The sequence below is a fragment of the Azospirillum oleiclasticum genome, assembly GCF_013423485.1.
GTDB classification, from domain to species: Bacteria; Pseudomonadota; Alphaproteobacteria; order Azospirillales; family Azospirillaceae; genus Azospirillum; species Azospirillum oleiclasticum.
In genome coordinates this window covers 339762-394528 of the sequence record NZ_JABFFR010000001.1, presented here as the reverse complement: position 1 = coordinate 394528, position 54767 = coordinate 339762, and the positions used below count along the sequence as shown (strand labels likewise).

57 protein-coding genes (2 of these 57 cut by a window edge) are annotated in these 54767 nt (G+C 69.7%); 23 read left to right on the top strand and 34 right to left on the bottom strand.

The window, feature by feature from the left end; all coding sequences use genetic code 11:
* On the bottom strand, positions 1-1138 hold the start of the coding sequence (locus HL658_RS01835; protein WP_180280178.1) for a PAS domain-containing protein. 2192 nt of this gene lie to the left of the window's left edge; the window shows 1138 of its 3330 coding nt (coding positions 1-1138); it begins with the start codon at positions 1136-1138; its stop codon lies off the left edge, out of view.
* A 53-nt stretch (positions 1139-1191) separates the two neighbouring features.
* Between HL658_RS01835 and HL658_RS37600 the strand changes: the two genes are divergently transcribed.
* Positions 1192-1314, top strand: coding sequence for a hypothetical protein (locus HL658_RS37600; RefSeq protein WP_281378651.1), 123 nt, complete (start codon positions 1192-1194; stop codon positions 1312-1314).
* Positions 1315-1450: 136 nt separating this feature from the next.
* Here the strand turns inward: HL658_RS37600 and uraD are convergent, their stop codons facing one another.
* Genes uraD through crtI form a run of 5 tightly spaced genes read right to left on the bottom strand, consistent with a single transcriptional unit; the run spans position 1451 to position 7546 of the window.
* The gene (gene uraD / locus HL658_RS38130; protein WP_180280177.1) at positions 1451-2320 is read right to left on the bottom strand and encodes a 2-oxo-4-hydroxy-4-carboxy-5-ureidoimidazoline decarboxylase; all 870 of its coding nucleotides are present in this window, start codon (positions 2318-2320) and stop codon (positions 1451-1453) included.
* Positions 2321-2368: 48 nt separating this feature from the next.
* The gene (locus tag HL658_RS01825; RefSeq protein WP_180280176.1) at positions 2369-3511 is read right to left on the bottom strand and encodes a glycosyltransferase family 2 protein; all 1143 of its coding nucleotides are present in this window, start codon (positions 3509-3511) and stop codon (positions 2369-2371) included.
* Positions 3508-4320, bottom strand: coding sequence for a lysophospholipid acyltransferase family protein (locus HL658_RS01820; RefSeq protein ID WP_180280175.1), 813 nt, complete (start codon positions 4318-4320; stop codon positions 3508-3510). The genes HL658_RS01825 and HL658_RS01820 overlap by 4 nt, the downstream gene beginning before the upstream one ends.
* Positions 4317-5852: a phytoene desaturase family protein gene (locus HL658_RS01815; protein WP_180280174.1), complete on the bottom strand. Its 1536-nt coding sequence runs from the start codon at positions 5850-5852 to the stop codon at positions 4317-4319. Before HL658_RS01815 ends, HL658_RS01820 begins: the two co-directional genes overlap by 4 nt.
* Positions 5852-7546: a phytoene desaturase family protein gene (gene crtI / locus HL658_RS01810; protein WP_343054980.1), complete on the bottom strand. Its 1695-nt coding sequence runs from the start codon at positions 7544-7546 to the stop codon at positions 5852-5854. The genes HL658_RS01815 and crtI overlap by 1 nt, the downstream gene beginning before the upstream one ends.
* 2 nt (positions 7547-7548) lie before the next feature.
* Here crtI and HL658_RS01805 point away from each other — a divergent pair, with 2 nt between their 5' ends.
* Together HL658_RS01805 and HL658_RS01800 are read left to right on the top strand one after the other, a co-directional pair.
* Positions 7549-9021, top strand: coding sequence for an aldehyde dehydrogenase family protein (locus HL658_RS01805; RefSeq protein ID WP_246337233.1), 1473 nt, complete (start codon positions 7549-7551; stop codon positions 9019-9021).
* A 117-nt stretch (positions 9022-9138) separates the two neighbouring features.
* The gene (locus HL658_RS01800) at positions 9139-9609 is read left to right on the top strand and encodes a ferritin-like domain-containing protein (RefSeq protein ID WP_180280173.1); all 471 of its coding nucleotides are present in this window, start codon (positions 9139-9141) and stop codon (positions 9607-9609) included.
* A 15-nt stretch (positions 9610-9624) separates the two neighbouring features.
* On the opposite strand, the gene HL658_RS01795 is transcribed toward HL658_RS01800, so the two are convergent.
* The 5 genes from HL658_RS01795 to HL658_RS01775 form a co-directional block, all read right to left on the bottom strand.
* Positions 9625-10056 carry a DUF2141 domain-containing protein gene (locus tag HL658_RS01795; RefSeq protein ID WP_246337232.1) on the bottom strand — a complete coding sequence of 144 codons (432 nt, stop codon included), beginning with the start codon at positions 10054-10056 and terminating at the stop codon, positions 9625-9627.
* Positions 10053-10556 (bottom strand): DUF1499 domain-containing protein, encoded by a 504-nt coding sequence (locus tag HL658_RS01790; protein ID WP_180280172.1) that lies wholly within the window; start codon positions 10554-10556, stop codon positions 10053-10055. The genes HL658_RS01795 and HL658_RS01790 overlap by 4 nt, the downstream gene beginning before the upstream one ends.
* 70 nt (positions 10557-10626) lie before the next feature.
* Entirely contained in the window at positions 10627-11178 is a 552-nt protein-coding gene (locus HL658_RS01785; protein WP_180280171.1) for a hemerythrin domain-containing protein, read from the bottom strand.
* Between the two features lie 35 nt (positions 11179-11213).
* Positions 11214-11441 (bottom strand): HP1242/YdcH family protein, encoded by a 228-nt coding sequence (locus HL658_RS01780; RefSeq protein ID WP_180280170.1) that lies wholly within the window; start codon positions 11439-11441, stop codon positions 11214-11216.
* 185 nt (positions 11442-11626) lie between these two features.
* Positions 11627-12610 carry a transporter substrate-binding domain-containing protein gene (locus tag HL658_RS01775; protein ID WP_180280169.1) on the bottom strand — a complete coding sequence of 328 codons (984 nt, stop codon included), beginning with the start codon at positions 12608-12610 and terminating at the stop codon, positions 11627-11629.
* Between the two features lie 252 nt (positions 12611-12862).
* Between HL658_RS01775 and HL658_RS01770 the strand changes: the two genes are divergently transcribed.
* The 3 genes from HL658_RS01770 to HL658_RS01760 all read left to right on the top strand — a co-directional run bounded on the left by HL658_RS01770 (position 12863) and on the right by HL658_RS01760 (position 17960).
* Entirely contained in the window at positions 12863-15823 is a 2961-nt protein-coding gene (locus HL658_RS01770; protein WP_180280168.1) for an ATP-binding protein, read from the top strand.
* A 125-nt stretch (positions 15824-15948) separates the two neighbouring features.
* On the top strand, positions 15949-17583 hold the full coding sequence (locus tag HL658_RS01765; protein WP_180280167.1) for a fumarate hydratase: 1635 nt from the start codon (positions 15949-15951) through the stop codon (positions 17581-17583).
* Between the two features lie 26 nt (positions 17584-17609).
* The gene (locus HL658_RS01760) at positions 17610-17960 is read left to right on the top strand and encodes a hypothetical protein (protein WP_180280166.1); all 351 of its coding nucleotides are present in this window, start codon (positions 17610-17612) and stop codon (positions 17958-17960) included.
* A 14-nt stretch (positions 17961-17974) separates the two neighbouring features.
* Here HL658_RS01760 and HL658_RS01755 read toward each other — a convergent pair whose 3' ends face one another.
* A complete protein-coding gene (locus HL658_RS01755; RefSeq protein WP_180280165.1) occupies positions 17975-18799 on the bottom strand; it encodes an MBL fold metallo-hydrolase in 825 nt (274 codons plus the stop codon).
* Positions 18800-18880: 81 nt separating this feature from the next.
* Complete coding sequence (locus tag HL658_RS01750; protein ID WP_180280164.1) at positions 18881-19093, bottom strand: hypothetical protein; 213 nt, start codon at positions 19091-19093, stop codon at positions 18881-18883.
* A gap of 199 nt (positions 19094-19292) precedes the next feature.
* On the opposite strand from HL658_RS01750, the gene HL658_RS01745 reads away from it, so the two are divergent.
* Positions 19293-19649, top strand: coding sequence for a hypothetical protein (locus HL658_RS01745; protein ID WP_180280163.1), 357 nt, complete (start codon positions 19293-19295; stop codon positions 19647-19649).
* A 343-nt stretch (positions 19650-19992) separates the two neighbouring features.
* Here HL658_RS01745 and HL658_RS37595 read toward each other — a convergent pair whose 3' ends face one another.
* The 4 genes from HL658_RS37595 to pdxH all read right to left on the bottom strand — a co-directional run bounded on the left by HL658_RS37595 (position 19993) and on the right by pdxH (position 24280).
* Positions 19993-21027 carry a methyl-accepting chemotaxis protein gene (locus HL658_RS37595; RefSeq protein WP_180280162.1) on the bottom strand — a complete coding sequence of 345 codons (1035 nt, stop codon included), beginning with the start codon at positions 21025-21027 and terminating at the stop codon, positions 19993-19995.
* A gap of 200 nt (positions 21028-21227) precedes the next feature.
* The gene (locus tag HL658_RS01735; protein WP_425485315.1) at positions 21228-22304 is read right to left on the bottom strand and encodes a methyl-accepting chemotaxis protein; all 1077 of its coding nucleotides are present in this window, start codon (positions 22302-22304) and stop codon (positions 21228-21230) included.
* A 447-nt stretch (positions 22305-22751) separates the two neighbouring features.
* Positions 22752-23675, bottom strand: coding sequence for a cation diffusion facilitator family transporter (locus tag HL658_RS01730; RefSeq protein ID WP_180280160.1), 924 nt, complete (start codon positions 23673-23675; stop codon positions 22752-22754).
* Positions 23672-24280: a pyridoxamine 5'-phosphate oxidase gene (gene pdxH, locus HL658_RS01725; RefSeq protein ID WP_180280159.1), complete on the bottom strand. Its 609-nt coding sequence runs from the start codon at positions 24278-24280 to the stop codon at positions 23672-23674. Before pdxH ends, HL658_RS01730 begins: the two co-directional genes overlap by 4 nt.
* A gap of 170 nt (positions 24281-24450) precedes the next feature.
* Here pdxH and HL658_RS01720 point away from each other — a divergent pair, with 170 nt between their 5' ends.
* From HL658_RS01720 to HL658_RS01710, 3 genes are all read left to right on the top strand, one after another.
* Positions 24451-24924 carry an RT0821/Lpp0805 family surface protein gene (locus HL658_RS01720; RefSeq protein WP_180280158.1) on the top strand — a complete coding sequence of 158 codons (474 nt, stop codon included), beginning with the start codon at positions 24451-24453 and terminating at the stop codon, positions 24922-24924.
* 65 nt (positions 24925-24989) lie between these two features.
* Complete coding sequence (locus HL658_RS01715; RefSeq protein WP_180280786.1) at positions 24990-25967, top strand: DnaJ C-terminal domain-containing protein; 978 nt, start codon at positions 24990-24992, stop codon at positions 25965-25967.
* Between the two features lie 101 nt (positions 25968-26068).
* Positions 26069-26629: a hypothetical protein gene (locus HL658_RS01710; protein ID WP_180287619.1), complete on the top strand. Its 561-nt coding sequence runs from the start codon at positions 26069-26071 to the stop codon at positions 26627-26629.
* Between the two features lie 13 nt (positions 26630-26642).
* On the opposite strand, the gene HL658_RS01705 is transcribed toward HL658_RS01710, so the two are convergent.
* On the bottom strand, positions 26643-27995 hold the full coding sequence (locus tag HL658_RS01705) for a YihY family inner membrane protein (RefSeq protein ID WP_180280156.1): 1353 nt from the start codon (positions 27993-27995) through the stop codon (positions 26643-26645).
* A gap of 94 nt (positions 27996-28089) precedes the next feature.
* Here HL658_RS01705 and fabI point away from each other — a divergent pair, with 94 nt between their 5' ends.
* From fabI to HL658_RS01690, 3 genes are read left to right on the top strand one after another with little or no spacing between them, the layout of a single operon-like run.
* Positions 28090-28935: an enoyl-ACP reductase FabI gene (fabI, locus tag HL658_RS01700; protein WP_180280155.1), complete on the top strand. Its 846-nt coding sequence runs from the start codon at positions 28090-28092 to the stop codon at positions 28933-28935.
* 57 nt (positions 28936-28992) lie between these two features.
* On the top strand, positions 28993-30066 hold the full coding sequence (gene aroC, locus HL658_RS01695) for a chorismate synthase (protein ID WP_180280154.1): 1074 nt from the start codon (positions 28993-28995) through the stop codon (positions 30064-30066).
* A gap of 5 nt (positions 30067-30071) precedes the next feature.
* Complete coding sequence (locus tag HL658_RS01690) at positions 30072-30662, top strand: invasion associated locus B family protein (RefSeq protein ID WP_180280153.1); 591 nt, start codon at positions 30072-30074, stop codon at positions 30660-30662.
* Here HL658_RS01690 and HL658_RS01685 read toward each other — a convergent pair whose 3' ends face one another.
* On the bottom strand, positions 30663-31742 hold the full coding sequence (locus HL658_RS01685) for a response regulator (protein ID WP_180280152.1): 1080 nt from the start codon (positions 31740-31742) through the stop codon (positions 30663-30665).
* A 178-nt stretch (positions 31743-31920) separates the two neighbouring features.
* On the opposite strand from HL658_RS01685, the gene HL658_RS01680 reads away from it, so the two are divergent.
* Together HL658_RS01680 and sppA are read left to right on the top strand one after the other, a co-directional pair.
* Positions 31921-32493: a peroxidase-related enzyme gene (locus HL658_RS01680; protein ID WP_180280151.1), complete on the top strand. Its 573-nt coding sequence runs from the start codon at positions 31921-31923 to the stop codon at positions 32491-32493.
* A 27-nt stretch (positions 32494-32520) separates the two neighbouring features.
* A complete protein-coding gene (gene sppA / locus HL658_RS01675; protein WP_180280150.1) occupies positions 32521-34260 on the top strand; it encodes a signal peptide peptidase SppA in 1740 nt (579 codons plus the stop codon).
* Between the two features lie 12 nt (positions 34261-34272).
* On the opposite strand, the gene HL658_RS01670 is transcribed toward sppA, so the two are convergent.
* From HL658_RS01670 to HL658_RS01640, 7 genes are all read right to left on the bottom strand, one after another.
* Positions 34273-35013 (bottom strand): TlyA family RNA methyltransferase, encoded by a 741-nt coding sequence (locus HL658_RS01670; protein WP_180280149.1) that lies wholly within the window; start codon positions 35011-35013, stop codon positions 34273-34275.
* 60 nt (positions 35014-35073) lie between these two features.
* The gene (locus HL658_RS01665) at positions 35074-36123 is read right to left on the bottom strand and encodes a sensor histidine kinase (RefSeq protein ID WP_180280148.1); all 1050 of its coding nucleotides are present in this window, start codon (positions 36121-36123) and stop codon (positions 35074-35076) included.
* A gap of 246 nt (positions 36124-36369) precedes the next feature.
* Positions 36370-38292, bottom strand: a complete 1923-nt coding sequence (gene dxs, locus HL658_RS01660) for a 1-deoxy-D-xylulose-5-phosphate synthase (protein ID WP_180280147.1) — start codon at positions 38290-38292, stop codon at positions 36370-36372.
* A 20-nt stretch (positions 38293-38312) separates the two neighbouring features.
* Positions 38313-39179 carry a polyprenyl synthetase family protein gene (locus HL658_RS01655; protein ID WP_180280785.1) on the bottom strand — a complete coding sequence of 289 codons (867 nt, stop codon included), beginning with the start codon at positions 39177-39179 and terminating at the stop codon, positions 38313-38315.
* Between the two features lie 108 nt (positions 39180-39287).
* Positions 39288-39542, bottom strand: coding sequence for an exodeoxyribonuclease VII small subunit (locus tag HL658_RS01650; RefSeq protein ID WP_180280146.1), 255 nt, complete (start codon positions 39540-39542; stop codon positions 39288-39290).
* Between the two features lie 120 nt (positions 39543-39662).
* A complete protein-coding gene (locus tag HL658_RS01645) occupies positions 39663-40592 on the bottom strand; it encodes a histone deacetylase family protein (RefSeq protein WP_180280145.1) in 930 nt (309 codons plus the stop codon).
* 96 nt (positions 40593-40688) lie between these two features.
* Complete coding sequence (locus HL658_RS01640) at positions 40689-40916, bottom strand: sulfurtransferase TusA family protein (protein WP_180280144.1); 228 nt, start codon at positions 40914-40916, stop codon at positions 40689-40691.
* Positions 40917-41092: 176 nt separating this feature from the next.
* Between HL658_RS01640 and HL658_RS01635 the strand changes: the two genes are divergently transcribed.
* Positions 41093-41446 carry an ArsR/SmtB family transcription factor gene (locus HL658_RS01635; RefSeq protein WP_180280783.1) on the top strand — a complete coding sequence of 118 codons (354 nt, stop codon included), beginning with the start codon at positions 41093-41095 and terminating at the stop codon, positions 41444-41446.
* A gap of 18 nt (positions 41447-41464) precedes the next feature.
* Here HL658_RS01635 and HL658_RS01630 read toward each other — a convergent pair whose 3' ends face one another.
* Positions 41465-41767: a hypothetical protein gene (locus HL658_RS01630; protein ID WP_196242052.1), complete on the bottom strand. Its 303-nt coding sequence runs from the start codon at positions 41765-41767 to the stop codon at positions 41465-41467.
* A gap of 176 nt (positions 41768-41943) precedes the next feature.
* Here HL658_RS01630 and HL658_RS01625 point away from each other — a divergent pair, with 176 nt between their 5' ends.
* Both HL658_RS01625 and HL658_RS01620 read left to right on the top strand, forming a co-directional pair.
* On the top strand, positions 41944-42399 hold the full coding sequence (locus HL658_RS01625; RefSeq protein ID WP_180280143.1) for a hypothetical protein: 456 nt from the start codon (positions 41944-41946) through the stop codon (positions 42397-42399).
* A 21-nt stretch (positions 42400-42420) separates the two neighbouring features.
* Positions 42421-42597 (top strand): (2Fe-2S)-binding protein, encoded by a 177-nt coding sequence (locus HL658_RS01620; RefSeq protein ID WP_180280142.1) that lies wholly within the window; start codon positions 42421-42423, stop codon positions 42595-42597.
* A gap of 17 nt (positions 42598-42614) precedes the next feature.
* On the opposite strand, the gene hemH is transcribed toward HL658_RS01620, so the two are convergent.
* The 5 genes from hemH to HL658_RS01595 form a co-directional block, all read right to left on the bottom strand.
* Positions 42615-43721 carry a ferrochelatase gene (gene hemH, locus HL658_RS01615; protein ID WP_180280141.1) on the bottom strand — a complete coding sequence of 369 codons (1107 nt, stop codon included), beginning with the start codon at positions 43719-43721 and terminating at the stop codon, positions 42615-42617.
* Positions 43722-43823: 102 nt separating this feature from the next.
* Positions 43824-44021, bottom strand: a complete 198-nt coding sequence (locus HL658_RS01610; RefSeq protein WP_180280140.1) for a hypothetical protein — start codon at positions 44019-44021, stop codon at positions 43824-43826.
* 46 nt (positions 44022-44067) lie between these two features.
* Positions 44068-44205 carry a hypothetical protein gene (locus HL658_RS01605; RefSeq protein WP_180280139.1) on the bottom strand — a complete coding sequence of 46 codons (138 nt, stop codon included), beginning with the start codon at positions 44203-44205 and terminating at the stop codon, positions 44068-44070.
* A 77-nt stretch (positions 44206-44282) separates the two neighbouring features.
* The gene (locus HL658_RS01600; protein WP_180280138.1) at positions 44283-44864 is read right to left on the bottom strand and encodes a HutD/Ves family protein; all 582 of its coding nucleotides are present in this window, start codon (positions 44862-44864) and stop codon (positions 44283-44285) included.
* The gene (locus HL658_RS01595; RefSeq protein WP_180280137.1) at positions 44861-46231 is read right to left on the bottom strand and encodes a formimidoylglutamate deiminase; all 1371 of its coding nucleotides are present in this window, start codon (positions 46229-46231) and stop codon (positions 44861-44863) included. Before HL658_RS01595 ends, HL658_RS01600 begins: the two co-directional genes overlap by 4 nt.
* Positions 46232-46355: 124 nt before the next feature.
* On the opposite strand from HL658_RS01595, the gene hutI reads away from it, so the two are divergent.
* Together hutI and hutC are read left to right on the top strand one after the other, a co-directional pair.
* Positions 46356-47588 (top strand): imidazolonepropionase, encoded by a 1233-nt coding sequence (gene hutI / locus HL658_RS01590; RefSeq protein WP_180280136.1) that lies wholly within the window; start codon positions 46356-46358, stop codon positions 47586-47588.
* Between the two features lie 3 nt (positions 47589-47591).
* The gene (gene hutC / locus HL658_RS01585) at positions 47592-48341 is read left to right on the top strand and encodes a histidine utilization transcriptional repressor HutC (RefSeq protein ID WP_180280135.1); all 750 of its coding nucleotides are present in this window, start codon (positions 47592-47594) and stop codon (positions 48339-48341) included.
* Between the two features lie 10 nt (positions 48342-48351).
* On the opposite strand, the gene HL658_RS01580 is transcribed toward hutC, so the two are convergent.
* Both HL658_RS01580 and HL658_RS01575 read right to left on the bottom strand, forming a co-directional pair.
* Complete coding sequence (locus tag HL658_RS01580) at positions 48352-49410, bottom strand: LacI family DNA-binding transcriptional regulator (RefSeq protein ID WP_180280134.1); 1059 nt, start codon at positions 49408-49410, stop codon at positions 48352-48354.
* A gap of 177 nt (positions 49411-49587) precedes the next feature.
* Positions 49588-50454, bottom strand: coding sequence for an alpha/beta fold hydrolase (locus tag HL658_RS01575; protein ID WP_180280133.1), 867 nt, complete (start codon positions 50452-50454; stop codon positions 49588-49590).
* A gap of 134 nt (positions 50455-50588) precedes the next feature.
* On the opposite strand from HL658_RS01575, the gene HL658_RS01570 reads away from it, so the two are divergent.
* The 3 genes from HL658_RS01570 to HL658_RS01560 all read left to right on the top strand — a co-directional run.
* Positions 50589-53030: a heavy metal translocating P-type ATPase gene (locus HL658_RS01570; protein WP_180280132.1), complete on the top strand. Its 2442-nt coding sequence runs from the start codon at positions 50589-50591 to the stop codon at positions 53028-53030.
* 52 nt (positions 53031-53082) lie between these two features.
* The gene (rnd, locus tag HL658_RS01565; RefSeq protein ID WP_180280131.1) at positions 53083-54249 is read left to right on the top strand and encodes a ribonuclease D; all 1167 of its coding nucleotides are present in this window, start codon (positions 53083-53085) and stop codon (positions 54247-54249) included.
* Between the two features lie 199 nt (positions 54250-54448).
* Positions 54449-54767 carry the 5' end (the start) of an EAL domain-containing protein gene (locus tag HL658_RS01560; protein WP_180280130.1) on the top strand. The gene runs 977 nt beyond the window's last position, so 319 of the gene's 1296 nt are visible here — the first part of the coding sequence; its start codon is at positions 54449-54451; its stop codon lies off the right edge, out of view.

Sequence of the window (54767 nt, the reverse complement as noted above, 5' to 3'; positions counted from 1 at the left end):
AGTCGGCGTCGATCTCGAACACGCCGTCGGTGGTGGCCCCCAGCACATCCGCCATCCGGTGGGCGAGCGCGTGCACCTCCCTCTCGATCACGGCCTTGGCCTGAAGGTCATCGGCCATGGCGTCGAAGGCGCGCCCCAGCGTGCCGATTTCCGACCGGTCATGGTCCAGCCCGGAACGGGCGGACAGATCCCCCCCGCGCCAGCGCTCGGTCGCCGCCACCAGCGCCTCGACAGGCCGACGCAGCAGCCGCGTGCCACCCCACAGGACCAGCAGCAGCGTGGTGCCCGCGATCGCGCCGATCATCGCGATCGAACGCTGCATCGCCGCGTCGATGGGTTGGAGCGCCGCCTCCTTGTCGATCGACACGGCCATGAACAGGTCCTCCTGCCCGGCACCGACCGGGCTGAAGGCGACCACATGGACACGCCCGCTCGCATCGTCCGTCACTTCGATCGTGCCGGGGGCCGCGGCGTTCAGATGCTGGCGGAGCGCGGGCAGCAGGGCACGACCCATCCCGTCGGCAGGCGCGTGCGCCAGCACTGTGCCGGACCGGTCGGCCAGCAGAAAGGACCCGCCCGGTGGCAACGGCTTGGCGTTCAGGAAGCGTGTCAGCCACTCGGTGTCCAGAGTGGCGGTCGCCATGCCACGAACCATCCCGTCATCGCCCCGGATCGGCAGCGCGAAGGGAAGAGCAAGCCCCGAAACCACGCGCCGCGCGATCCGTTCGCCAATCACGAAATTGCCGGACGCCAATGCCTCGCGGAAATGGGCGCGGTCGCTGATGCTGACGCCGATGGCTTCCCGCTGCGTGCCGCAGCGGATGATCCCATCGGCATCGGCGGCGAAGAAATCGATGTAATCGGGATAGGATGGACGGAGACGATTGAGCAACCCGCCGCATTCCGGCTCCAGCCCGTTGCGGAAGGCGTTGGTCTGCACCAGCGTCGCCAACACCTGCCGGATGGTGTCGACCAGCCGCTCCTGCTCGGCCTCGATCAGCGACAGGTAATGACGTGCGGTCTGGTGTATTTCGCGGATCCGATCGGTTCGCAGCTCGAACTCGTTGCGCACCTCCACGGCCAGCAAGGGCAGAACCGCAATGCCAAGCAAAAGCACGAGCCGGTGCAGCAGACTCATGCGACGGGCTCCGCCAAAGACCGGGCGCCACGATCGCCAAGCCGGAACACGCCATGGCCGCTGCCACCAACGAAGACCCTAAGATGAAGCTTGTGGCACAACACCCAAATCTTTGGGGAGGGAGGCTTCATTGTTTCCTGAGCTTCATTCACGAAGTCGATCCGCTGGATCAATGAAGTTTCCCTGCAGTTGCACGATTGACGCAATCGGCAAACTGTGTCGACGGCGATCATTCGACGATTCAATCTATCATGTACACACCCCGATATCCATTGCAATTGCCGCTAATGCCAAGGTGGCGCTTCATGGAGCTCAGCTACCCCGGTAGGTTGAGTAGGACCAGGGGGAGACGAGAAGCGGCACGTGGTAGTGCTGCTCCGGGTTGGCGACCCCGAAACGGATCGGGATGCGGTCGAGGAAAGGTGGTGCCGACAGCGCGTTGCCGGCGGCCGCGAAATAGGGTCCGGCGTGGAACAGCAGCTCATAGGAGCCGGCTTCCAGTTCGGCCCCCGCCAGGGCCGGACCGTCGAGCCGCCCGTCGGCGTTGGTGACGAAGGTCTTCAGCCGCACCGGCGTGGGTGCAAGGCGCAGAAGCTCGATCACCATGCCCGGCGCCGGACAGCCCGATGCGGTATCCAGCACATGCACCGTCAGCCGCCCACAGGGCTTGGGCACCACCGCGTCGAGCAGGCGCATCCACAGGATCTTGCCCACCTCGGCCAGGGCGGTGGCGATCTCGGCCGCGGGATCGTTGCGGACGCGGCGGTCGAAGGCGGCGAGGATCGCGTGCTTGTCGGCGTGGCGGACCGCCATGATGAAGGGGAAGCCGAAGCGCGCGGCATAACGGCCGTTCAGGTCCTGGAAGCGCGCCATCTCCGCCGGCGTCAGCCGGTCGAGCCCAGCCGCGGCCTGTTCAACGTTGGACGCCGCCGTCAACTCGCCGGCCACCGCCGCCCGCCCCGCCAGATCGGGATGCGCGCGGAGGAACATCCGCTGCGTCGCCTCGTCGGCCGCCGCGATGGCGGAGGTCATGGCGGCGTGGAAGGCCGTCAACGTGTCGAACGGACGGGCGGCGGCGGCACGTTCCGCCACCCAGGGGGAATGTTCGGCAATGCCGCCGAAGCGCGCGACGAAACCCGCCGCGTCCAGACCATTGACCTCGTCCAACGTAATGCGCGCCATCCGCCGCCACTCCCCCTGCGTTGCACCGGGACGAAGCCTAGCAGACGCTCAACCGGACGGGTAGGCACGCCCGCGCCAGGTCGCCGGCCGGCCGCGACGGGCGCGCAGCAGGGCGTTCCACTGGATCGCCAGCATGGTCGCGACACCAGCCGGGTGGAGCAGCGCACCGGCCAGGCTCTGACGGAATCGCAACGCCAGACCTATGCGCAGGGAGGTGGTGGCGAGTGCACCCGCCGCCGCGGCGCTGAGCGCCTCCGCAGGCAGCGGCCAGACCAACCCCGCCAAGAGCAGCAGCCAGGGCAGGATATGCCCCCCGCCCAGCAGGACCGTCCACACCGGCAGCGCCACCGGTGTCGCCATGCCCTCGGTCGCGTTTTTCGAGAAGCCGTCCCAGACCTCGGCGAAGCCCCGGTACATGCGGCAGGTGGCGAGGTCCGTCGCGTCGAACAGCCGGGTAGCGATGCCCACCCGGCGGAAGGCACGCGGCAGGGTCACGCCGTCATGCAGGGAGCGCTTTATGGCCACATGCCCCCCGGCCCGCTCGTAGGCGTCGCGCCGCACCAGGATGAACTGCCCGCAGGCGGCGCCGAAACCAGGATGGCGCGTGAAGCGCAGCCCCGCCATGGGCAGATAGCCAAGCAGCAGCGTGTGGATCTGCGGCACCACCAGCGCTTCCGCCAGCGTCCCCGTCTCCTGCCGCGGAAATCCGCTCGCCAGCCCGGCACCGCTCGCCACGAGGAACCCTGCGGCCCGGCCGACGGCGTCCGGCGCCAGCCGCACATCGGCGTCCTGGAACAGCAGGATGTCGTGGCGGGCAAGGTCGGCCAGCGCCTGACAGGCGTGCTGCTTGCCCGACCAGCCCGGCGGCAGCGGCGGTGCTCCTTCCAGCCGTACACGCGGATCACGGGCGGCGTACGCCCGCACGATGTCGGCGGTACGGTCGGTGGAATGGTCGTCCAGCACGACGACCTCCAGCGCCACGTCGCGGTTGGCGAGCGCCGCGTCCAGCGCGCGGGCGATGGTCGCCTCCTCGTTGCGCGCCGGGATCAGCACCGACACCGCGCTGCCTGCCGGAAGCCGCCCGCGCGGCGCCCGGTAGAACGGAAGGTTGAGGATCGTCATCGTCAGAGGAAGCAGCGCCAGCCCCAGCACCGCCATGGCAAGCATGGTCACCCAATCGCCCGCGCTCATCGCTCCGGTGCTCCGTGTCCGGCGTGGAAGGTCCGGCTGGCCAGCGCCGCCCGCGCCCGCCGCCACAGGTCGTACACCCCGCCCACCCCCGCCGTGCCGCGCAGGACCGGCAGGAAGCGCTCCGGGTCGCGGCTCGTGGCGTCGGCGGCCAACGCGTCCATGGTCTCTTCCAGGCGGCGCGCGAGATGCTCGTTCAGCGCCTCCACCGGCATGCCGGCGAGGGTCGCCGCCTCAATCGGCCGACCGAAGCGGGCCAGCGCCTCCGGCGTCCGCTCGTCCCAGAAGGGGTATTCCAGCGCCAGCGGCACCACGACCGCCGTCGGCGCGTGGCGGACCAGGTGGGCGAGGCCCGGCATCAGGGTCACCGGCCGGATCCGCGGATCGGTGAAGCGCCCCTCCGCGGTGATCCACAGCATGGCCCGCGGGTCCTCCAACACCCGCCGCGCCGTGCGCAGAAACGTCGCCGCCCCGCGCGGTCCCGGCGTCACCCCGAACAGCCCGAGCCGCCGCATGAACCGATAGCGGTCCAGCATCGCCTCATCGATCGGCCCGTATCCGGGCCGGTCGCGGAAGCGGGTCGTCCCCATCACGATGAGGACGGCGGGATCCCACCAGGAGGGGTGGTTCAGATACACCACCACCGGCCGGTCCCGCGGCAGCTCGGGCCAGCCCGGCCGGGCGAGACGTACGGCGTGGAAGCCGCGCCGCATCGCCCGCGCCATCACATGACCGAAGAAGCCGAGAAGCGCCGGCGACCGCAGCGCCACCGGGTCGGCCCGGCTTGCCGCGGGACCGTCCGGAGCGGTCATGCGACCTCCCGCCGGCGTTCGCCCTTCAGGTCGCCGTCCGCGGTGTCCGCGGCGATCCAGCCGGACATCAGCACCATCGGCATGCCGGGGCCGGGATGCGCCGAGCCGCCGGCCAGATACAGGCCGGCCACGTCGCGGCTGCGGTTGCCGGGCTTGAAGGCGCCCATGAAGCGGCCATGGCTCGCCAGACCATAGATGGCGCCGTTCAACACCTTGTAGCGGTCGTGGATGTCCTGCGGGGTCAGCACCCGCTCGAACCGGATGCGATCCTCCAGATCGGTCAGTCCCGCCGTGCGCTTCAGCTTGTCGATGATCACGCGGCGGTAGTCCGGCAACATCCGCGACCAGTCGTGGTGCGGCCGCAGATACGGCGTGTGGACCAGCACATACAGCGCCTCCCCGCCCGGCGGGGCGACGCCCGGCTCGGTGCGCGCGGGTGCCGCCAGATAGCAGGTGGGGTCCGGCGCCGGCTCGCCGCGCCGGTAGATGAAGTCGAACTCCTCCTCCGGATCGCGGGAGAACACGAAATCATGGTGGAGCAGATGGTCGTAGCCGCGGTCGAGACCGAGGTAGAGGACGACGCCGGAGCAGGCCGGCTCGAACTTCCGTCGCCGCTCGAACCTTGCGGCCGCCGGATCGCCGCCCAGCAGTTCACGATGCGTGCGCACACTGTCCATGTTGGACACCACGGCGGAGACCGGCACGACCTCCCCCGCCGCCTCGACGCCGGTCACGCGACCGTTCTCCACGCGCAGGCGGGTCACGTCGGTGCCCGTGCGGATCTCCACCCCCAGCTCGCGGGCCAGGCGCTCCAGCGCCACCGGCACGGCGCGGGTGCCGCCCATCGGGTACCAGACGCCGTCGTTGGTCTGCATGTGCGCGATGGCGCACAGAACGGCCGGCGCGTTGTAGGGGGAGGAGCCGACATACTGCGTGAAGTGGTCGAGCATCTGCGCCACCCGCGCGTCCGGCACGTGGCCGCGGATGGTGCCCGCCACCGTCGCCCCCATGCGCAGCGCCAGCACGTCGGCCAGGGTGGACGCGGTCATGTTCCGCTTCAGGTCGATGGTGTCGCGCAGATCCTCCACCGGCTTCCAGAAGAAGAAGCGTTCGGAAATGGCGTGCAGCCGTTCCGACAGCGCCAGGAAGCGGCGGTAGCCCTCGCCCGCCCCCTGCCCCGGCGCAAAGCCGTCGAGCCGGCGCGCCATGCCGTCCACGCTCTCCGTCAGATCGAGCAGCGAGCCGTCGTCGAAGAAGCAGCGCCATTGCGGGTCCAGCCGCACCAGCTCCAGCTCCTTGTGCAGATCGCGCCCCGCCTCGGCAAAGATGCGGGAGAGCACGCGCGGCACGGTCAGGATGGTCGGCCCCATGTCGAAACGGAAGCCGCCCTCCTCCAGCACCGCCGCCTTGCCGCCCAGCCAGGGGTTCTTCTCGAACAGCACGACCTTGTGCCCGCGCGACGCCAGCACCACCGCGGACGCCAGACCGCCCAGCCCGCCACCGATCACCGCGATCTTGTCACCGTTCCGCATCACGCAGCCTCCTTCGTCGCCACCGCCCGCGGCCGCCACAACCCTTCCGCCGCGCGTCCGTTGCGCCAGGGTGCGGGCAGGCCCAGATCCTCCGCCGCCAGGGTCGCGGTGATCCGCGCGCCCTCGAAGATCACCGGCAGCCCGCTGCCGGGGTGGGTGCCGCCGCCCACCAGATACACGCCGTCCAGATCCTCGAACCGGTTGCGCGGGCGCAGATGCAGCATCTGCCCCAGTGTGTGGGCGAGGTTGAAGGTGGCGCCGCGGTGCAAGGCGAAATCCTGCTCCCAATCGGCCGGCGTCACGATGCGTTCCGTGCGGATGCGCCGTTCCAGGTCGGGAATGCCCAACTCGGCGAGGCGGTCGAGCACGAGACGCCGGTACGGCTCCCGCTCCTCCGCCCAGTCGATGTGCCCCTTCTGGTGACCCACCGGCACCAGCACGTACAGCGTGCTGCAGCCCGGCGGCGCCAGCCGCGGGTCGGTGACGCAGGCGTTCTGCACATAGATGGAGGGGCGGCGCGGCAGTTCGCGGCAGCCCTCGATCTCCGCCAGATTGCGGGCGTAATCCTCGGCCAGGTAGATCGTGTGATGGCCGAGCCCGTCCAGCTTCCCCTCGATGCCCAGATACATCATGAAGGTGGAGCAGGAGAACTTCTTGCGGGCGATTTGCGCATCCGTCCAGCGCCGCCGCAGATCGTCGGGCACCAGGGTCGACATGGCCTTGGCGAAGTCCGCGTTGATGACAAGGCCGTCGCACGCGTACTCCCCGCGCTCCGTGCGTACGCCCACCGCGCGCCGGCCCTCGAAGCGGATGTGCCGCACGCTCTCGCCCAGCCGCACATCGACGCCGAGGTCGCGGGCCACCCGCGCCATCGCCTCCATCACCGCGCCGCAGCCCCCCATCGGGTGCCACACACCATGCTCGTGCTCCAGGAAGGACAGGATTGTGAACAGGCTGGGGCAGCGGAACGGCGACATCCCCAGATACTTGCTCTGGAACGAGAAGGCGAGCCGCACCCGCGGATCGTCGAAATAGGTGCCGAGGTCGGAATCGACGCTGCGGTGTGGGCGCAACCAGCGCAGCGACTTCAGAAGCGCCGGGTTCAGAAGATCGAGCGCGGAGTTGAACGGGTTCTCCAGCACGGGGCGGAAGGCGTCCAGCTTCTGGCGGTTGTCTGCCATGAAGCGGGGAAGGTTCTCCGCGTCATGCGGGTTCAGACGGGCGATGCCGCGCGCGAGCGCCTCCTGGTCGGTGCAGACGTCGAGCTGCCCGCCATTCTCGAACACCAGCCGATAGAGCGAGTCGAGCCGCTTGAGCTGCACCTCGTCGGTCAGCCGCCGCCCGCAGGCGGCGAAAATCTCCTCCAGGATGCGGGGGTAGAGGAAGAAGGTCGGGCCGGTGTCGAAGCGGAAGCCGTCGGCTTCCATCACCGCCGTGCGCCCGCCGACGCGGGACTTGCGTTCCAGCACCGTCACATCGGCGCCGGTCAGCGCCAGAAGCATCGCGGACGCCAGCCCTCCGGGCCCGGCCCCGATCACCACGAACCGTCTGTGCATCTCACCATCCCGGTCTCGGTCCGCCTTCGTGCGATGGCGGTTTCTGGTTGCACACGCTTGCGACGAAGGAACCCCGTCACAGTTCTTGTGGCGTATACGAGCTGGACCGCCGCTTGGACCACGACAGGGGGATTGCACCAATGGACGATGCCGATCGCGATGGTCGGGGGACCCTGGCGCCCGGCGTGGGCCAGGCGATGCTGCGCGCGCGTACGGTCCAGGCCGGCTGGGGGACGCTGTCGCCGGCCACGCGCGTACGCCCGCTCGATCAGCTCCGCCACCGCATCGCGGCTGACGCGGACGCGCTGGTGGACGACCTCGCCACCCGACCCGGACGGCGCCCCGCCGAAAGCCTCGCCGCCGAAATCCTGCCGCTCGCCGACGCCTGCCGCTTCCTGACGCGGGAGGCGCCGTCCCTGCTGCGACCGAGGCGCCTCGGCCATCGCGGACGCCCGGTCTGGCTGTTCGGGGTGGAGGCGGAGGTGCGGCGCGATCCGTTCGGCGTGGTGCTGATCCTGGCGCCGTCCAACTACCCGCTGCTGCTGCCCGGCGTGCAGGCGGTGCAGGCGCTGGCCGCCGGCAACGCCGTGCTGGTCAAGCCGGCCCCCGGCTGCACCGCCCCGATGGAGCGGCTAGCCGACTGGCTGGCCGATGCCGGCGTGCCCGACGGGCTGTTCCAGGTGCTGGGGGAGACGCTGGCGCACGCCGAGGCGGCGCTGGACGCCGGGCCGGACCTGGTGGTCCTCACCGGCTCGGCGGAGACTGGGCGGCGCGTGCAGGAGCGGCTGGCACCGCGGCTTATCCCGTCCATCATGGAGCTGTCCGGAAGCGACGCGGTGTTCGTCCTGCCCGGCGCCGACCTGGATCTGGTCACCCGCGCGCTCGCCTTCGGGTTGCGCTTCAACGGGTCGGCCACCTGCATCGCGCCGCGCCGGGTGTTCGTTCCCCAGGACCTGGCCGCCGGGCTGGAATGGCGGCTGGCGGAGCGGCTGACCGCCCTCCCCACGGTCCCCGTGCCGCTGCCGGTGCGGCACCGCGTGGCACGGCTGGCCGCCGACGCCATCGCCGCCGGCGCACGCGCCATCGGTCCCCTGCCCTCACCGGAAACGCCGATGGCGCCGCTGGCGCTTGCCGCCGCCCGGCCGGACATGGCGCTGTTGTCCGAGGACCTGTTCGCACCCGTCGTAGCCCTGGTCGCGGTCGAGGACATGGAGGAGGCGCTGACGCAGGCCGCCCGCTGCCCATACGCGCTGGGCGCGTCGGTCTTCGGGCCGGAGGGTGCCGCCCGTGCGCTGGCGGCGCGGATGGAGGCCGGCAGCGTTACCATCAACGACCTGATCGCCCCCACCGCCGACCCGCGGCTGCCCTTCGGCGGACGGCGGCGCAGCGGCTGGGGCGTGACCCGTGGGGCGGAGGGGTTGCTGGAGATGACGCGCGTCAAGACCGTCAGCCGCCGCCGCCGCGGCCCGCACCCGCATTTCGACGATCCGGACCCCGGCGACGAGGCGCTGCTGCGCGGCCTGTTGGGGGCGGCCCATGGCGCGGGGGCGGAACGTCGGGCGGCCTGGACGGAGTTGGCCCGCGCGGTGTGGGAGAGGGCCCGCCGGCGCTGATCCGTTCGCACTGCGACGATCCGCAGCAGCGCCGCTGGTTGACACAGCCATGCTGCACCGCAACGCTGACTGCAGGCCGGGGCGTCCCGGCGCGCAACCCGACGGACGTCTCGACCCATGGACGACATCAAGGAATTCCTGGCCCACGCGGTGAAGCTGGAGGAGGAGGCGGCCCACCGCTTCGCCGATCTCGCCGAGACCATGCGGATCTACGGCAACACCGACATCGCCGAGTTCTTCGGCCGCATGGCGCATTTCTCCCGCCTGCATCTGGCGGAGGCGCGCAAGCGTTGCGGCTTCCGCGACGTGCCCGACCTGCCGGCGGAGGAGCTGAGCTTCCCCGAGGGCGAAAGCCCGGAGGCCGCCTCCATGGCCGCCTCCCACTACATCATGACCATCGAGCAGGCGCTGGAGACGGCGCTGGACAGCGAGCGCGCCGGCCTCGCCTGGTACGCCCAAATTGCCCGCGACACCACCGATCCCGAGGTCCGCATGATGGCCGAGGAGTTCGCCGACGAAGAGCGCGAGCATGTGGCGGAGCTGGAGCGCTGGGTGGCGCTCCGGGATGGAGGGACGGTGGCGGCGTGAGGCGCCGGTCGCCCCTCACCGTTCCGTGAAGTACCGCAGGGTGATCGCCGTCCCGGTCGCCGGCTCGGCAACGCTGATCTCGGCGACCGCATAGTCGGGCGGACCGAAGCGGATCGGGGCGTCGTTGCTGAAGCCGATGCCTTCCAGCGGTATCCCGAACAGGCCGCGGTCCAACGTCTTGTTGCCGTTCTCGTCGTGGTAGGTCTGTACGGCGTAGCGGCCGGGCGGCACGTCGTGGACCACCACCGTCACCGCCCCGCCCTTGGCGGGGGCGGACGCCTGCAGCGCGCAGTCGGGGGTCAGGAAGGTGGCCGCGGTGCACACGGCGAGCAGCACGCGGCCGTCGCCGTTGCGCACCCCCTTCACCACCACCGACAGGTCGGCCGCCGCCGCCGGCACCGACAGGGCGACGATGGCGGCCATAGCCAACAGAGCCCTGCCGATCATGGAAAGGCCCGCCGCAACGTGTCCAGCCACGCGGTGACCCGCCGCCGGTTGGTGCCCAGGTCGGAATGGCCGTAGACCGAGCGGCTGAGGATCGCCAGGGTCGAGCGCTCCCCGTCGAGCGGCCGGACCTCGACGCTGACGAGGTCGGGGAAGCGCAGCAGCGGCGTGCGCACCTCCGCCGCGATGCGCCGGGCGTCGCCCCCCTCGATCCGCGCTCCGTCGCGGACGAGCATCCGCTCCACCTCCGCCCGCAGCCGGTCCGCCGGAACCGCGAAGACCGGGCTTTCCGCGGACGCGGCGGCGCACAGGCCGGGCGGGCACACCAGCCACCAGTTGGGGGAGCCTGGAGACACGAAGGCCGCCGGAAACACCGGCTCCCGGTTGCCGGGGCCGAACAGCAGCGGCCAAACCCCGTCCCGGCCCACGGCAAGCGTAAGCGCGCCATAGGCCAGCATGGGAACGAGGAGAACGATGAGGAGGACCTTCACGCGGGCGCTCATGCAGGGATCGTCGGGTGCGGGCGGCGCCGGCCGCCAGCGCCCGAACGATATGGTGTCGCCCGCGCTCGGTTCACACTGCGGCCAGGATCAGATCCTGGAGACGGCGGTAGGGGCCGGGATCGGAACCGCCGGCCAGCGGATCCTCGATGGCCGCGGCCTGCGCCTCCGCCACCGTCCAGTCGTCCGCGCCGAGGATCTCAAGCAGCGCCGGAAACAGCTGGTCCTTTTCCGCGGCCATGTGGGCGCGCTGGTTCACGACGTAGGATTTGAGCGCGCCGAGCACCTCGTCGAGCGGCATGCTCTGCCCGATCTCGATGACGTCCAGCGTCTTCAGCAGGTCTTCGGTGGCTCCCGGCAGATTCTCGTGCTCGTCGTGGATGGCCGCGGCCAGGGTGGCGAAGGACGGCCTCTTCGCCGTGGCGGCGGCAAACAGCAACTCCTCCTTGGGGTGATGGAAGCGGTCGGGGTATTCGGCCATGTAGCTGAGGATCAGCCGAACCAGATCGATGTCGAAGGCGCCCTTGGCCTCCAGTTCGATGATCTCGGCCTCCATCACATTCATCATGGCCGCGATGGCCTTGTGCTCGGCGACGATGCGCTGGAGCGTCGGCGGGGTGGTCATGCTCGTCTCCCGGCTCAGGCAGATGGACGCGGCGCTCACAGCGCCTGGTGGATGCTGTCCTTGAGGCGAAGCCTGCGCTTCTTCAAATCCTCGATCACCGTGTCGGTCACCGGTGTTCCACTCGCCTCCAGCGAGTAGACTTCGGAATCCAACCGCGAGTATTCGTTGACCAACCTTGCGAAGGTGGCGTCGGCGCCGATCTTCGAGACGATGCGTTCGCGGTGTTCCGGGAATTCCGACAGGATGCTGTGCTTTTCCAGCATGATGGTCCTTCCTTGATCGGCGCTTGCGCCGTGGTCGGGCTTGCTCCCCATGACGGAACCGCGTCTGACGGCGGGCTCTTGTCGCCGTGCAGAATAATGCAGACGGAGTGGTCATACCGTGCGCCACAACGCCGCGTCCCCATCCTGCGCCGGGGCCGGGGCCCGCGCCGGCGCCAGGACGGCCGTCACTGGAAGGGCGGCGCGTAGATCAGGCCGCCGTCCACCCACAGCGCGTTGGGCCCGCGCTCCAGCCCGATGGGGGTGGAGGACCCCAGATTCCGTTCGAAGATCTCGCCATAGTGGCCGACCGCGGCGATAGCGCGCTGCGCCCACTGGGCGTCCAGGCCCAGCCCCTTGCCGGCGTCGGGATCCTGTCCCAGCAGCCGGCGGACCTCGCGGTCGGCCGAATCCGCCCGTTCCGCCGCCTTGGCGGCGGTCACGCCCTTGAACTCGGCCACCATGGTCGCCAGCATCACCCAGCGCACCACATCGTACCAGGCTCGGTCATCACCGCCGACCACCGGCCCGAGGGGTTCGCGCGAGATCACCTCGCGGGCGATCACGAGCTGGTCGCGCATGCCGGCCATGGCGGCGCGGCGGGCGGCCAGCTCCGCCCGGTCGCCGGTCACCACGTCGCAGTCGCGCGCCATGAATCGCCGGAACTTCTCCTCGCTGCTGGCGCTCTCCACCAGCGTCGCCGCGATGCCGCGGGTGCGCAGGTGGTTGGTCAGGTTGGCGTGCGACGTCGTTCCGCCCTGGACGCAGATCCGGCGGCCGCCGATGGCGACCGGGTCCGCCTTGCCGCGGTCGGCCCAGGCCATGAAGCTCTGCCCGTCGTAGTACATCACGCCGGGAAAGCTCACCCCCAGGGCGGTGTCGCGGGTCATCGTCCAGGTGGTCATTCCGAACGCGACGTCCAGGTCGCCATCCACCAGACCCTTGAACTTGTTGGCCGTGTTGACGCGGGCCGGGTCGATGGCGTCGGGGCTGCCCAGGACGGCGGCGGCGATGGCGCGGCAGAAATCGATGTCGAAGCCGTGGGAACGTCCGGTGGCGTCCACGGCGCTGAAGCCGGGTGTCTGGTCGATGCCGCAGCGCACCACGCCGTTGCGCTTCACACGGTCCAGCACGCTGTCGGCCGATGCCGCGGTGCCTATCAGAAGATTCACGACCGCAAGAGCGGTTATGATAATACTCCGCATGGTGATCGTTCCCCCGTGCACGCGGATCGCGCCGCCACCTCGAGTTCCAACAGTCGCTGCCGATGTGCCCGGCGTCCGGGTCTGGCCATCGGATCGGATCGCATGACGATGCCCCCCTCGCCCGCGGCGTGGTCCCTCAGCTTTCGCAGCATCGCGTCGCGCTTCGCCGGAGCCGCGCTGGCCATAACCTTTCTGGTATTCGGAATCGGTTTCATTTTTATGAAATCCATTGACACGCTGACCGACCTGTCACTGTCGATGCACCGTGTGGAACTGCCCGCCCTCGATGCCGCGCACCGCCTCGACGCCGGGGCACGGGACGTGTCGCAGCTGGCGCTCAACGTCTCGGCGGCGACCTCGCCGGCCGGGCTGAGGACGGCGGCGGAGCGGCTCGAGGATGGCAACCGCTCGCTCGACGGGCCGCTGGAGACATTGGCCGGGCTTCCGTTGGGGGCTAATCGCGGCGCCGACCTGGTGAAGGAGCGTGACGCGCTGATGGCGGCCACGCGTTCGCTGGTGCTTCTGGAACAGCAGTGGATGGAAGTCGATACCGCCATCCTGCGCGGGCTGGCGGCGCTCCTGGCGTTTCAGGAGCGGGCCAGGGCCGACGATCCGGCCGCGCAGGCGGTCGTCGCCTCGATCGCCCTGTCGGCCACGGCGAACAGCCGCCTCGTCATCGCCCGTATCCACCAGTCGATCACCGAACGTCTCCCGTCCATCGGCGACCCCGCCCTGAGGGAGCGGCTGGGCGCCCTGGCGCTCGGCGACGACGGGATCCCCGCCATTCGTGGCCGGCTTCTGGACATCGAGCGGCGGCGGGTCAACCTCCAGCGCGCGGTGGTCGAGATCGGCACCCGCTTCGCCTCCCTCGCGAGCGCCCTGTCGCTGGAGGCCGGACAAGCGGTGGCGCGGCAACACCAGCGCACGGAGGAGACCGGCCAGAGCCTGCGCATCGATCTGTCCATCGCCATGTCGGCGGTCGTCGCGGTCATGATCGCGCTCTTCGTGCTGCTGCACCGCGGTGTCCTGCGCCGGCTGCTGGCGCTCCGCGACCAGATGGTCGAGGGGGTGCGGGGCCGTCCGGTGACCCTCGACACGTCCGGTGGCGACGAGCTGGCCGACATGGCCGCGGCCGTCCAGGACTACATCCGCGTGATCGAACAGCGCACCGCCGACCTCGACCGCAGCCAGGAGCGCCTGCGCGAGAAGACGGCCGTGCTGGAGGCGGTCAACGCCATCACCGATGACGCCATGCTGGGGCTGGACGCCGACGGCCGAATCCTGTGGGTCAACCGGGCGGCCGCGACGCTGGTCGGGCTCGAGGAGGGCGACATGATCGGGCGTTCCTGCCTGGAACTCCTGCCGGCCTGGGTGGTGGAGCGTCACCGCGCGGCCGCAAGCGAGTTCCTGGCAGGCCGCGATTCCTCGCGCACGTTGGGCGACTGGCGCTTGCTCGGCGTGCTGCACCGGGAGGGGCATGCCGTGCCGGCCACCGCCACCGTGTCCATCACCACCGTCGGCGGACGCCGCCACATCACCGCGACGGTCCGCGACATGTCGGAGACGCGCCGCTTCGAGGAGGATCTGGTCGCCTCCCGCCACGCCGCCGAGCAGGCCAACGCCGCCAAGTCCGTCTTCCTCGCCAACATGAGCCACGAGCTGCGCACGCCCTTGACCGGGGTGATCGGCATGGCGGACTTCCTCGCCGACACCGCGCTCGACCACGAGCAGAAGGAATGCATCGACACTCTGCGCACCTCGGCGCGCACGCTGCTGGCGGTGGTGAACGACGTGCTCGACCTGTCCAAGATCGACGCCGGCCGGCTGGAGCTGGAGACGGTGGATCTGGATCTGCGGGAGACGTTGCGCACGGTGCTCCGTCTGTTCCGACCGATGGCGGCGGAACGCCGGCTGTCGCTCGCCACCGACATCGATGCAACCGATTCCGCAGGGACGGTCGTCAAGGGCGATCCCACCCGCATCCAGCAGATTCTCTTCAACCTCGTCGGCAACGCGGTCAAGTTCACCGAGCAGGGCGAGGTGCGGATCGGCCTGCTCGCCCGCCCGCAGGAGGATGGGACGGTGGCCCTGCGCCTGACCGTGACCGACACCGGCATCGGCATGACGGCCGAGCAGACCGGCCGGCTGTTCGTGCCCTTCTCCCAGGGCGACTCCTCGACCACGCGCCGGTATGGCGGCACCGGCCTTGGCCTCTCCATCGCGCACCGGCTGGTTTCGCTGATGGGTGGCAGCATCGACGTCACGAGCCGGCCGGGCGAAGGGTCCTGCTTCACCGTGCAGTTGCGGCTGCCGGCGGGCGACCCGGCCGGGGTGGAGGCGGCGCCCGGCGATTCCGCCGAACCCGCCACGACGCGCGCCCTGCGGGTGCTGGTCGCCGACGACAACGCGGTCAACCGCGATCTGATCAAGCGGTTCCTGACCCGCATGGGACATCGGGTGACCCTGGCCACCAACGGACGCGAGGCGGTGGGGGAGCTGGTGGGCGCCCCGGTGCTGCCCGACCTCGTGCTGATGGACGTCCACATGCCGGAGCTGGACGGGCCGTCGGCGGCCCGCATGATCCGCGCCCTGCCGGGAGCGGCGGCCGCCGTACCGATCGTGGCGCTGACCGCGGATGCCCTGCCGGAGCACCGCGCGGCCTTCGTCGCCGCCGGCATGGACGAGGTGCTGGTCAAGCCGGTCGACTGGGGCCGGCTGCGGGCCCTGCTCGACCGTGTCGGCGGGACGGCGGCAATGCCCGCCGGGCCCGGCGATCCCCCACCCGCCGCGCCGCCGGAGACGTCCACCGGTGTCGCCAACGGCGTCATCGATGGCGCGCGGCTGGACGAGCTGTTCGCCATCCTCGACGGCGGCGAGATGCGCGTCATCCTCGACCAGTTCATCCGCAACGCCCGCGATCTCATCGACGATCTGCGGCGTACGATTGACGGCGGCGATCCGGCCCAGGCCCGTCAGATCGCCCATGCCCTCAAAGGGGCTGCCGGCAATGTGGGTGCGACGCGGCTGGCCGACCTCGCCAAGGGGTTGGAGGAGACGCTGGACAGAGGCGGGCGTCCCGGCGCCCTGCTCGGGGCGCTGGAACCGGCCTACCGCAGCACCGTCGCCGCCTTTGCCGAGCGCGCCGCGCGCGACACGCCGCCGCAGTCCGCAGCTGGCTGAATCCAGCGGCGCGCAGCCGGTTGTGTCGCTGGCGGGGCGGTGTATAACGTCGGCTCGATCACCCGCCGCAGCCCCCCCGCCGCTGCCGGGACCGAACGAGACCCGTTCATGCGAGGACCACCCCCATGCCCGACGACACGAGCCTTTCGCGCGGCCATTCCAGCCTGTTCCCGCTGACCCGCGACGACACGCCGTACCGCAAGCTGACCTCCGATTTCGTGTCGGTGGCCGAGTTCGACGGCGAGGAGGTGCTGAAGGTCGAGGCGGAGGGGCTGCGCCTGCTGGCCGAGCAGGCCTTCATGGACATCAACCACCTGCTGCGCCCCGGCCATCTGGCGCAGCTCCGCGCCATCCTCGACGATCCGGAAGCCTCGGCCAACGACCGCTTCGTGGCGCTGGACATGCTGAAGAACGCCAACATCGCGGCCAGTGGCGTGCTGCCCATGTGCCAGGACACCGGCACCGCCATCATCATGGGCAAGAAGGGCCGGCGCGTCTGGACCAAGGGCGGGGACGAGGGCGCGTTGGGTGCCGGCGTGCGCGACGCCTATCTGAAGCGCAACCTACGGTACAGCCAGCTCGCCCCCATCACCATGTACGAGGAGCGCAACACGCGCACCAACCTGCCCGCCCAGATCGACCTCTACGAGGAGGGCGAGGACGCCTACAAGTTCCTGTTCATGGCGAAGGGCGGCGGCTCCGCCAACAAGACCTTCCTGATCCAGTCCACCCCGTCGGCCCTGACCCCCGACCGGCTGCTGAAGCTGCTGGACGAGAAGATCCGCACGCTGGGCACCGCGGCCTGCCCGCCCTACCACCTCGCCATCGTCATCGGCGGCCTATCGGCGGAACTCAACCTGAAGACGGTGAAGCTGGCTTCGGCCCGCTACCTCGACCATCTGCCCACCCAGGGCTCGGAGCAGGCGCACGCCTTCCGCGACCTGGAGATGGAGGCGCAGGTCCTGAAGCTGTCGCAGGACATGAACATCGGCGCCCAGTTCGGCGGCAAGTATTTCTGCCACGACGTGCGCGTCATCCGGCTGCCGCGCCACGGCGCCTCGCTGCCCATCGGCATCGGCGTGTCCTGCTCGGCGGATCGTCAGGCGGTGGGCAAGATCACCCGCGACGGCATCTGGCTGGAGGCGCTGGAGACCGACCCCGCGCGCTTCCTGCCCGAGGTCACCGGCAACCAGCTCGCGGACGAGGTGGTCAAGATCGACCTCACCCGCCCGATGTCCGAGATCCTGGCGACCCTCACCCAGTATCCGATCCGCACCCGGGTGTCGCTGACCGGTCCGCTGATCGTCGCCCGCGACCTCGCCCATGCCAAGCTGCGCCAGCGGCTGGATGCCGGCGAGGGGCTGCCCGATTACTTCAAGAACCACCCCATCTATTACGCCGGCCCGGCCAAGACGCCGGAGGGCATGCCGTCCGGTTCCTTCGGGCCGACCACGGCCGGGCGCATGGACAGCTTCGTCGACCAGTTCCAGGCGGCCGGCGGTTCCATGGTCATGCTGGCCAAGGGCAACCGCAGCGCCGAGGTGCGAGAGGCGTGCAAGAAGTATGGCGGCTTCTACCTGGGCTCCATCGGCGGTGCCGCCGCCCGGCTGGCCCAGGACTGCATCCGCAAGGTGGAATGCATCGAGTATCCGGAACTCGGCATGGAAGCCATCTGGCGGATCGAGGTGGAGGATTTCCCCGCCTTCATCGTCACCGACGACAAGGGCAACGACTTCTTCCAGGAACTGAAGCTGGGCTGAGCCCGCAAGGCGATGGGGTGCCGCGCATGAGCGAGGGTGGTTCCGATCCGGTCGGCGACGCCCAGCGCCGCGCCCTGTTCGCCGCGGAGGTGATCGTCAACCGGCGCCTCCACGACTTCTCGACCCGCTACCGCAGCCAGTACTCCAACGACGTCGCCGCCGAACGCAAGGCGATCGAGCAGGAGATCCGCCGGCTGCGGCGGCGCGTGCCAGGGGCGCCAGCGGTGTCCGACACTCTGATTGCGGAGGTTGCGGCGGCGTCCGCGCTCGACGAGGACACTGTGGCGGCGGTGCTGCGCGCCCTGGGCACCCTGCGCCCGGATCTGCTGTCCACCGGTGAGGAACCGCTGGATGTCGATGAGGACGACGAGGACTGACCGGGTGATGGCCATCAGGCCAGCGTGACGGTCGCCCCTTCCCGCGCGGCGAAGCTGTCGGGAAAATTCTCCTGCGCGTCCCGCTCGATCGCCGCCACGGATTCGTCGTCGTGGTCGGGATCGTGGTGGAACAGCGCCAGCCGCTTCGCCCCCGCCTCACGGCACAGCCGCACCCCCTCGTTCCAGGTGGAATGGCCCCACCCGACCTTGCACGTGAACTCCTGCTCCGTGTAGGTGGAGTCGTAGATCACAAGGTCGGCGTCCTGGATCAGACCCAGGATGTTGCGGTCGGGTTTGCCCGGCACATGCTCGGTGTCGGTGACGTAGCAGAGCGAGCGGCCGGCGAATTCGATCCGATAGGCGGTGGCCCCATCCGGATGGTTGAGCGGCGCGGTGCGGACCATCACCCCGCCGTCCAGCGGAAAACTGCTGCCGGCCTCGATCTCGGTGAAGGACAGGTCGGACCCCATGGTGCGCATCGGCACCGGAAACAACGGCCGCTCCATCTGTCGCGCCATCACCGCTTCGATGCCGGGGTTGCCGTTGCAGTGGCCGGCGATGATGTTCAGCCCGAAACCCTTGGTGTAGGCGGGAGCGAAGAAGGGAAAGCCGGCGATGTGGTCGAGATGGGTGTGCGACAGAAGCAGCGTCGCCCGCCCCAGCCCTTCCTTCAGGAACCGTTTGCCGAGAAGCCGCAAGCCGGTGCCCGCGTCCAGCACGATCCGATGCGAACCGGCCATGACCTCGACGCAGCTGGTGTGGCCGCCATAACCCATGTGTGTGGACATGGGGCACGCGATCGTGCCGCGCACGCCCCAGAATGTCAGTGCAAACGTCATCGCCGTCTTCCCCCAAGGGATGACGACAGTAGCACAGACCATGCTGCCCGCAGTGACCTTCGTCACAACCGGCGGAAACCGTCACGCCGTTGCCATGATCTCCTGCACCGCCTCCTCGCAGCGCCGGCGGCGTTGGCAGGGGCCGCACCCGCCGGTCGGACAGCCATCCGCCCCCGTGACCCCCTCCAGCCGGGCGAGGGCGATTCGCTTGCGGGCCTGCGAGATGACATCCGTCGCGAGCACGACCACGAAGGCTTGGCGGATCACCTCCTGCTCGCTGGATGATGCATCCATGTCACCGCTCCCGCCCTGTGGAGCGATCACATTAGTAGGCAAATGTTTCGCCAGTATCTCGAACGCGACATGATGTTTCCCAATCTGGTTACAATCCCAAAACGGCCATGTCATACGGCATCGCCGAAGAGTGGCAAGGCGCGGGCAGCCGTGCTAGGGTCCGCGCCGACCAGCCATGCCGACACCTTTCGACGACACTATGGTGGAGGCCATCCGCCTCCTGACCGACGCGGTGAAGACCGAGCGCGTGCCCGGAATCGTGGAGTTCCGGCTGCTCGAACGCGCGCTCGAGGAGGTTGCACGCAATCCCACCACGACGCTGCTGGCGCATGCGTCGGCGGCCTTCCGAGCCCTTGATCGGGATCACCAGATCCTCGTGATGAAACGGGCGGAGACGATGGCCCACCGTTCGGCCGACCTCCGACGGATGACGAATTTCACGCTCGAGGGCGCGCATCCGCGTCCGCCCCACCGCGCACCGAAGCCGAAGCAGGCCGCATCGCCCTTCCTGTCGGCACTGAACGGCCCGCCGCACCGAGAACGGTCGGGGGCCTAATCGCGCCGCGCGACCGGAAGTCCGGGCGTCGCCAGGCGCTCCGTGCCGAACACGGCCGCGATCGAGCGGGAGCACGCGCAACCCTCCGGACCTGGATGGCAGGGCTCGCTGCACAGCGTGTCGCGGAGGTGGCGGAGCTTTGCCAGAAGGCACTCCTTGCGCACGCCATCGAGCGCTGGGGACAACACAACCAACTCGATGGCCGAATCGATGTTCTGCCGGATCGAGGGGACAACAGTGTTCAAGGCACGGGCTCGCCGCATTCGGAGACGGTCGGTCTACGAAACCACGGCCCCATTACATCCTGATGTTAAAACTGCAACGAAGATGACACATGGCGTCGTCAACCGCCGGCGCCCGCATGCTCCTGCACGATCACCCCATACCAGCCGAGGCCGCGATAGGTCTCGTACCCCGGCGTCAGGGCGAAGCCGACCACCCGGCCATGATCGTCCGCGTAGGCCCCGTGCGTCCTGCCGTCGGTGCGGAGCGGATAGGTCTCGCCCAGCACCCCGCGGCGATCGGAGGACGCGATCACGCGGTGCCGCCGGTCAACCAGCAGACAGCGGGTTGCCGGCTTCTCCTCCGGCGTCAGCCGCACGCTGTCCACCACCGTCTGCGACTGGGTCTGCCAGTCGAAGAAGATGCCGAGCGCGCCGATCACCGCCCCATCCTCCTCTCCGCCCTCGCGGATGGCGGTGGCGTAGGTGGCGACGGTGGAACGGTCCAGACTGTCGTTCACGGCGATGTCGGCCACCGCGAATTCCCCGCCATTGCGGGTGGCCAGTGCATCCTTGAACCAGCTTTCCTGGGCAACGGAGCTGCCGACCGCGCGCGGGTAGCGTTCGGGGCGGCCGTTGGCGAGCACGGTGCCGCGGCTGTCGACCACCCACAGGTCCAGATAGACGGTGTAGGCGCGCAGGATCACCGCCAGCCGCTGCGCCGCGTGGGCACGGGCCTGCGGCGACGGGGACGCGGCGCAATCGACGACGGCGCTGTCGGTCGCCCACCAGCGCACATCGCAGGACCGCTCGTAGAGATTGCGGTCCACGATGTCGATCATGTTGAGCGCCAAGTCGGCGAGCCGCCCGCCGCGGAGCTGCCCGACCAGGCGCCGCCCGAGCGTGTCCAGCTCCGTCGTCTGCGTCGCCATCTGCGCGCGCATCTCGTCGCCGATCGTGGTGATGCGCTCGGAGATCGCCTTCACCTCCTGCGCCACCACGGCGAATCCGCGGCCGGCCTCGCCCGCCCGCATCGCCTCGATCAGCGCGTTCAGCGCCAGGATCTTGGTGGTGTTGGTGACCGCCTGTATCTCGTCCATCTTGCGGGTGGCAAGTTCGGACACCGCGCGCGACAGGGCGACGATACGTTCGGGCATGCGGCTCCTCCTCGGCACCCTTGCCACCGGCCCGTCCGCGCAGCGGCCGGAGCGACGGCATCGATCATTGCAGAAAAATTACCACGAACTTTCGCCAAACGCGGTTCTGATCTGCAAGAAACGTCTGCGTCATCGAGTCACGAGCACAACGTCCCGTGGCTCGATCGAAGGTTGCGGCGATCGCGCCGATGGTGCCGGTCTCAAGCCTTGTACCCGATGCGGAAGCCCCCCCAGTGACGTCCGCGCACGACGATGGGGGCCGACACGTCCTTCATCAGCGTGAAATTCCCCCCGCCCATGTCTCGCCGGTAGGTCTGCAGCAGGAACGGCCCCTTGCCGCGGCCGGCCGCAAGTCCCACCCGGTCGTTGAACATGCGACGGTTGCGGCAGTTCGCGGTGTTCCAGAGCGGATCCTTGCCCTGGGGCTGGCTGAATTTGCGATTGTGCGTCGGCAGATAGCCGTTCTCGTCCACCGCGGCGCAGAACACGATGCGGCGGTCGCGGTCGAGCAACGGCTCCTGCACGGGTGGAAGGGCGCGGTCGCAGAATTCGGTGAAGCGCGCCATCACCTGCTGCGGGTCGCTGCCGGGGATCGGCCGGTAGCTGCGGTCGAACAGGTCGGTCTCCGACAGCTCGCCTCGGTTCAGCGCATCCTCGAACATGGCACCGATCCGCGACGCCGTCTCGCGCGCCGCCCGGATCATCGGCGTATCGACCGTCTCCACATCGAACTCGGCGGTGATGGAGATCAGCCGTTCGCCCATGCCGAGCAGCGTGTTCACCCGCTCCCGCGCCTGCGCCAGATTGTCGCGGGACAGGTCGACCCCGGTCGCGAGATCGTCGATCTCCCGCCCGAGTTCGCCGCAATTCTGCCCGATCTCGCCGGAGGCGGCTTCGATCTTGCCGGTCTCCGCCTGAAGCTCACCCATCGCGCGGCCCACCATCGTGATCACCGACCCGATGGACGACGTCCCCTCGCTCACGGCGCGCGCCTTCCCGGCGCTGGCCGCACTCTCCGCCATCAGGCGCTGCGCCTGGTCGTTGAGATAGCGCAGGGTGGTGTCGATCTCCGCCGTGGCTTCGCTGGTCTTGGTGGACAGCGCCTTCACCTCGCCGGCCACGACGGCGAATCCGCGCCCCGCTTCACCGGCGCGGGCCGCCTCGATCGTGGCATTCAGCGCCAGCAGGTTGGTCTGCTTGGCGATGGTGGCGATCTCCTTGGCGACCTTGCCGACCCGCTCCAGCGCGTCACGCAGCCCGGCGATCTGCCCTTCCATGCCGCCGACGGCGGTGACCAGCGCGTGGATGTCCGTCAGCGACTGCTCGATGCGCCCGCGTGATCCATCCACGTCCTGCCGCGCCCGGTCGGTCACCGTGCGCGCGACGGTGGCCGCCTGCCGGATGCGATCCGTGCTGGCGGACATGCGCGCGCCGGTGTCGCGAAGCTGGGCGAACACCCTGGCCTGATGATCGATGCGCCCATACACCTCGTCCACGTGACCGGCGATGTCGGCGATTTCCACGCCCAGCTTGCCAGCCTCATCCGCGAGGTCGCCGATGAGAAACGTACGGTTGCCCAAGGACGCGTCCATTTCGTCCGCCCTTCTTTCGAATTTTCGTAAAGCGCTCCCCCATTCCAAGGATTACCGATTCGACACGGAATGGCAATATCCACAATTGGTGTTAGGCACCCCGGCCGACACCTCTACCGCAACCGCGAAAGATCACCGCGACCGCGCCTTTTTCAGCCGGTTGTCCAGCCGGTCCTCCGCCAGACCATGCGGCTCCTGGTGGATGTTCACGTCGGCGTTGGGGAATTCGGCGAGCAGGGCCTGTTCGATCCGGTCGGTCACGTCATGGGCTGCCGAGACGGTGAGCTGTGGATCGAGTTCCAGGTGGAATTCGATGAAGCTCGCGGTGCCGGTGCTGCGCGTGCGCAGATCGTGCATGCCCTTGGCCTCGCCGCTGCGCTGGACGATGGCGTGGATGCGCTGCCGGTCCTTCTCCGGCAGTTCGTGGTCCATCAGCACGTTCAGCGCCTCGCCCAGGATCCGCCACGCGCCGTGCAGCAGAAAGGCGGCGATCCCCACGCCGAAGATCGGATCCAGCGCCGCGAGGCCGGTCCATTGCGTCAGCAGGATCGCGGCGATGACCGCCAGATTCATGAACAGGTCGCCGGCGTAATGCAGGCTGTCGGCCCCGACCGCGAGCGAGCCGGTGCGCCGCACGACGTGGCGCTGGAACGCCACCAGCGCCAGCGTCAGCAGGATGGACAGCACCATCACCGCGATGCCGATGGCGCTCTCGCTCACCGGCTCCGGCCGGAACAGCCGGCGCACCGCCTCCACGGTCAGCAGCAGGGCCGAACCGGTGATGAAGGCGGCCTGCGCCAGGGTCGCCAGAGCCTCCGCCTTGCCGTGGCCGAAGCGGTGCTGGAGGTCGGCGGGCCGTAGCGCGTGGCGGACGCCGACCAGCGCCACCACCGACGCCAGCAGGTCGGTGGTGGAGTCGATCAGCGACGACAGGATGCTGACCGCATCCGTCACCAGATAAGCGGTCAGCTTCGCCACGATCAGCGTCATCGCCACCGCGACGCTGGCGTAGGTGGCGAGCCGGCGCAGCCGATCCGGATCGTCGGCCCCGGTCATGGATAGAGCTTGGCGGTGGTCCAGCGGTAGGGAGCCGCCGTACCGTCGTCCGCGCGTTCGAAGAGCAGCCGGTCGTGCAGGCGGAAGGGGCGGTCCTGCCAGAACTCGATGCGGCGGGGCAGCACGCGGAAGCCGGTCCAGTGCGGCGGACGCGGCACCTCCCCGATGCCGAATTTCGCGGCGAACTGCGCCACGCGCTTCTCCAGCTCCCACCGCCCTTCCAGCGGGCGCGACTGCTGCGAGGCCCAGGCGCCGATGCGGCTGTCGCGCGGGCGCGACTGGAAATAGGCGTCGGCTTCCGTCTCGGTCACGCGCTCGACGGCCCCCTCGATGCGGATCTGGCGCTTCAGGGACTTCCAGTGGAAGCACAGACCGGCGTTGGGGTTGGCGCCCAGTTGCCCGCCCTTGTAGCTTTCGGTGTTGGTGTAGAAGACGAACCCGCGGGGGTCCACGCCTTTCAGCAGCACCATGCGCACCGAGGGGCGCCCCTCGGCGTCCGCCGTGGCGAGCGCCATGGCGTTGGGATCGCTGGATTCGCTGGCGGTCGCCTCCGCCATCCAGGCGTCGAAGAGCGCGAAGGGATCCTGTTGATTGTCGGCCGTCATGGGTCCGCCCCAACTCCTGTACGGTTGCGCAACGAAGGCGTGTGCTTGCGGTCACAGCTTCGTCGCAATTCACAGCGGCTGCGCGATAGCATATATCTGTGCGACCCGGCGCGGGGTTCGATCCCCTTGGGTGTCCCGCGCGGCGCATAACAGCATCGAGGCTGAAAGAAATGGTTATCAAGAGGATGGTTCCGGCAGCGCTCGCGCTCGCCCTCCTGTCCGGCTGCATGGGCACCGGTGGCACGAAGGAGACGGTGGGCACGCTGGGCGGGGCGGCGGCCGGTGGCCTTCTTGGATCGCAGATCGGCGGCGGCAGCGGCAAGCTGGTGGCGACCGGCGTCGGCACGCTTCTCGGCGCCTTCGTCGGGCGCGAGATCGGGGCGTCGCTCGACAAGGCCGACCAGACCTACGCCAACCAGGCGGCAACCCGCGCCTACGCCGCCCCCGTCGGCGAGAAGATCGCCTGGAACAACCCGCAGTCCGGCAACAAGGGCACCATCGTGTCGACTCGCGACGGCTGGTCGTCCACCGGAAATTACTGCCGCGAGTTCCAGCAGACGATCGTCGTCGGCGGTCGTACGGAGCAGGCCTACGGAACCGCTTGCAAACAGCCCGACGGCAGTTGGAAGATCGTCAACAACTGATCCCTTGCCCGTAACCCCCCGGAGACCGACCGCCGGGGCTTGGAGTAGCCCCTCCCTTGGCCACGATGCGCGATCCGTACCAGACCCTCGGCGTCGCCCGCACCGCGACCTCGGATGAGATCAAGAAGGCGTACCGGAAGCTCGCCAAGGAGCATCATCCGGACCGCAAGCCGGATGCGCCGGGCAACGAGGAGCGCTTCAAGGAGGTCTCGGCCGCCTACGCGATCCTCTCCGATCCCGAAAAGCGCGCGCGCTACGACCGGGGGGAGATCGACGCGGGCGGTGCCGAACGCACCCACCGCGACCCGCGCGCCGGTGCCCGCGCCTACAGCGCGCGGGCGCGGGCGGGCGGAACGTCCTCCGCCGGGGACGACGGTTTCTCCTTCAGCGCCGAGGACTTCTTCCACGACATGTTCGGCCGGCGGCGGAGCGGTAGCGCCGGCACCGGCGGAGCGTCCGGAGGCTCGGCCGGCGGTGCCGGCGCGCAAAGCGGCCCCAAGGTGCGCGGCGCCGACATCGCCTATTCCGTCGCCGTGCCCTTCCTGGAAGCGGCCCAGGGCACCCGGCGGCGGATCAGCCTGTCGCACGGCAAGAGCCTGGACGTGAACATCCCGCCCGGCACCGAGAACGAGCAGAAGCTGCGCCTGAAGGGCCAGGGGCTGCCGGGTCTCGGCGGCGCCGAGGCCGGCGACGCCATCGTCGAGGTGCTGGTGGACCCGCACCCCTTCTTCACCCGCCAGGACGGCGACATCCACCTGGAGGTCCCCATCACCCTGAACGAGGCGGTGCTGGGCTCGACCATCCGGGTACCGACGGTAACCGGCCCCGTGGCGGTGAAGGTGCCGCCGGGATCGAACACCGGGTCGATCCTGCGGCTGCGCGGCAAGGGCGTGGTCAGCCAGAAGACGAAGCAGACCGGCGACCAGTATGTGAAGCTGAAGGTCGTGCTGCCCGACCCACCCGACAGCGAGCTGGTCCGCTTCATCGAGGATTGGGCCAGGACCCGCAGCTACGACGTCCGAAAGAAGGCGGGGCTGGAGTAGCCGCCTCCGCCCTCGTCCACCGCCCCTTGTCGCTTGTGCGGGGCCGGTTGCCGGCCTAATTCTTTCGCACACACGCGAAAGGGTAGGCGGCGATGGACCTGATGGCGGGCGACATCCTGATCAACACCCGAAAGTTCGGTCACGCCGGGCTGGGGGTGTGCAACAGCATGGGGCGGGCGCTCACCACCCTGAGCAGCCCGGCGACCCGCGCCATCGACGTGATCCACGCCACCAACGACGGCATCGTCTACGGCTGGGGGCTCAAGGCCTACGTCTACCGGCCGAACGACCTGACCTACGGCGACGCCCGCAAGATCGCCCGCATCGCCGACGAGATCCGCAGCGGCTCGCAATACGGTGCGGCCCGGGCGGTGTTCAAGTCGTGGAGCGGCTCCAGCGCCTTCGGCAAGGATGCACGGACACGGCTCGCCAAGTACCGCGAGCGGCTGGCGCTGCGGGACACGGCCGGCGGCACGACACCGATCGTGAAGCACGTGTTCTGCTCGGAGTTCGTCATCCTGTGCTACCAGCTCGCGCTGGGCGAGGATCACCGCCTGTTCATCCGGCTGGACGCCATGCACACACTGCCCAGCGGCCTGAAGAAGCATCTCGACCAGAACGCCGCGAACTGGCGCATGGTGGGGGAGATCGACGCGGCCTGACGGCGCCTGCTCCCTATGGCGACGACCGCCGCGGGCGCAGCGGCACCGGCGGCGCACCTTCGCCCAGGCTGGGCGCCGGCGTGGGAACCGGCTGGTCGGTCAGCAGATCCTTCAGCGGGATGCCCAGCACCTCCTGCATGCCGGCTTCCGCTTGGTCGAGCAGGTGGGCGGTGCGCTCCTGCCACGGCGTTTCCAGCCCGCCGAGGCCCCGCACCGTCCCGCGCATGCCGATGCCCAGCGCCTTCAGCAGGTCGAACAGCGTCGATTCGCCGAGGTCACGGGTGACCACCCACGAATCGCGGGTGGTGTGGGCGACCCAGTGGGCGTCGCGCAGCTGCTCCAGGATGCCGTCGATCAGCGCCGTGCCCACCGGCACGCGGGTCACCAGCGTCCGCCGCCGCAACCCCACCCCCAGCCGGCTGGCGGCCAGCAGTTCGTGCAGCACCGCCATGGCGAGCGCCAGCCGCTGTCCGGGCAGCAGCCCTTCCGGCCCGCCGCGGGTGATCTTGCCCGCCCGCCATTCGGGAAAGGCGGCCGTGACGACGGCCCCGAACAGCACCGTGGACCACGCGATGTAGAGCCAGAACAGGAAGATCGGCACGGTGGACAGCGCGCCGTAGATGGTCTGGTAGGCCGGATACTCCCGCATGTACCAGGCGAACAGCGACTTCGACGTCTCCAGCAGCAGCGAGCCTATGATGCCGCCGCACAGCGCGTCCAGCCAGCGCACGGGACGGTTGGGGATGATCATGTAGAGAAGCGTGCAGCCCACCATCTGCAACAGGAAGGGCAGCACCCCCCCGAATCCGACCAGCGGGTAGGCCAGCTCCTCCAGATGCGCGCCCTGGAGCACCGACCACAGGGTGGTCGACAAGGACAGGCTGGCGCCGGCGAACAGCGGCGTCAGCGACACCACGGCCCAGAAGGACAGGATCCGGGTGACCAGCGAGCGCGGCTCGTTGACGCGCCAGATGGCGGCGAAGGACCCCTCGATCGTCCAGATCAGCAGCACCGCCGACACCGCCAGCCCGATCACCCCGAAGATCGTCATCTGCCCGGCGTTCGCCATGAACTGGCCGAGATACTCCAGGATGGCGTCGCCGATCTCCGGCACGATGTTGCGGATGATCATGCCCTGGATCTGGGTCTGCAGGGCACTGAAGGCCGGGAACGCGGTGAAGATGGCGAAGCCGATCGTCATGATCGGCACGATCGCCAGCAGCGAGGTGTAGGTGAGCGAGGCCGCCGTCTGGAAGCAGTTGTCGTTGTAGAAGCGCAGCGCCGAATAGACCAGGAACCCCCACAGCTCGCGGCCCGCGGCACGGGCGCGGCGCGGTGCTCTCCGGACCCTCTCAACGAACCCCATCAGCGTGCCCCCGCCTCGATTTGACCCGGCCGGTCTTTGGTGTAGGATGCGCCCCACTTTTCACGCCAAGCGGTTCGAGAAACAAGAGGTCTGGATGTCCAACGGGAAGCCGCTGATGGAAGGCAAGCGCGGCCTGATCATGGGCGTGGCGAACGATCGGTCGATCGCCTGGGGTATCGCACAGGCGGCGGCCCAGCACGGTGCCGAGCTCGCCTTCACCTACCAGGGCGAGGCGCTGGCCAAGCGCGTGCGTCCGCTCGCCGAACAGGTCGGCGCCAAGCTGGTGGTGCCTTGCGACGTGAGCGACGACGCCAGCATCGACGCCACCTTCGCGGCCCTGGAAGCGGAGTGGGGTTCGCTCGATTTCGTGGTCCATGCGATCGCGTTTTCCGATAAGAACGAACTGGATGGCGAATACCTCAACACCACGCGCGGCAACTTCCTCCGCACGATGGACATCTCCTGCTACTCCTTCACCGCGGTGGCGCAGCGTGCGGTGCCGCTGATGAAGAACGGCGGCAGCCTCGTGACCCTCTCCTATCTGGGGGCGGAGCGGGTGATGCCGCACTACAACGTCATGGGCGTGGCGAAGGCGGCGTTGGAAGCGAGCGTGCGCTATCTGGCCGTCGATCTGGGTGGCCGGGCCATCCGCGTCAATGCCATCTCCGCCGGCCCCATCAAGACGCTGGCCGCCAGCGGCATCGGCGACTTCCGCTACATTCTGAAGTGGAACGAGCTGAACGCACCGCTGAAGCGCAACGTCACCATCCAGGACGTGGGCGGGGCCGGGCTGTTCCTGCTGAGTGACATCGGCGCCGGCGTGACCGGCGAGGTGTTGCATGTGGACAGCGGTTACCACGCCGTCGGCATGGTGGCGGTGGACGCCGCCCCGCAGGTGGCGCAGCTCCTCAACTCGCTGGCCCCGGCCAAGCCGGAGTGAGCGGAGGGGCGGCGGCCCGCTGGGCCCGCCGCCCCCGATCGCGGGAGTTCGCACGCCATGGCCGGCAACAGCTTCGGCACCCTCTTCCGATTCACCACCTGGGGCGAGAGCCACGGGCCCGCCATCGGCGTCGTGGTGGACGGTTGCCCGTCGCGCATCCCGCTGACCGAGGCGGATATCCAACCCTGGCTGGACAAGCGCAAGCCCGGCCAGTCCCGCTACACCACCCAGCGGCGGGAGGACGACGCCGTCCGCATCCAGTCCGGGGTGTTCGAGGGGGTGACCACCGGCACGCCCATCGCGCTGATGATCGAGAACACCGACCAGCGCTCCAAGGACTACGGCGACATCGCCGCGAAATTCCGGCCCGGCCACGCCGATTACGCGTACTGGAAGAAGTACGGGGTGCGTGATTACCGCGGCGGCGGCCGGTCCAGCGCGCGGGAGACCGCCTGCCGCGTCGCGGCCGGTGCGGTGGCGCGCCGCATCCTCGACGGCGTCACCATCCGCGGGGTGCTGGTACAGATGGGCCCGCACCGCATCGACCGCAGCCGCTGGGACTGGGCCGAGGTCGACGCCAACCCGTTCTTCTGCCCGGACCGGGAGGCGGCGGCGCAGTGGGCCGACTATCTGGACGGCGTGCGCAAGGCGGGCTCCTCCTGCGGCGCGGTGATCGAGGTGGTGGCGTCCGGCGTGCCGGCTGGGCTGGGCGATCCGCTCTACGACAAGCTCGACAGCGACCTCGCCCGGGCGATGATGACCATCAACGCCGTCAAGGGCGTGGAGATCGGTGACGGCTTCGCCACCGCCGCCCTGAGCGGGGAGGAGAACGCGGACGAGATGCGCGCGGCTCCCGGCGGCGGGGTGGAGTTCCTGTCGAACCACGCCGGCGGCATTCTGGGCGGCATCTCCACCGGGCAGGACATCGTGGTGCGCTTCGCGGTGAAGCCGACCAGCTCCATCCTGCAGCCGCGCCGCACGGTGGACATCGACGGCAACGACACCGAGATCGTGACGAAAGGCCGTCACGATCCCTGCGTGGGCATCCGCGGGGTGCCGGTGGGCGAGGCGATGATGGCCTGCGTGCTGGCCGACCACTGGCTGCGTCGGCGGGCCGAGACGGGGAGCTGAACCGCATGGCTCTGCGGGGTTGGGCAGCGGGGACGATCGGGATGGCCGGACTGGCGCTCGCCGCCTCCGCCGCGGCGCAGATACCGGGGCGTACGCAGAACGTCCTGGAACCCCCGCAGGAGTACAGCGAGACGTACAAGGACTGGAAGCTGTACTGCCAGGTCTGGCCGTCGCCCCGGCGCGTGGAGTGCGAGATCGCGACGCGCTTCGGCACCGGCTCCAACCGCGACTCGCGGCTGGTGTGGTTGCGCTCCTCCGACCGTTGGCTGGATGGGCTGCGCTTCCGTCTGGATCCGGCGGTGCTGTCCGTGCAGAAGCCGATCCGCATCTGGATCGACAACGACCTGTTCCGCCCGGAATTCCCCTGCACCCCCTTCGCGTTCGAGCCCAACACCTGCGCCGTGGCGAACCCGAAGGTGAACCGCCAGTTGGCGGAGGCGATGAAGGCCGCCGTCAAGGTGTCGGCCGTCGGGATCGATCCGGGCACCGGCAGGAAGGCCACCATCAGCTTTCCATTGGCCGGCTTCACCGCGGCGGTCGAGCGCACCGAGCAGCTCCGCGAGGAGGCCGGCGTCCCGTGGAACGAGAAGATCTGATCAGCCGCCGGCCTTGGCGTACTTCTTCTTCGCCACCTCCAACGAGGCCAGAAGCTGCTGGCCCGTGGCCCCGCCGTCGCCGCTGATGCGGCCGTTCATCACCGCCCGGATAGCGTCGGCGTGCGCCTTGAACAGCCGGTGCTCGTTGCTGGTGATCACCGGGAACTCGCCGGAGGTCGCCTCGTACAGTGATTTCGCGACGTGGGTGATCAGCGGATAGCCGAAGATTCCGCCCTGCCCGCGCATCTCGTGCGCCGCACGATGGATCATGCCCATGATGGCGGGAACCTGCTCCGGCTCCTGCGGCAGCCGGTCGATGCGGCGGATCAGCGTCTCCACCTCCTCGCTGATCCACACCGCGTAGTCGCCGGCCCGCTCCTGGATTTCCGCCTCCGCCGCGGCCAGCACATCCTCCGGCAGGCTCGGCACCGGCCCCTTGGGCGCGATTCCCACCTTGGCGCCCAGGCGGTTCGGCAGGTCGAAAATGACGACCGGGTAACGGTCGATCCCCACCGCCTTGGACTGGCTGTGAACGACCAGCACCTCTTCCGGGGTGGTCATGCGGCAGTCCATCTGCACGGGCTTGACCGTGCGCCGCCGGTCCGGTCCGAAATAGCCGTTGCAGAGCACGAATCGGCGCGGCCGCGCCAACGCCTGCATCAGGCGGGCACCGACCGTGCGGGCGGAGAAGGGCTTGGCGATGAAGTCGGTCGCCCCCAGATCGCGCGCCTGCTCCACATAATGCCGATCGGCGGCACCGGACAGCATCAGCACGGGCAGGAACTTGTCGGGCGAACGCGGGCTGGAACGGATCCAGCGCAGCAGCATCAGCCCGTCCACATCCGGCATCACGAGATCGGTGATCAGCAGGTCCACCGGGGCCGTTCCCCGCGGCAGGGCGGCCCGGCGCTCCTCCAGGAAGCGCACCGCCTCCACCCCGCTTCCGGCGCCATACACCTGCCCCACGCCCAGCGTCCGCAACACGCCGGTCAGCACGTTGCGGATGAAGGTTCCGTCCTCGACGATCAGGACGGACAGAAGGTCGAGCTTCAGCGCGCTCCGTCCAGCCGGTTCGTTCATGACAGGGGTCGATTGTTACCAAAGCACAATCCATCTGTGGCACGGCGGACGCCGATTTGCGAGCACAAAGCTTCGTGTGCACAGGCAACGGTGGCCGCCATGCCCGGAAGGAGCACTGGCCCGCGGCGCGTCGGCCGGCTACCCTCCCCGGCAACGATACAGCCGGAGGAGACCACCCGTGCCGCAGCCCGACCACATCATGGCCCTGCCCGTTCCGGACCCGTCGGAGTTGGACGACCAGGCGCAAGCCTACTTCGCCAAATGCACGGAAAAGCTGGGAATGGTTCCCAATGTGCTGCGCGCCTACAGCCTGCGGCCAAAGAAACTGGCCACCTTCATCCAGTTCTACAACGAGCTGATGCTGGGCGAGAGCAAGCTGTCGAAGCTGGAGCGGGAGATGATCGCGGTCGTCGTCTCCTCCGCCAACCGCTGCTACTACTGCCTCGTGGCGCATGGGCAGGCGGTGCGCAAATTGTCCGGAGATCCGCAGCTGGGCGAGATGCTGGTGATGAATTACCGAGTGGCGCCGCTGGAGGCGCGGCATCGCGCCATGCTCGATTTCGCGTGGAAGCTCACCACCGCCCCGTCATCGGTCGGTGACGACGACCGCAACGCGCTGCGCGACGCGGGATTCGGCGAGGAGGAGATCTTCGACATCGCCGACGTCGCCGGCTTCTACAACATGTCGAATCGGGTGGCGACCGCGGTGGACATGATCCCGAACCCGGAGTACCACGCGCTCGACCGCTGACGGATCCACAACCGAAAGCCCGCCCGGATGTTCACCTTCCTGGTCCGCCTGTTTGCTCTGATCGGCTTTCTCATCGTCGCCGGCGTCGTTACCGGGGTCTGGCTCTACTGGCGCAGCGAACCGTCCTTGCCCGACACCATCGTGCTGGAACTGGATTTCGAACGGCCGATGGTGGAGGCGGCCGGCGGCGGGCTGGATTCGCTGATCGGCCACAGCGACGCCACCCTCCGCGACGTGCTCGACGCGGTCGAGCGCGGGCGGACCGATCCGCGGGTCAAGGGGCTGGTCGCCCGATTCGGCGGCGACACCATGGGCTTCGCCCAGGCGCAGGAAATCCGCACGGCCATCGACCGCTTCCGCGCCACCGGCCGCTTCGCCATCGCCTACGCCGACAGCTTCGGGGAGAGCGGTGCCGGCAACCGCTCCTACATGCTGGCCAGCGCCTTCGACGAGGTGTGGCTGCAGCCGCTGGGGATCGTCAGTCTGACCGGTCTGTCGGCGCAGATCCCGTTCCTGCGCACGGCCCTGGACGAGTTGGGCGTCCGCCCGCAGTTCGAGCAGCGGGAGGAGTACAAGAGCTTCGCCGAGATGCTGACGCGCAGCGACTTCACCCCCGCCCACCGGGAGATGATGGAGTCGCTGATCGGCGACTTGACGGGCCAGATCGCCGACGCCGTGGCGCGCAGCCGCCGCATGGCGGTCGCGGAGGTGCGCGGGCTGATCGACCGCGCACCCCTGATGGACGGCGAGGCGCTGGCCGCCCGTCTGATCGACCGCATCGGCTACCGCGACGAGGCGGTGGCGGAGGCGGTGCGCCGCTCCGGCGGGGCGGAGCTGGTGGACCTGCTCGACTATCTCGCCATCGCCGGGCCGGTGCACGCGGAGGGGCCCACCATCGCGCTGATCCACGCCGTCGGCACCATCACCCGCGGCAGCGACGAGCGCGAGGCGCTGGATCCGCTGAACGCCACGGCCGAACGACTGGTCGGCGCGCTGGAGGAAGCAGCCGAGGATCCGACGGTGGTGGCCGCGATCCTGCGCATCGACAGCGGCGGCGGCTCCGTCGCCGCGTCCGAATCGATCCGCCGCGCCGTGGTCAAGCTGCGGGAAGCCGGCAAGCCGGTGGTGGTTTCGATGGGGGACACCGCCGCGTCGGGCGGCTATTGGATCGCCATGAACGCCGACCGCATCCTGGCCTCCCCGGCCACCTTCACCGGCTCCATCGGGGTGGTCGCCGGCAAGGTTTCGGGTGCGGCACTCTCCCAGCGTCTGGGTGTCAATTGGGGCGTGGTGGAGGTCGGCCGCAACGCCGGCATGTGGTCACCGGCCCGCCCCTTCAACGAGAGCCACGAGGAGCGGCTGAACGCACTGATCGACGCCTCCTACAAAGCTTTCCTCGACAAGGTGGCCGAGGCCCGGCGCCTCAGCCCGGAGCAGGTGCACGACGCCGCCCGCGGCCGGGTGTGGACGGGCACCCAGGCCCTGCGCCTCGGGCTGGTGGACGAGCTGGGCGACCAGGAACGCGCCATCGCCATAGCCCGCGAACTGGCCAAGCTGGCGCCCGACGCGCCGGTGACCCTGACACCTTTCCCGCCCCCGAAGTCCACGCTGGACGAGCTGCTGGATCTGGCGTCTGGCCGCGGCGAGCTGATCCAGGGCGCCCGCACCCTGGCCGCCCTCAAGCCGCTGGCGGACATGGCCCGCCCCCTGCTGGCCGCCCTCAACGCCGAACCGCGCATGGTGATGACGCCGACCGGCTTGCGGTGAGGATGGGGATCCTCACCCCTCCCGCCGGGCGCCGATCAGGAACTCCCGGTTCCCCTCCGGCCCCAGGATCGGGCTGTCGGTGATGCCGAGCACGCGCCAGCCGGGCAGCGACTCCAGCCAGCCGCGGATGCGGGCGCAAACCTCCTCGTGCAGGGCGGGGTCGCGGACGACGCCGCCTTTGCCGACGCGGCCCTTGCCCACCTCGAACTGCGGCTTGATCAGGGCGACCAACCCGGCACCCGGCGCGGTGAGCGCCAGCGCTGCCGGGAGCACCGTCTCCAGCCCGATGAAGCTGGCGTCGCAGACGACGAGGTTCACCGGCTCGGGCACCTCGGCGATGGTCAGATGGCGGGCGTTGGTGCGCTCCAGCACCACGACGCGGCTGTCCTGGCGCAGCTTCCAGGCAAGCTGTCCGTGCCCCACATCGACCGCATAGACCCTGGCAGCCCCGCGACTCAGCAGCACATCGGTGAAGCCGCCGGTGGAGGCGCCGACGTCCAGCGCCGTGACGCCAGCGGCGTCGATCCCGAAATGCTCCAGCCCCTTGTCCAGCTTCAGGCCGCCGCGCGACACCCAGGGATGGTCCTGCCCCTTCACGCTCAGCGGCGCGTCCGCTGCGATCAGATCGCCCGCCTTGTCGATGCGCCGCGTATCGGAGTGGACCAGCCCGGCCAGGATCAGCGCCTGCGCCTTCGCCCGGCTCTCCACCAGCCCGCGCTCCACCAGCGCCACATCCACCCTGATCCGCGCCATACCGACCGCTCCCGCACCATGCCGTCTATGGATGGCGCGGCGCGGCGCTCCGGGCAAGGGTCAAGCGGGGATGTCGATGACGAAGCGCGTGCCGGGGGCGTTCGGAGCAACGGTAAGCCGAGCCTTCACCTGGGCGGACAGCGCCCGCACCATCTTCATGCCCAGAGTGTCACCGCGACCGAGCTGGAAGCCCTCGGGCAACCCGCGACCGTCGTCGGCGACGGTCAAGCGGTGCCCGCCACCGGGCAAGGGCTCGAAACACACCAGCACATCGCCAGCCCCGCCGGGGCCATAGGCGTGTTTCATGGCGTTGCTGACCAGCTCGTTGACCACCAGCGCCAGTGGGATCACATGGTCGGTGGGCAAGGTCGCCTCGGTCGCCTCGACGCGGACGGTGCAGCCCCCGTTGCCCGGTGCCAAGCTGCGGGCGAGGTCGGCGGCCAGGTCGTGCAGATAGCTGCCGAAGGCCACCTGGTGGTACTGGCCCGTCTGGTACAGCCGGTGGTGCACCTGCGCCACGGTCGCGATGCGCGCGCACGCGTCCTGGAACTTGCGCCGCAGATCGGCGTCGGCGGCGGTCATTCCCTGCAGCGTCAGCAGGCTGGAAACGAGTTGCAGGCTGTTCTTGGCGCGATGGTTGACCTCGCGCAGCAGCGCGTCCTTCTCCGCCAGGGTATCGAGAAGGGCCTTGCGCCCCTCCTCCTTGCCGGTCACGTCATCGGCCGTGATGACGATAGCGGTGACCCGGCCCTCGCGGTCCGTGACCGGCCGGCACTCCACCGACCACACGCGGAACCCGTCGCGCGCACCGGATACATGGCGGTGCCGACGCGGCTCACCCGTCCGATGGACCTCATCGAGCCAGCCGACCCCCGGCAGTCCCACATTCTGGAGACCCGCCAGGGCGTCACCCCGGTGCAGCGGCTGGTGACCCGGTGCCAGCGCGCGAAAGGCGCGATTGGCAAAGACCAGACGGTGATCCGCGCCTTCCACCACAGCCGTCGCGACCGGTGACCACTCGACGATGTCGGCGAAGATGGCGGGATTCGTCAGCTCCTCGTCCACATCCGCCGTCGGCGCGACGCAGTTCCCGTCGGTTACGATGTCCATGACGCCATCATCATCAACGGTCCTGACAGCGGTTGCGAACATCGGCGGGGTCCGTGGTGGCGGACCGGGCTCCGCCAGTCCTTTATACAACCGTAGTCGAAACGAGATGCTTCATCTACTAAACAACTCTCACCACCCACCGGCAATTCGTAATAACCCTTTCGGACATCGGGTTGTTGGATGGTGAAAAAAGAAAAGGCCATGCCCTTGTGAGGCATGGCCTTCGTTGCGGCGGATGGCGACGGATCAGGCGCGGACGCCGCTCGCCGCGATATCCGTCCCGAGCGCACCCAGCGCCGTCTCCACGATGTGGCGGGCGGTCAGCCCGGCCAGTTCATACTGCTTGGCCGGGGTGTCATGGTCCTGAAGGATGTCCGGCAGCACCATGCTGCGGATCTTCAGCCCGCGGTCCAGCAGCCCGGCACCCGCCAGATGATGCAGGACGAAGCTGCCGAAGCCGCCGACGGAGCCTTCCTCGATGGTGATCAGCACCGCATGCTCGCGCGCCAGGCGGCCCACCAGCTCCTCGTCCAGCGGCTTGGCGAAGCGGGCGTCGGCGACGGTGGTGGAGAAGCCGCGGACCGCCAGCTCCTGCGCCGCCTTGCGGCATTCCGACAGACGTGTGCCGTAGCTGAGCAACGCGACGGTCGTGCCCTCCTGGACGATGCGGCCCTTGCCGATCTCCAGCACCTGACCACGCTCCGGCAAGTCGAGCCCGACCCCCTCCCCGCGCGGGTAGCGCAAGGCGCTCGGCCGGTCGTCGATGGCGGCCTGGGTCGCCACCATGTGCGTCAGTTCCACCTCGTCGGCCGCGGCCATCAGCACGATGCCCGGCAGACAGCCGAGATAGGCGATGTCGAAGGATCCGGCGTGGGTGGCGCCGTCCGCCCCCACCAGCCCGGCCCGGTCGAGGGCGAAGCGCACCGGCAGCTTCTGGATCACCACATCGTGCACGACCTGATCGTAGGCACGCTGGAGGAAGGTCGAGTAGATCGCGCAGAAGGGCTTGTATCCCTCCGATGCCATGCCTGCCGCGAAAGTCACCGCGTGCTGCTCGGCGATGCCCACGTCGAAGCAGCGGTCGGGGAAGCGCTTCGCGAACAGGTCCAGCCCGGTGCCCGACGGCATGGCGGCAGTGACGGCGACGATGCGCTGGTCCACCTCCGCCTCCTTGCTCAGGGCATCGGCGAAGACGCGGGTGTAGGTGGGGACGTTCGACTTCGGCTTGGCCTGGGCGCCGGTGACCACATCGAATTTCGCCACCGCGTGCAGCTTGTCGTCGGACGCTTCCGCGAAGCTGTAACCCTTGCCCTTCTTGGTCACGACGTGGATCAGGACGGGCTTGTCCTCCTCCGCGTCACGGACGTTCTGGAGCACCGGCAGCAAATGGTCGAGGTTGTGGCCGTCGATCGGGCCGACATAGTAGAAGCCCAGCTCCTCGAACAGCGTGCCGCCTGTGACGAGGCCGCGGGCGTACTCCTCCGCCCGGCGGGCGGCGGTGCGCAACGGGCGCGGAAGCTGCTCGGCGATGTCCTTGGCCAGATGGCGCAGGCTGAGATAGGGCTTGGACGAGATCAGCCGCGACAGATAGGCGCTCATGGCGCCCACCGGCGGGGCGATCGACATGTCGTTGTCGTTGAGGATGACCACCAGCCGGGTGTTCATCGATCCGGCGTTGTTCATCGCCTCGTACGCCATACCGGCGCTCATGGCACCGTCGCCGATCACCGCGACGACGTTGGACCGCCGGCCCTGGAGTTCGCGCGCCACCGCCATGCCGAGCCCGGCCGAGATGGAGGTGGAGCTGTGCCCGGCGCCGAACGGGTCGTACTCGCTCTCCGACCGCTTGGTGAAGCCGGACAGGCCGCCACCCATGCGCAGCGTGCGGATGCGGTCACGGCGCCCGGTCAGGATCTTGTGGGGGTAGCACTGGTGCCCGACGTCCCAGATCAGCCGGTCGTCGGGGGTGTCGAACACATAATGCAGGGCGACCGTCAGCTCGACGACTCCGAGCCCGGCCCCCAGGTGACCGCCGGTCACCGACACCGCGTCGATCGTCTCGGTGCGCAGCTCGTCGGCGAACTGACGGAGCTGCTCCGGTTTCAGGCGGCGCAGGTCGGCGGGATCCCTGACACGGTCGAGGAGGGGGGTCTTGCTGGGCGAGGTCACTCTGTCCGGTCTCCCCTGTTTCACGCGCGCCGCGCGACCACGAAATCCGCGACGGCCTTCAGCATATCGGCGCGGCCGTCGAAGATGTCCAGGTGGGCCTTGGCCTGGGCGGCCAGCGTCTCCGCCTGGATGCGGGCGCGGTCGCGGCCCAGGATCGACACGAAGGTGGCCTTGCCCGCCGCCGCGTCCCGTCCCACCGTCTTGCCCGTCTCCTGCTCCGTCCCTTCCACATCCAGAAGATCATCGACGATCTGGAAGGCGAGACCGAGGTCGTGGGCGTAGGCACGCAGCGCGTGGCGCTGGGCCGGCGCCCCCTTGCCCAGAATGCCGCCGGCCTCCGCCGAGACGGCGATCATGTCGCCGGTCTTCATGCGCTGGAGCCGCGTGGTGGTGCCGAGGTCGAAGGTCTCGTGCTCGGCGATCAGGTCGAGCATCTGCCCGCCCACCATGCCGTGCGGCCCGGCCGCCTTGGCGAGCGCCGTGACGAGTTGGCAGCGCACGTTCGGATCCTCGTGCGTGTCCGGCTCGGCCAGGATCTCGAAGGCGAAGGTCAGCAGGCCGTCGCCGGCCAGAATGGCGGTCGCCTCGTCGAACTGGCGGTGCACGGTGGGCCGGCCGCGGCGCAGCATGCCGTCGTCCATCGCCGGCAGGTCGTCGTGGATCAGCGAGTAGCAGTGCACCAGCTCCACCGCCGCCGCCACCCGCACGGAGCAGGAGGGGTTGACGCCGAACAGGTCGGCCGAGCTCATCACCAGGAAGGGCCGCAGGCGCTTGCCGCCGCCCAGGCTGCCGTAGCGCATGGCGTCGATCAGCTTGCCCTCGGCCAGATCGCTGGGGGCGATCAGACGGTCGATTTCGCGCTCGACGAGGTCGGCCGTCTCGGCCATCGCGGTCTTGAGGTCGGTTGCCACGTTCGTTGTTCCGTCAATCCGGCTCGCGGACGGAGCCTTGTCAGGTGTTGCGAGGATCGCCGGCGGCCGCCGGGAAGGGATGGGTCAGTCGAGCCGCGCCGGCTCCGTGCCGATGCCGCCGTCGGCGGACACGGTGATGCGGTCGACCTTGGCCTGGGCCTCGCGCAGCTTGGCTTCGCAATGCCGCTTCAGTGCGGTGCCGCGCTCGTAGGAGGAGATGGCCTCGTCGAGCTTGCCGCGCCCCTCCTCGAGCTGGCGGACGATCCGCTCCAGCTCGGCGAGCGCGTCTTCAAAGCTCAGGGCGGCGATGTCGGGGGGAATGGATGCGATGTCGGTCATGATGGCGATGCGGTGAACGGTCCGTCGACCTTAGCCGCGCCATCCGGGACCGGCAAGCTCCGCGGTTGCGGCGCGGCGACCTAACACGTTCGGCCGGCCGCCGCCCGCGCCACCTGTCCGTCAGGCCGCCATCAGTTCGCGCACATGCGCCGCACAGGCCGAGGCAAGGGCGCGGAGATTGTAGCCGCCTTCCAGCACCGACACGATGCGCGCCCCGCAATGGGTGCGGGCGAGTTCGCCCAGCTTGCGCGTGGCCCAGACGAAATCGTCGTCGATCAGATGCAGCCCGGCGAGCGGGTCGCGCGAATGGGCGTCGAAGCCGGCCGAGATGATGATCAGATCCGGCTTGAAGTGATCGATGGCCGGCAGGATCGTGTGCGCCATGGCGTGGCGGAACTCCGGGCTGCCGGCCATCGCCGGCAGGGTGGCGTTCACGCAGTTGCCGTATTCCCCCTTCTCGGCCGGGTCGCCGGTGCCGGGATAGAGCGGCGCCTGATGCGTGGAGCAGTAGAGCAGGTCCGGATCGTGCTGGAAGATGTCCTGCGTGCCGTTGCCGTGGTGGACGTCGAAATCCATCACCGCCACCCTCTGCAACCCATGCGCCGCACGGGCGTGATAGGCGCCGACGGCGGCGTTGTTGAACAGGCAGAAGCCCATGGCGCGCTCGCGCTCGGCGTGGTGCCCCGGCGGGCGCACGGCGCAGAAGGCGTTGCGGGCCTGCCCTGTGGCCACCGCGTCCACCGCCGCCACCACGGCCCCGGCCGCACGCAGCGCCGCCTCCCCCGATCCGGGTGACAGCACGGTGTCGGCGTCGACTCCGGCATGGCCATGCGCCGGCACCATGGCCAGCACCCGGTCGATGTGGTCGCGCGGGTGGGCGCGGGCGAGCTGCTCGACGGTGGCGGGCGGCGCCTCGAAGCGGTCGAGAAGGAAGAAATCCTCCGACTCCAGGGCGGCCAGGACAGCGCGGAGCCGGTCCGAACATTCCGGGTGGCCGAGGCCGGTGTCGTGGTCGAGACAGGCGGTGTGCGTGAAGAGCGCGGTCTGCATGGCTTTGTGTCGTTATGGTTTGTGCCAGGTCGTTTCCCGGAACCGATCTTCCCCGGAACGCACGGCAAAGTACAGATCCATGACAGACCCCAAACGTCACACCCTCTTTTCGATATCGATGCGAAACACGCCGGCATCCTCGGTGTTCGACAGCAACCGGTTGCCCGTCGCGGTGCAGAAGGTGGTGAAGTCCTTTGGCGCGCCGGGGTCCGTGGCCTGAACCTCCAGCACGTCGCCGGGTGCGAGTCCCTTCAGAATCTTTTGTGCCCGAAGTACCGGCAATGGGCATCGAAGCCCCTTTGCATCGAGCTGGTGGCGTGCCATTGATCACATCTCCCGTGGGAACCCCTGCTCCAGGGTGGATCGTATGGTCCGCGGGCAACCGGAACAAGCACGGGTCGCAGGCCGAACTCAGTTGTGTGTCTACAGAGTACAGTGTACGAACAGAAATTCCGATCCGGAACCGGTTCGGCGGTGCGACGAGGGACGGCACGTTGGTGATGAAGATCGAGGACCTGCAGGCGAACGCTCGTCGGGCAAGCGCCCTGCTCAAGGCCATGGCGAACGAGCGGCGGCTGCTCATCCTCTGCCAGCTGGCTCTGGGCGAGCGGTCGGTCGGCGAACTGGAGGAGGTCGTCGGCCTCAGCCAGTCGGCCCTGTCGCAGCATCTGGCGCGATTGCGCCGCGACGGCCTGGTGCGCACCCGCCGCAGCGCCCAGAACATCTTCTATTCGCTGAAGGGCGACGAGGCGCAGACGATCATGACGACGCTGCACGGCCTCTATTGCGTTCCGCGCGCCCAAAGCGCCGCCGAGGTGGCGAAAGGCGACCATCCCGCCGCGGCGCAGCCCTGATGCGCCGGCTCCGGCCGCTCAGACGCTGACGTCCAGCCGCATGCCCCGGCGCGGTTGGCCGTAGCCGACACCGTTGGTGCGTGCGGTCACGGCCCCGGCCAGCGTGTCGGCCTGTTGCGGCGTGTTGGTGCCGGTCTGCGCCGAGCGCCCGTTTTCCGCCCGTCCCGGAGCCTGCGGCGCCTGGAGAGTCTGGGTCCGTGTCTGGGTCGCGGTCTGCTGGGCCGCCACCACCGCGGGTGCGATCGCCGCCTGCACCGTCGGGGTCACCAACGGCTGGGGTTTCGGCACGACCGGCGCGTATGTGGCGGCGTTCAGTTGCATAAGAACAATATAATCCCGCCACGCCTGCGCTTCAATGGCGGCGCGCCGGCCGGTTCCGCACGCACGCACGCTGCGACATCGGGCCACATCGTGCAACTGCGACTTATTCGCAATAAAGGGATCAGCGCACCGTCCGGCGCGCCTTCTTTCCCCGAAACGACGCGGGATGCCGAGCGATGTCCGACAGCCTGGTTCTAACCCCCGCCACCCGCGCCCTGGTCGTGGCGATGCGACTCTGGCATTTCGACCGCGAGAACTGGTGGACGAAGATGCAGCCCCTCGGCGCCCGGTTGGAACGGCGGGCGGGCATGGAGCTGCTGATGGCGTTGGACGGGCTGATGACCGTTCTGGCCGAGCACGCCCATTGCGACATCGCCCTGCGCCCGGTGGCCTGCCGGCGCATCACGGTGGAGGAGCGCGCCTTCGTCGGTGCGTTGGAGAACGCCGCGTCCGGGGATCATGACGGGTGCCGCCACGCTTTGAGGCGCTTTCTCGACGGCGAGAACCTCCGCTTCGCGCAGTCGCTGCTGACCGACATCGCCGGCCATCTCGGCAGCTTCGCCGCCACCCTGGACGCGCCGGAGGTCCCCGCCTCCCCCGCTCTCGCCGCATCCACTCCCGCCCATTGCTGACCCCACGGAAGGAGCCGCGCCATGTCCGTCTGCCAGTGCTACGACCTCACCGAGAAGCGGATCCGCAAAGCCGTCACCGACAAATCCCTGGCCGACGCCGACGCCGTCTACGCCCATTTCAAGGTCGAGCCCTGCGGTGCCTGCCAGGACGATGTGACCGCGCTGGTCGAGGACGAGATGGCGAAATCCGGCGCGTAGCGCATCGGCTTTCAGCGTCACCCGACCGTCGCATCCAGCGGGGACGGTGCCGCGTCGGCCGCAGCGGATGGCGGAAGCCAGCCAGACAGTTCGCGTTCGATGATGCCGGTCAGCAGCGCGATGTGGTCGGGATCGGCGTTCAGGCAGGGGATGTAGGCGAACTTCTCCCCGCCATGCTCCAGGAACAGCTCGCGGATTTGGCCGTCCACCTCCTCCAGCGTTTCCACGCAATCGGCGGCGAAACCCGGTGAAATCACCGCCAGCTTCTTGATTCCCTGCGCCGGCAAAGCCTTGACCGTCTCGTCGGTGTAGGGCTTGACCCACTCCGCGCGGCCGAAGCGGGATTGGAAGGTGTGGCGCAGCCGCGTCTCCGGCCATCCCAGCCGCTCGCGCAGCAGCCGCGCCGTCTTCACGCAGTAGCAGTGGTAGGGGTCGCCCTTCTCCAGATAGCTCTGCGGCAGGCCATGGAAGCTGGCCAGCAGTAGGTCCGGCTCGAAATCGAGTGTGGACAGGTGGCGCTCCACCAACCGCGCGAGGGCGTCGATGTAGGCGGGATCGTCGTGGTAGGTCGGCACCGTCCGCACCGCCGGCTGCCAACGCATGGTCATCAGCTTGCGGAACGCCTCGTCGCAGGCGGTGGCCGTCGTCGCCGCGCAATATTGCGGGTAGAGCGGGAACAGCAGGATCCGGTCGCAGCCGGCGTCCTTCAGCCGCTGGATCGCGTCCGCCGTGGCCGGCAACCCGTATCGCATCGCCCAATCGACGACCAAGCGGTCGCCATAGCGCGCGGCCAGTGCCGCCGCCACCGCTTCGCCCTGGGCGCGGCTGATGGTCTTCAGCGGGCTTTCGTTCCGCTCCTTGTTCCAAATGGTGGCGTAGGCCTTGCCGCTCCTCGACGGGCGCGTGGTGAGGATCACGCCCTGCAGCAACGGCAGCCAGATGGCCCGCGGCACCTCGATCACCCGACGATCCGACAGGAACTCCGACAGATACCGGCGCATCGACCAGTAGTCGGTGCCTTCCGGCGTGCCGAGGTTCAGCAGCAGCACGCCGATGCGGCGTGCCGGGACGGGGTGCGGTGCGGCGCCCACGGGCGCGGTGGTGGCGGGTGTTGGGACTGACATGATCCGATCCGGTCGAAACTCGCCCAGGTCAGGTAGGGCCATCGGACGGATTTGGCAGTCCAAGCCCCCGGCATTTTTTTGCCGGAGACGAAACGCCGCGGTTCAGCGCGCGTGCATGGCGGCTTGGCGGCGCCCGGTGCGGACGACGACCGGCGCGCCGCGACCGCGCCGCTCGACGACACGCGCCGGCGCCTTGCGGCTGGCTTCCTCGACCGACCGGCGGAACGCCGGACCCAGCGCGTCCAGCGCGGCCTGCAGGTCGGGGTCGTGGCTGGTCAAGGTCTTCGGTTCGAACGACATGAGAGTCCCTGTGGGTTGTTGCCGCCGTGACGGTGCGTCGGCTCCGTCAGAAGATCAGATAAGCGATCACCATCGCCGCGATAACCAGGGCGAGGGAAATTCCCAGTACGTAGCGCACCACGCCTTCGCGGCTTCCCTGGCGGGCGGCCGTGGGGGTTTTGACGGGCGCTTCGTGGGTTGCCATGCGGCCCTCCGTGATCGTTTGTGTACCAGGAACGCGTTCGGCGGCGGTTTGATCCATCCGGGTGCGTCGGTGTCGGCCTACCTCGAAGGGATCAGTCGCACCGCCGCGCACAGCCCGCGATCCCGCACACCGGCAAAGACCCGCACCGACCCGTTCCCCAGCAGCGCCGTGCCGCCCGCCAAGACGTCGAATCCGGTGCCGTCGGCCATCCGCACCGCCAGCGTCCCGGCCAGCGCGTGCACGATCACGGCGTCACCCCCGCCGTCCCACGCGCCGTCGGGGAGCAGGGCGAACAGCCCGCCCGCCCCCGCTCCCCGCTCCACCATCAGATTGGCGGCCTTCACCGGGCCGGCGCTCAGGGTGCACCCCACCGTGGCATCACCGGAGAAGGCCAGCCCCGGGCCTGCCCGCGGCACCGCCACCGGAGCCGCGCCGTCGATGGTGAGCTCCATGCCCTCCCCCTCCGCGACCGCGATCACCCGGTCGATGCCGGGAAAGGCGGAGAAGGGGCCGTCCTCGGTCACCGCGGCGAGGCTGAAGCGCCAGAGAAAGCCGCCGTTCCCGTCCTCCGCCTGCGCGATTTCCGTCGTCATGCCACGGCCGTTGCGCCAGGGCACCCGGCGGTGGTCCGCCGGGCCGAGCAGGCGGGGTGCCGTCATGCCGTCAGCCGCCGGACCGCCGCAGTGCAGGCGGCCAGCCCCGCCTCCTCCGCCGCGTGGCGGCCGTCGCGCACCACCCAGGCGCCACCCACCGTCACGTCGCGCACCGCCGGCACGTTGCCGGCGAAGACCAGCGAATCCAGCATCCGGTCCGCCGGCCGCCCGCCGAGCACCGGGCTGTCCGGGTCCAGCACCACCAGATCGGCGCGGCACCCCGCCTCCAGCCGCCCCGCCCGGATGCCGAGCGCCGCGGCACCGCCATCCGCCGCCAGCCGCCACAGCCGCTCGCCCACCGACGGCGCCGCCGGATCGCCGAGCGCCGCCCGCGACCGGTGCACCAACCTCTGCCCATACTCCAGCAGGCGCAGCTCCTCCACCGGGCTGACCGACACGTGGCTGTCGGACCCGACGCCGAACCGCCCACCGGCCGCCAAATAATCCACCGCCGGGAAGATTCCGTCGCCCAGGTTGGCCTCCGTCGTCGGGCACAGCCCGGCGATGGCGCCGCTCGCCGCCAGCCGCCGCGTCTCCGAGTCGGTCAGGTGGGTGGCGTGCACGAGGCACCAGCGCGCCGACAGGTTCGCGTGGTCGAGCAGCCATTCCACCGGGCGACGGCCGCTCCAGGCGACGCAATCCTCCACCTCCTTCACCTGCTCGGCGATGTGGATGTGGACGGGGGCCGTCGGGTCGCGCGCATCGAGCGCCGCCACGGCGTCGGCCAGCTCCTCCGGCGTGACGGCGCGCAGGCTGTGCGGGGCGAGGCCGAACCGCAGCCGCGGGTCGCCGGCGCCCGCCGCGGCCACCCGGTCCCAGATGCGCATCAGCCCGTCGACACCGTTGATGAAGCGGCGCTGGCCGGGGGTCGGGTCGGCGCCGCCAAAGCCGGAATGGGCGTAGAGCACCGGCAGGTGCGTCAGCCGGATGCCCGCCCGCCGCGCCGCTGCCACCACACGCAGTGACAGCTCCGCCGGGTCGGCGTAGGCGGCACCAGCCGGGTCGTGGTGGACGTAATGGAATTCCGCCACCGCGGTGTAGCCCGCCTTCAGCATCTCGATGTAGAGCTGGGTCGCCACCGCCTCCAGCTCCTCCGGACCCAGCCGGTCGAGGAAGCCGTACATCACCGACCGCCAGGTCCAGAAGCTGTCGCCGCCGCCCGCCCGCTCCGTCAGCCCGGCCATGGCGCGCTGGAAGGCGTGGCTGTGCAGGTTGGGCATGCCGGGGATCACCGGCCCGCGCAGCCGCTCCGCCCCCGCCGGGTCGCCGCCGGGGGTAACGGCCGTCAGCGTCCCGCCCCCGTCCACCTCCAGCCGGACGTCACGGGCCCAGCCGCCGGGCAGCCAGGCGGTTTCGGCGAAGAATGCGGTCATCGGGCGCGGTCCTCCTGCGGCTCGGTTCCCTGGACGGGCCGGTCTCGCTATCATACCGGCACGCTATCATATAGACATCCCTAGACAAGTGAGCCCGCACAGGCGGGAGGAAGGGACACCGCTCATGTGGGATGCGATCTGGACCGGTGCCCGGCTGGCGACGATGACCACGGGGGGAGCCCCCTACGGCGCCATCGGCACGGCCGACGACCCAGCCGCCATTGCGGTCGCGGGCGACCGCATCGCCTGGACCGGCCGGGTGTCGGAGCTTCCCGGCGCGCCGGAGACGCTGGCCCACGCGGTGCACGACGCCGGGGGCCGCTGGATCACCCCCGGCCTGATCGACGCGCACACCCACCTCGTGTACGGCGGCGACCGCGCGCACGAGTTCGAGCTGCGGCTGAACGGCGCCTCCTACGAGGAGATCGCGCGGGCCGGCGGCGGCATCCGCTCCACCGTGACCGCCACCCGCGCCGCGACGGAGGAGGAGCTGGTCGCCAGCGCCGACCGCCGCCTCGCCGCCCTGTGCGCGGAGGGGGTGACGGTGGTGGAGGTGAAGTCGGGCTACGGCCTGGATCTCGACAACGAACTCAAGATGCTGCGCGCCGCCCGCCGGCTGGAGGAGCGGCGCCCGGTCACCGTGCGCACCACGCTGCTCGCCGCCCACGCCGTGCCGCCGGAGTATCAGGGCCGCCCCGACGCCTACATCGACGAGGTCTGCCACCGCATCCTGCCCGCCGCGGCGGAGGCCGGGCTGGCCGATGCGGTGGACGCCTTCTGCGAGGGGATCGGCTTCACCCCCGCCCAGACCGAGCGCGTGTTCCAGGCCGCAAGCCGCCATGGCCTGCCGGTGAAGCTGCACGCCGAGCAGCTCAGCGACCTCGGCGGCGCGGCGCTGGCCGCCCGCTTCGGCGCACTGTCGGCCGACCATCTCGAGTATCTGTCGGAGGACGGGGTCAAGGCGATGGCGGAGGCCGGCACGGTGGCGATGCTGCTGCCCGGCGCCTTCTACTGCCTGCGCGAGACGAAACTGCCACCCATCGACGCGCTGCGCCGTTACGGCGTGCCGATCGCCGTGTCCACCGACTGCAACCCCGGCACCTCGCCGATCTCCTCCTTGCTGACGGTGCTGAACATGGCCTGCGTGCTGTTCCGCCTGACGCCGGAGGAGGCGCTGGCCGGGGCCACCCGCAACGCCGCGCGCGCTCTGGGGCTCCAGGAGAGCCACGGCACCTTGGAGCCGGGCAAGGCGGCGGACTTCGCGCTGTGGGACATTGACCGCCCGGCCGAACTGTCCTACCGGATCGGTCCGAACCCCTGCGCCGGCGTTGTGAAGGCCGGCCGACCCGTGGCCTGATCCATGACGCTGACCATGCCGGACGCCGCCGCCTCCGGCCCTGCCCCGCTCTACCTGCGCATCAAGCGCCTGATCGCCGGCCGGGTCCTGTCCGGCGACTGGCCGCGGGAGCAGCGCATCCCGTCGGAGAACGAGCTGGTGCGCGACCTCGGCGTGTCGCGCATGACGGTCCACCGGGCGCTGCGGGAACTGACGGAGGAGGGGCTGCTGGTCCGCCTCCAGGGTGTCGGCACCTTCGTGGCGCCGGCCAAGCCGCAATCGGCGCTGCTGGAGCTGCGCAACATCGCCGACGAGATCCGCGGCCGCGGCCACGAGCACGCCTGCGACCTGCACGCCTTGCGGGCCGAGCCCGCCGCCCCCGACGTCGCGGCGGCCCTCGACCTCGGCGACGGCGAGCCGGTCTTCCACTCCCTCTGCGTCCACCGGGAGAACGGCGTGCCGGTGCAGGTCGAGGACCGCTTCGTCAGCCCTGCCGCCGCCCCGCACTATCTGGAGCAGGATTTCACGAAGGGCACGCCCAACGAGTATCTGAGCGCCATCGTCCCGGCGACCGACGTGGAGCACGTGATCGAAGCCATCGCCCCCGACGCCGACACCCTCCGCCTGCTGGAGCTGGATGGTGCCGAACCCTGCCTCCAGGTCTTGCGCACCACCTGGGCCGGCACCCTGCCCGTCACCCAGGCCCGCCTGATCCACCCCGGCACCCGCTACCGCCTGGCCGGGCGCTTCCAGACGCAGAACCGCGCGCGTTAGCCGCGGCCGGTCACGCGCTGGCGCGCTCGATCAGCTCGAAGCCCAAATCGACGATGCGCTCGCCGGTCGGCCGCCCGGCGAGGCGGGCGAGCATGCGTTCCGCGATGGTCCGGCCGATGGCGCGGCGCGGGACGCGGATGGTGGTCAGCGGGGGCGTCATGCGGCTGGAGATGCCGGCATCGTCGAAGCCGGCCACCGCCAACCGGCCCGGCACCGCGATGCCGCGGCCGAGGCATTCCAGCAGCACGCCGACCGCCAGGATGTCCGAGGCTGCGAACACCGCGTCCGCATCCGGCATGCGGTTCAGCAGGTCGCCCAGTGCCGTGCCGCCGCTTTCGAACTCGAAGGGTGCCCGCACGATCATCAACGGGTCGAAGGGGCGCCCGGCCTCCTCCAGCCCGGCGCGGAAGCCGGCCTCCCGCTGCGCGGTGCGGTCGTTGTCCTGCAACAGGCCGCCGATGTAGCCGATCCGGCGATACCCCTTGCGGATCAGATAACGCGTCATCGCCAGCGAAGCGTCGTAGCTGGACATGCCGATGATGGTGTCGATCGGATCCGGCCCGATGTTCCACATCTCGATGACGGGGATGCGCGCGCGCCTCAGCAGTTCCACCGTGCGCGGCGTGTGGGTGTAGCCGGTCAGGATCACGCCGTCCGGACGGCGGGCCAGGAAGGCGGCGACCAGCGCCTCCTCCTCCGCTGCCGAATAGCCGGTGTGGCCGATCAGCAGGTGGAAGCCGGCCGGGCGCAGCACGTCCGACATCGCCTGCAGCGTTTCGGCGAAGATCGAGTTCGACATGGTCGGCACGATCGCCACGATGATGCGGCTCTTGCTCGACCGCAGCGTGCCCGCCGCGAGGTTCGGGACATAGCCGAGCGCCGCGATGGCCTCGTCGATCTTGCGGCGCGTCTCCGCCGTCACCCGGTCGGGGTGCTGGAGCGCGCGGGACACCGTGATCGTCCCCACCCCGGCCAGCCGCGCCACATCGCGCATGGTCACGGACGAATTGGTGCCGTCGGCGTCCGCGTTGGCCTGCGGGGTTCTGGACCGGCTTCCTGCGCTCGTCATGGCCGTTCCGCTCGTCTGCCGGGTTGTTCCTCGTCCGGTTGCACGACTTTACAAGGGTAACGATACCATGTCACGGTGGGATCGGCGCCGATGGGCGGCAAGACCAAGCGCCGCAGCCTCGGCGTTTCAAGAAGGATGAAGGGTGCGCAAGCGCCTCCGTCGGCGGGCTCCGAGCGGTTACGACCGCTCCTCCGCGAGGAAGGCCCGCAGCGCGTCCGCCAGCGCCTCCGGCGCCTCCTCCGCCATGTGGTGGCCGCAGGGCAGCCCGTGGCCGCGCAGATTCGGCGCCCACGGCCGCCACACCGCCAGCACATCGCCGTAGAGATCGGGCAGATCATCGCCGAGCGACCACAGGGCCAGCACCGGACAGGCCAACCGCCGTCCGGCACGGCGGTCGGCCTCGTCGTGCGCCCGGTCGATGCCGAGGCCGGCGCGGTAATCCTCCATCATCCCGTGGACGGTCGCCGGATCGTGGATCGCGGCCCGGTAGTCGCGGTAGGCCTCCTCCCCCATCGCGTCGGCCGTGCCGCCGTACCACGCGTCCGGATCAGCCAGGATGGCCCGTTCCGGCTTGTCCGGCTGGGCGTAGAAGAACCAGTGCCACCACGCCCGCGCGAATCCGGCGTCGCAGCGGGCGAGCGCATCGCCGATGGGTACGGCGTCGAGCACGGCGAGGCGACTGACGATCTCCGGATGGTCCATGGCGGTGCGGAAGGCTGTGTAGGCACCGCGGTCGTGCCCCGCGACCGCGAAGCGCGCGAAGCCGAGAGCGCACATCAGCGCCACGCAGTCGCGCGCCTTCGCCCGCTTGGATGACCCGGCGTGGTCCGGCGTGTCGGCTGGCTTGGAAGACTGGCCGAAGCCGCGCAGGTCCGGACAGACGACGGTGTGCGACGCGGCGAGGCGGGGCGCCACCCGGTGCCAGGTGGCGTGGGTACGCGGATGACCGTGCAACAGCAACAGCGGCGGGCCGGCCCCGCCATGGCGCACCCGCAGGCTGGCCTCCGGCAGCTCAATCGTCTCCAGACGGAATCCGGCGAACATGCGTTCCCCCTCGGCTCCACGGCCCGCGGAGAACAGCTCGCGGTGACCCCGGTTCCGCGCGACGATCACCCCTTGACCTTCCCTTGACTGGAAGGCCCATCTGTTGCGGCAGCCTGGAACCACGGGAGCCGACCATGGCCGCCACCGCTGCACGGAACACCGCCGCCACGCCCGCTTCGCCCGCATCCGAGATCGACATCGGCATCGGCGGGATGACCTGCGCCTCCTGCGTCGGGCGGGTGGAGAAGGCGATCCGCCGGGTTGCCGGTGTGACCGACGTGTCCGTCAACCTCGCCTCCGAACGGGCGCGCGTCGCCTTCACCGGACCGGTGCCCGACACCGCCGCGGTGGTCGAGGCAATATCCGCCACCGGCTTCGAACCGGAAACGGTGGAGGTCGACCTGCGGGTGGAGGGGATGACCTGCGCATCCTGTGTCGGCCGCGTGGAGAAGGCGTTGAAGCGGGTGCCCGGCGTGACCGACGCCGCGGTCAACCTCGCCACCGAGCGCGCCCATGTCACCGGCCACGCCATCGACGCGCCGGTGCTGGTGGAGGTGGTGGAGAGCGCCGGATTCCACGCCAGCCCGATCCTTGCGGACCAGACCGTTACCCCCGCCGATGAGGGCGCGGCGCGCGGCCGGCGCGAGTTGACGCATGTGCTGATCGGCGCCGCGCTGTCGGCACCGCTGGTGCTGGGCATGGTGGGCGACCTGCTCGGCCTCGGCCTGATGCTGCCGGGCTGGGCGCAGTTCGCGCTGGCAACGCCGGTGCAGTTCTGGCTGGGCTGGCGCTTCTACCGGGCGGGCTGGAAGGCGGTGCGTGCCGGTGCCGGCAACATGGACCTGCTGGTGGCGCTCGGCACCAGCGCCGCCTGGAGCCTCAGCGTCTACACCCTGCTGACCGACCACGGCCACGGCATGCCGCATCTCTATTTCGAGGCGTCGGCGGTGCTGATCACCTTCGTTCTGCTCGGCAAATGGCTGGAGGGACGGGCCAAGGGGCAGACCGCCGCAGCCATTCGCGCGCTGATGGGGTTGAGGCCGGACACCGCGAGGCTGCGCCGCGACGGCGGTGAGCTGGAGGTGCCCATCGACCGTGTGCGAACGGGCGACGTCGTCGTCGTGCGCCCCGGCGAGCGAATCCCGGTGGACGGCGTGGTGGTGGACGGCACGGGCAGCGTGGACGAAAGCATGCTGACCGGCGAACCGCTGCCGGTGGAAAAGGCGCCGGGGGCACGGGTCACCGGCGGTTCGATCGATGTGGACGGGCTGCTCGCGGTGGAGACCACCGCCGTGGGTGCCGAAACCATGCTGGCGAAGATCGTCCGGCTGGTGGAGGGGGCGCAGGCATCCAAGGCGCCCATCCAGCGCACTGTCGATAAGGTCAGCGCCGTCTTCGTGCCGGTGGTGCTGGTGATCGCGCTCGCCACCTTCGCCGGCTGGTGGCTGGCCGGGGCGGGGCTGGAGGCGTCGGTGATCACCGCCGTGTCGGTGCTGGTCATCGCCTGCCCCTGCGCACTGGGCCTCGCCACCCCCACCGCCATCATGGTCGGCACCGGGGCAGCCGCCCGTCACGGCATCCTGATCAAGGACGCCGAGGCGCTGGAACGGGCGCACGCCGTGACCGCCGTCGCCTTCGACAAGACCGGCACCTTGACGGAGGGCAAGCCGCGCGTCGCCGCCATCGCCACCGCCGCAGCAGCAGGCACGGAGGCGGAGGTGCTGCGCCTCGCCGCCACGCTCCAGCAAGGCAGCGAGCACCCGCTGGCGCGGGCGGTGCGCGAGCGGGCGGTGGCGGACGGCATCGCGACGGGCACCCTGGAGGGGTTCCGGGCGGTGCCCGGACATGGTGTCTCCGGCAGGGTGGACGGGCGCCCGGTGCTCCTCGGCGCCCGCCGCATGCTCCCCGCCGGTTCCCCGTCCGACCCGGCGCTGGAGACGCGCGCCGCGGAACTGGAGGGTGCCGGGCGCACCGTGTCCTGGCTCGCCGAAACCGGCGCGGAGCCGCGGGCGCTGGGGCTGATCGCCTTCGGTGACACGGTGAAGGACAGCGCCCGTGCCGCCATCGTCGGGCTGCGCGCCCTGGGCATCGACGCCGTGATGGTCACCGGCGACAGCCGGGGGGCCGCCGATGCGGTCGCCAAGGACCTCGGGATCGACCGCGTCTTCGCTGAGGTGCTACCGGCCGACAAGGCCGAGGTGGTCGCCACCCTGAGGCGGGAGGGCAAGCTGGTCGCCATGGTCGGCGACGGCATCAACGACGCGCCGGCCCTGGCCGCCGCCGATGTCGGGATCGCCATGGCGACCGGCACCGACGTGGCGATGCACACGGCGGGCGTGACGCTGATGCGCGGCGACCCGCGGCTGGTCGCCGCCGCCGTGGACGTGTCGCGCCGGACCTACGCCAAGATCCGGCAGGGGCTGTTCTGGGCCTTCGCCTACAACGTCATCGGCATCCCGCTCGCGGCGCTGGGCTATCTGAGCCCGGTGCTGGCCGGTGCCGCGATGGCGCTGTCGAGCGTCAGCGTGGTGACGAACGCGCTGACGCTGCGCGGCTGGACACCGCCGGAGCGATGAGCGCCGCGCGCGGCGCCTTCCCCGCGGGCCCGTGCTCGTGTAAGAAGCCGGAATGACTCTGATCACCTCGACCGACACCCTCGCCGCCTTCTGCCGCAGCCTGGCCGGAGCCGACTACATCGCCGTCGATACGGAATTCCTGCGCGAGAAGACCTATTGGCCGCAGCTCTGCCTCGTGCAGGTTGCCGGGCCCAAGGGTGCGGTCGCGATCGACCCGCTGGCCGACGGGATGGACCTGTCGCCGCTGTTCGAGGTGATGAACGACCCGTCGATCCTGAAGGTCTTCCACGCCGCCCGCCAGGATGTGGAGATCTTCCACCATCTGTCCGGCGCGGTGCCGCACCCGCTGTTCGACACCCAGGTGGCGGCCATGGTCTGCGGCTTCGGCGACAGCGTCGGCTACGAGACCCTGGTCACCAAGCTGACCAACGCGCGCATCGACAAGTCCAGCCGTTTCACCGACTGGTCGCATCGGCCGTTGACCGACCGGCAGCTCACCTACGCGCTTTCGGACGTGATCCACCTCCGGCCAACCTATGAAAAGTTGCGACGGCGGCTCCAACGGACGGGACGGGAGCCCTGGCTGGAGGAGGAGATGGCGGTGCTGACGGACCCCGCCACCTATCTGGTGGATCCGGACAGCGCCTGGTTGCGGTTGAAGGCGCGCTCGGCCAAGCCACGCTTCATGGCGATCCTCAAGGAGGTGGCGGCGTGGCGCGAGCGCGAGGCGCAGCGCCGGGACCAGCCCCGCAACCGGGTGCTGCGGGACGAAGCGTTGCTGGAGATCGCCGCCCACGCGCCCCTGTCGGTGGAGGACCTCGCCCGCACCCGCGGCATGGGGCGCAGCTTCGCCGACGGCTGGCAGGGCGCCGACGTGCTGGCCGCCGTGCAGCGGGGTCTGGACGTTCCGGATGCGGAACTGCCCAAGTTCCAGGCCAGGGAGGAACCGCCCCCCGGCCTGCAACCGATCGTCGAGCTGCTGCGCGTGTTGCTGAAGATGACGTGTGACGACAACCACGTGGCCAGCCGGCTGGTGGCGTCCGCCGCCGACCTGGAAGCGATCGCGGCCGACGACGAGGCGCCGGTGCCGGCGCTTCACGGCTGGCGGCGCGAAATGTTCGGAAAGGATGCGCTCGCGCTCAAACACGGACGGATCGCGCTTGCAATCGTTGATCGTCGGGTCCGCGTGGTGCCAACGGTCGTAGACACGGACGAGTGAACCAGCGAATCCGTCGAATCGCTTCATTTCACATCAGCATTTCAACATTAATTACGCATTAAGGCATTTTTAAAGAAACATGCCGTTAACATCAGAGTCGCAGAGCCGTCCTTGCCTTCCGGGGGCATGACAGCGGCCGGAGCGGGGTCGTCTCGCCCGAAGCGGCAAAGGCGTGAAGCCCGGCTGGGGGACTGAAGGAATGAGCAGCTTTCGTGGCAAGCCACCGATTGGAAGGGACCGGGTCCGGCTCTCGACCATGGAGAAGCAGGCCGCGGTCGCTGCCGCCAAGGACAGCAAGCCGGAGTTCGACAACGACAAGCTGCTGAACCTGCTGCGTTCCGCCAAGGCGGAGCTGCAGGGCATGCGGCTCATCCACATGCACCTGTCGCTGTTGAAGGACAAGGACCCGGCCAGCCAGATGATCGTCCGCACGATCATCCAGGAGCTGGGGAGCAAGGCCTCGTACCTGCAATCCTTCAACATCTCCAATGGCGACGTGATCGTCCTCTACAAGGGCC

Excerpts from the sequence above, each read along its gene's own strand:
- HL658_RS37600 (WP_281378651.1), top strand. The coding sequence starts at position 1,192 with ATGGCCGCTGCCACCAACGAAGACCCTAAGATGAAGCTTGTGGCACAA.
- uraD (WP_180280177.1), bottom strand. The coding sequence starts at position 2,320 with ATGGCGCGCATTACGTTGGACGAGGTCAATGGTCTGGACGCGGCGGGT.
- HL658_RS01825 (WP_180280176.1), bottom strand. The coding sequence starts at position 3,511 with ATGAGCGCGGGCGATTGGGTGACCATGCTTGCCATGGCGGTGCTGGGG.
- HL658_RS01820 (WP_180280175.1), bottom strand. The coding sequence starts at position 4,320 with ATGACCGCTCCGGACGGTCCCGCGGCAAGCCGGGCCGACCCGGTGGCG.
- HL658_RS01815 (WP_180280174.1), bottom strand. The coding sequence starts at position 5,852 with ATGCGGAACGGTGACAAGATCGCGGTGATCGGTGGCGGGCTGGGCGGT.
- HL658_RS01805 (WP_246337233.1), top strand. The coding sequence starts at position 7,549 with ATGGACGATGCCGATCGCGATGGTCGGGGGACCCTGGCGCCCGGCGTG.
- HL658_RS01800 (WP_180280173.1), top strand. The coding sequence starts at position 9,139 with ATGGACGACATCAAGGAATTCCTGGCCCACGCGGTGAAGCTGGAGGAG.
- HL658_RS01795 (WP_246337232.1), bottom strand. The coding sequence starts at position 10,056 with ATGATCGGCAGGGCTCTGTTGGCTATGGCCGCCATCGTCGCCCTGTCG.
- HL658_RS01790 (WP_180280172.1), bottom strand. The coding sequence starts at position 10,556 with ATGAGCGCCCGCGTGAAGGTCCTCCTCATCGTTCTCCTCGTTCCCATG.
- HL658_RS01785 (WP_180280171.1), bottom strand. The coding sequence starts at position 11,178 with ATGACCACCCCGCCGACGCTCCAGCGCATCGTCGCCGAGCACAAGGCC.
- HL658_RS01780 (WP_180280170.1), bottom strand. The coding sequence starts at position 11,441 with ATGCTGGAAAAGCACAGCATCCTGTCGGAATTCCCGGAACACCGCGAA.
- HL658_RS01770 (WP_180280168.1), top strand. The coding sequence starts at position 12,863 with ATGAAATCCATTGACACGCTGACCGACCTGTCACTGTCGATGCACCGT.
- HL658_RS01765 (WP_180280167.1), top strand. The coding sequence starts at position 15,949 with ATGCCCGACGACACGAGCCTTTCGCGCGGCCATTCCAGCCTGTTCCCG.
- HL658_RS01760 (WP_180280166.1), top strand. The coding sequence starts at position 17,610 with ATGAGCGAGGGTGGTTCCGATCCGGTCGGCGACGCCCAGCGCCGCGCC.
- HL658_RS01755 (WP_180280165.1), bottom strand. The coding sequence starts at position 18,799 with ATGACGTTTGCACTGACATTCTGGGGCGTGCGCGGCACGATCGCGTGC.
- HL658_RS01750 (WP_180280164.1), bottom strand. The coding sequence starts at position 19,093 with ATGGATGCATCATCCAGCGAGCAGGAGGTGATCCGCCAAGCCTTCGTG.
- HL658_RS01745 (WP_180280163.1), top strand. The coding sequence starts at position 19,293 with ATGGTGGAGGCCATCCGCCTCCTGACCGACGCGGTGAAGACCGAGCGC.
- HL658_RS37595 (WP_180280162.1), bottom strand. The coding sequence starts at position 21,027 with ATGCCCGAACGTATCGTCGCCCTGTCGCGCGCGGTGTCCGAACTTGCC.
- HL658_RS01735 (WP_425485315.1), bottom strand. The coding sequence starts at position 22,304 with ATGGAAGGGCAGATCGCCGGGCTGCGTGACGCGCTGGAGCGGGTCGGC.
- HL658_RS01730 (WP_180280160.1), bottom strand. The coding sequence starts at position 23,675 with ATGACCGGGGCCGACGATCCGGATCGGCTGCGCCGGCTCGCCACCTAC.
- pdxH (WP_180280159.1), bottom strand. The coding sequence starts at position 24,280 with ATGACGGCCGACAATCAACAGGATCCCTTCGCGCTCTTCGACGCCTGG.
- HL658_RS01720 (WP_180280158.1), top strand. The coding sequence starts at position 24,451 with ATGGTTATCAAGAGGATGGTTCCGGCAGCGCTCGCGCTCGCCCTCCTG.
- HL658_RS01715 (WP_180280786.1), top strand. The coding sequence starts at position 24,990 with ATGCGCGATCCGTACCAGACCCTCGGCGTCGCCCGCACCGCGACCTCG.
- HL658_RS01710 (WP_180287619.1), top strand. The coding sequence starts at position 26,069 with ATGGCGGGCGACATCCTGATCAACACCCGAAAGTTCGGTCACGCCGGG.
- HL658_RS01705 (WP_180280156.1), bottom strand. The coding sequence starts at position 27,995 with ATGGGGTTCGTTGAGAGGGTCCGGAGAGCACCGCGCCGCGCCCGTGCC.
- fabI (WP_180280155.1), top strand. The coding sequence starts at position 28,090 with ATGTCCAACGGGAAGCCGCTGATGGAAGGCAAGCGCGGCCTGATCATG.
- aroC (WP_180280154.1), top strand. The coding sequence starts at position 28,993 with ATGGCCGGCAACAGCTTCGGCACCCTCTTCCGATTCACCACCTGGGGC.
- HL658_RS01690 (WP_180280153.1), top strand. The coding sequence starts at position 30,072 with ATGGCTCTGCGGGGTTGGGCAGCGGGGACGATCGGGATGGCCGGACTG.
- HL658_RS01685 (WP_180280152.1), bottom strand. The coding sequence starts at position 31,742 with ATGAACGAACCGGCTGGACGGAGCGCGCTGAAGCTCGACCTTCTGTCC.
- sppA (WP_180280150.1), top strand. The coding sequence starts at position 32,521 with ATGTTCACCTTCCTGGTCCGCCTGTTTGCTCTGATCGGCTTTCTCATC.
- HL658_RS01670 (WP_180280149.1), bottom strand. The coding sequence starts at position 35,013 with ATGGCGCGGATCAGGGTGGATGTGGCGCTGGTGGAGCGCGGGCTGGTG.
- HL658_RS01665 (WP_180280148.1), bottom strand. The coding sequence starts at position 36,123 with ATGGACATCGTAACCGACGGGAACTGCGTCGCGCCGACGGCGGATGTG.
- HL658_RS01655 (WP_180280785.1), bottom strand. The coding sequence starts at position 39,179 with ATGGCCGAGACGGCCGACCTCGTCGAGCGCGAAATCGACCGTCTGATC.
- HL658_RS01650 (WP_180280146.1), bottom strand. The coding sequence starts at position 39,542 with ATGACCGACATCGCATCCATTCCCCCCGACATCGCCGCCCTGAGCTTT.
- HL658_RS01645 (WP_180280145.1), bottom strand. The coding sequence starts at position 40,592 with ATGCAGACCGCGCTCTTCACGCACACCGCCTGTCTCGACCACGACACC.
- HL658_RS01640 (WP_180280144.1), bottom strand. The coding sequence starts at position 40,916 with ATGGCACGCCACCAGCTCGATGCAAAGGGGCTTCGATGCCCATTGCCG.
- HL658_RS01635 (WP_180280783.1), top strand. The coding sequence starts at position 41,093 with ATGAAGATCGAGGACCTGCAGGCGAACGCTCGTCGGGCAAGCGCCCTG.
- HL658_RS01630 (WP_196242052.1), bottom strand. The coding sequence starts at position 41,767 with ATGCAACTGAACGCCGCCACATACGCGCCGGTCGTGCCGAAACCCCAG.
- HL658_RS01625 (WP_180280143.1), top strand. The coding sequence starts at position 41,944 with ATGTCCGACAGCCTGGTTCTAACCCCCGCCACCCGCGCCCTGGTCGTG.
- HL658_RS01620 (WP_180280142.1), top strand. The coding sequence starts at position 42,421 with ATGTCCGTCTGCCAGTGCTACGACCTCACCGAGAAGCGGATCCGCAAA.
- hemH (WP_180280141.1), bottom strand. The coding sequence starts at position 43,721 with ATGTCAGTCCCAACACCCGCCACCACCGCGCCCGTGGGCGCCGCACCG.
- HL658_RS01610 (WP_180280140.1), bottom strand. The coding sequence starts at position 44,021 with ATGTCGTTCGAACCGAAGACCTTGACCAGCCACGACCCCGACCTGCAG.
- HL658_RS01605 (WP_180280139.1), bottom strand. The coding sequence starts at position 44,205 with ATGGCAACCCACGAAGCGCCCGTCAAAACCCCCACGGCCGCCCGCCAG.
- HL658_RS01600 (WP_180280138.1), bottom strand. The coding sequence starts at position 44,864 with ATGACGGCACCCCGCCTGCTCGGCCCGGCGGACCACCGCCGGGTGCCC.
- HL658_RS01595 (WP_180280137.1), bottom strand. The coding sequence starts at position 46,231 with ATGACCGCATTCTTCGCCGAAACCGCCTGGCTGCCCGGCGGCTGGGCC.
- hutI (WP_180280136.1), top strand. The coding sequence starts at position 46,356 with ATGTGGGATGCGATCTGGACCGGTGCCCGGCTGGCGACGATGACCACG.
- hutC (WP_180280135.1), top strand. The coding sequence starts at position 47,592 with ATGACGCTGACCATGCCGGACGCCGCCGCCTCCGGCCCTGCCCCGCTC.
- HL658_RS01580 (WP_180280134.1), bottom strand. The coding sequence starts at position 49,410 with ATGACGAGCGCAGGAAGCCGGTCCAGAACCCCGCAGGCCAACGCGGAC.
- HL658_RS01575 (WP_180280133.1), bottom strand. The coding sequence starts at position 50,454 with ATGTTCGCCGGATTCCGTCTGGAGACGATTGAGCTGCCGGAGGCCAGC.
- HL658_RS01570 (WP_180280132.1), top strand. The coding sequence starts at position 50,589 with ATGGCCGCCACCGCTGCACGGAACACCGCCGCCACGCCCGCTTCGCCC.
- rnd (WP_180280131.1), top strand. The coding sequence starts at position 53,083 with ATGACTCTGATCACCTCGACCGACACCCTCGCCGCCTTCTGCCGCAGC.